This window comes from Brevundimonas sp. (genome assembly GCF_013912005.1).
Lineage (GTDB): Bacteria > Pseudomonadota > Alphaproteobacteria > Caulobacterales > Caulobacteraceae > Brevundimonas.
Window position 1 is genome coordinate 1 of sequence record NZ_JACESB010000013.1, and the last position, 53689, is coordinate 53689.

At 73.1% G+C, this 53689-nt stretch carries 61 protein-coding genes, 1 other RNA gene and 1 pseudogene (1 of these 63 cut by a window edge); 34 read left to right on the forward strand and 29 right to left on the reverse strand.

All coding sequences use genetic code 11. The features are described from left to right. The 5 genes and pseudogenes from H2038_RS09715 to H2038_RS09735 all read right to left on the reverse strand — a co-directional run. Window positions 1-575: pseudogene (locus H2038_RS09715) on the reverse strand (hypothetical protein); the annotation flags it as partial. Window positions 576-647: 72 nt separating this feature from the next. Next, entirely contained in the window at window positions 648-1400 is a 753-nt protein-coding gene (locus tag H2038_RS09720; RefSeq protein WP_292112286.1) for an ABC transporter permease, read from the reverse strand. Further along, window positions 1397-2173: an ATP-binding cassette domain-containing protein gene (locus H2038_RS09725; RefSeq protein ID WP_292112289.1), complete on the reverse strand. Its 777-nt coding sequence runs from the start codon at window positions 2171-2173 to the stop codon at window positions 1397-1399. Before H2038_RS09725 ends, H2038_RS09720 begins: the two co-directional genes overlap by 4 nt. Next, on the reverse strand, window positions 2166-3209 hold the full coding sequence (locus H2038_RS09730) for an ABC transporter substrate-binding protein (protein ID WP_292112291.1): 1044 nt from the start codon (window positions 3207-3209) through the stop codon (window positions 2166-2168). Before H2038_RS09730 ends, H2038_RS09725 begins: the two co-directional genes overlap by 8 nt. A gap of 618 nt (window positions 3210-3827) precedes the next feature. Further along, window positions 3828-5642: an ABC-F family ATP-binding cassette domain-containing protein gene (locus tag H2038_RS09735; protein ID WP_292112294.1), complete on the reverse strand. Its 1815-nt coding sequence runs from the start codon at window positions 5640-5642 to the stop codon at window positions 3828-3830. A gap of 37 nt (window positions 5643-5679) precedes the next feature. Between H2038_RS09735 and H2038_RS09740 the strand changes: the two genes are divergently transcribed. The 12 genes from H2038_RS09740 (at window position 5680) to H2038_RS09795 (ending at window position 11876) form a co-directional block, all read left to right on the forward strand. Continuing rightward, on the forward strand, window positions 5680-6168 hold the full coding sequence (locus H2038_RS09740; protein ID WP_292112508.1) for a YcgN family cysteine cluster protein: 489 nt from the start codon (window positions 5680-5682) through the stop codon (window positions 6166-6168). A gap of 172 nt (window positions 6169-6340) precedes the next feature. Beyond that, a complete protein-coding gene (locus H2038_RS09745) occupies window positions 6341-7498 on the forward strand; it encodes a phage portal protein (protein WP_292112297.1) in 1158 nt (385 codons plus the stop codon). Window position 7499: 1 nt separating this feature from the next. Then, window positions 7500-7724, forward strand: a complete 225-nt coding sequence (locus tag H2038_RS09750; protein ID WP_292112301.1) for a hypothetical protein — start codon at window positions 7500-7502, stop codon at window positions 7722-7724. Next, complete coding sequence (locus tag H2038_RS09755; protein ID WP_292112304.1) at window positions 7721-8203, forward strand: HK97 family phage prohead protease; 483 nt, start codon at window positions 7721-7723, stop codon at window positions 8201-8203. The genes H2038_RS09750 and H2038_RS09755 overlap by 4 nt, the downstream gene beginning before the upstream one ends. Window positions 8204-8217: 14 nt before the next feature. After that, window positions 8218-9438 (forward strand): phage major capsid protein, encoded by a 1221-nt coding sequence (locus H2038_RS09760; protein ID WP_292112307.1) that lies wholly within the window; start codon window positions 8218-8220, stop codon window positions 9436-9438. Between the two features lie 84 nt (window positions 9439-9522). Further along, complete coding sequence (locus H2038_RS09765; protein WP_292112310.1) at window positions 9523-9789, forward strand: head-tail connector protein; 267 nt, start codon at window positions 9523-9525, stop codon at window positions 9787-9789. Continuing rightward, window positions 9786-10079: a phage head-tail adapter protein gene (locus tag H2038_RS09770; RefSeq protein WP_292112313.1), complete on the forward strand. Its 294-nt coding sequence runs from the start codon at window positions 9786-9788 to the stop codon at window positions 10077-10079. Before H2038_RS09765 ends, H2038_RS09770 begins: the two co-directional genes overlap by 4 nt. After that, on the forward strand, window positions 10076-10471 hold the full coding sequence (locus tag H2038_RS09775) for a DUF3168 domain-containing protein (RefSeq protein WP_292112316.1): 396 nt from the start codon (window positions 10076-10078) through the stop codon (window positions 10469-10471). Before H2038_RS09770 ends, H2038_RS09775 begins: the two co-directional genes overlap by 4 nt. An 11-nt stretch (window positions 10472-10482) precedes the next feature. Next, entirely contained in the window at window positions 10483-10896 is a 414-nt protein-coding gene (locus H2038_RS09780; RefSeq protein ID WP_292112319.1) for a phage major tail protein, TP901-1 family, read from the forward strand. Further along, window positions 10893-11183, forward strand: a complete 291-nt coding sequence (locus H2038_RS09785) for a GTA-gp10 family protein (RefSeq protein WP_292112322.1) — start codon at window positions 10893-10895, stop codon at window positions 11181-11183. Before H2038_RS09780 ends, H2038_RS09785 begins: the two co-directional genes overlap by 4 nt. Then, window positions 11180-11356 carry a phage tail assembly chaperone gene (locus H2038_RS09790; protein ID WP_292112325.1) on the forward strand — a complete coding sequence of 59 codons (177 nt, stop codon included), beginning with the start codon at window positions 11180-11182 and terminating at the stop codon, window positions 11354-11356. Before H2038_RS09785 ends, H2038_RS09790 begins: the two co-directional genes overlap by 4 nt. Further along, window positions 11349-11876 (forward strand): phage tail tape measure C-terminal domain-containing protein, encoded by a 528-nt coding sequence (locus H2038_RS09795; protein WP_292112329.1) that lies wholly within the window; start codon window positions 11349-11351, stop codon window positions 11874-11876. Before H2038_RS09790 ends, H2038_RS09795 begins: the two co-directional genes overlap by 8 nt. Window positions 11877-11879: 3 nt before the next feature. Here H2038_RS09795 and H2038_RS09800 read toward each other — a convergent pair whose 3' ends face one another. Further along, window positions 11880-12365 carry a DUF805 domain-containing protein gene (locus H2038_RS09800; RefSeq protein ID WP_292112332.1) on the reverse strand — a complete coding sequence of 162 codons (486 nt, stop codon included), beginning with the start codon at window positions 12363-12365 and terminating at the stop codon, window positions 11880-11882. 91 nt (window positions 12366-12456) lie between these two features. Between H2038_RS09800 and H2038_RS09805 the strand changes: the two genes are divergently transcribed. The 8 genes from H2038_RS09805 (at window position 12457) to H2038_RS09840 (ending at window position 22288) form a co-directional block, all read left to right on the forward strand. Beyond that, a complete protein-coding gene (locus H2038_RS09805) occupies window positions 12457-13077 on the forward strand; it encodes a DUF2460 domain-containing protein (protein WP_292112335.1) in 621 nt (206 codons plus the stop codon). Between the two features lies 1 nt (window position 13078). After that, on the forward strand, window positions 13079-13732 hold the full coding sequence (locus H2038_RS09810) for a DUF2163 domain-containing protein (RefSeq protein WP_292112338.1): 654 nt from the start codon (window positions 13079-13081) through the stop codon (window positions 13730-13732). Beyond that, window positions 13729-14181: an NlpC/P60 family protein gene (locus H2038_RS09815; protein ID WP_292112341.1), complete on the forward strand. Its 453-nt coding sequence runs from the start codon at window positions 13729-13731 to the stop codon at window positions 14179-14181. The genes H2038_RS09810 and H2038_RS09815 overlap by 4 nt, the downstream gene beginning before the upstream one ends. Continuing rightward, window positions 14181-17891: a glycoside hydrolase/phage tail family protein gene (locus H2038_RS09820; RefSeq protein ID WP_292112343.1), complete on the forward strand. Its 3711-nt coding sequence runs from the start codon at window positions 14181-14183 to the stop codon at window positions 17889-17891. Before H2038_RS09815 ends, H2038_RS09820 begins: the two co-directional genes overlap by 1 nt. A gap of 91 nt (window positions 17892-17982) precedes the next feature. Then, on the forward strand, window positions 17983-18879 hold the full coding sequence (locus H2038_RS09825; protein ID WP_292112347.1) for a DnaJ C-terminal domain-containing protein: 897 nt from the start codon (window positions 17983-17985) through the stop codon (window positions 18877-18879). Beyond that, window positions 18876-20030: a phosphoserine transaminase gene (locus H2038_RS09830; protein WP_292112350.1), complete on the forward strand. Its 1155-nt coding sequence runs from the start codon at window positions 18876-18878 to the stop codon at window positions 20028-20030. The genes H2038_RS09825 and H2038_RS09830 overlap by 4 nt, the downstream gene beginning before the upstream one ends. A gap of 84 nt (window positions 20031-20114) precedes the next feature. Next, entirely contained in the window at window positions 20115-21410 is a 1296-nt protein-coding gene (locus H2038_RS09835; protein ID WP_292112353.1) for an adenylosuccinate synthase, read from the forward strand. 71 nt (window positions 21411-21481) lie between these two features. Next, complete coding sequence (locus H2038_RS09840) at window positions 21482-22288, forward strand: response regulator (protein WP_292112355.1); 807 nt, start codon at window positions 21482-21484, stop codon at window positions 22286-22288. 7 nt (window positions 22289-22295) lie between these two features. Here the strand turns inward: H2038_RS09840 and rpoH are convergent, their stop codons facing one another. Further along, window positions 22296-23183: an RNA polymerase sigma factor RpoH gene (gene rpoH / locus H2038_RS09845; RefSeq protein ID WP_292112360.1), complete on the reverse strand. Its 888-nt coding sequence runs from the start codon at window positions 23181-23183 to the stop codon at window positions 22296-22298. Window positions 23184-23405: 222 nt separating this feature from the next. Further along, complete coding sequence (locus H2038_RS09850; RefSeq protein ID WP_292112510.1) at window positions 23406-24392, reverse strand: RluA family pseudouridine synthase; 987 nt, start codon at window positions 24390-24392, stop codon at window positions 23406-23408. A 137-nt stretch (window positions 24393-24529) separates the two neighbouring features. On the opposite strand from H2038_RS09850, the gene H2038_RS09855 reads away from it, so the two are divergent. Beyond that, window positions 24530-25162, forward strand: a complete 633-nt coding sequence (locus H2038_RS09855; protein WP_292112361.1) for a DUF2799 domain-containing protein — start codon at window positions 24530-24532, stop codon at window positions 25160-25162. A gap of 46 nt (window positions 25163-25208) precedes the next feature. On the opposite strand, the gene H2038_RS09860 is transcribed toward H2038_RS09855, so the two are convergent. From H2038_RS09860 to H2038_RS09880, 5 genes are all read right to left on the reverse strand, one after another. After that, entirely contained in the window at window positions 25209-26234 is a 1026-nt protein-coding gene (locus tag H2038_RS09860; protein ID WP_292112363.1) for a class I fructose-bisphosphate aldolase, read from the reverse strand. A gap of 100 nt (window positions 26235-26334) precedes the next feature. Further along, window positions 26335-27531: a phosphoglycerate kinase gene (locus H2038_RS09865; RefSeq protein ID WP_292112366.1), complete on the reverse strand. Its 1197-nt coding sequence runs from the start codon at window positions 27529-27531 to the stop codon at window positions 26335-26337. A gap of 172 nt (window positions 27532-27703) precedes the next feature. Continuing rightward, window positions 27704-28711, reverse strand: coding sequence for a type I glyceraldehyde-3-phosphate dehydrogenase (gap, locus tag H2038_RS09870; RefSeq protein WP_292112368.1), 1008 nt, complete (start codon window positions 28709-28711; stop codon window positions 27704-27706). 119 nt (window positions 28712-28830) lie between these two features. Further along, complete coding sequence (locus H2038_RS09875; RefSeq protein WP_292112370.1) at window positions 28831-30360, reverse strand: ATP-binding protein; 1530 nt, start codon at window positions 30358-30360, stop codon at window positions 28831-28833. Then, complete coding sequence (locus tag H2038_RS09880) at window positions 30357-31073, reverse strand: response regulator (protein ID WP_292112373.1); 717 nt, start codon at window positions 31071-31073, stop codon at window positions 30357-30359. Before H2038_RS09880 ends, H2038_RS09875 begins: the two co-directional genes overlap by 4 nt. 125 nt (window positions 31074-31198) lie before the next feature. On the opposite strand from H2038_RS09880, the gene H2038_RS09885 reads away from it, so the two are divergent. After that, window positions 31199-31771: a hypothetical protein gene (locus H2038_RS09885; protein ID WP_292112376.1), complete on the forward strand. Its 573-nt coding sequence runs from the start codon at window positions 31199-31201 to the stop codon at window positions 31769-31771. Between the two features lie 56 nt (window positions 31772-31827). Next, complete coding sequence (locus H2038_RS09890) at window positions 31828-33093, forward strand: S41 family peptidase (RefSeq protein WP_292112378.1); 1266 nt, start codon at window positions 31828-31830, stop codon at window positions 33091-33093. Here the strand turns inward: H2038_RS09890 and purT are convergent. The 3 genes from purT to tkt are packed head-to-tail and all read right to left on the reverse strand — an operon-like array spanning window position 33090 to window position 37136. Beyond that, window positions 33090-34289 (reverse strand): formate-dependent phosphoribosylglycinamide formyltransferase, encoded by a 1200-nt coding sequence (gene purT / locus H2038_RS09895; RefSeq protein WP_292112381.1) that lies wholly within the window; start codon window positions 34287-34289, stop codon window positions 33090-33092. The genes H2038_RS09890 and purT overlap by 4 nt on opposite strands. 16 nt (window positions 34290-34305) lie before the next feature. Then, window positions 34306-35142 (reverse strand): alpha/beta hydrolase-fold protein, encoded by an 837-nt coding sequence (locus tag H2038_RS09900; protein WP_292112384.1) that lies wholly within the window; start codon window positions 35140-35142, stop codon window positions 34306-34308. Beyond that, window positions 35142-37136: a transketolase gene (tkt, locus tag H2038_RS09905; protein ID WP_292112387.1), complete on the reverse strand. Its 1995-nt coding sequence runs from the start codon at window positions 37134-37136 to the stop codon at window positions 35142-35144. The genes H2038_RS09900 and tkt overlap by 1 nt, the downstream gene beginning before the upstream one ends. A 97-nt stretch (window positions 37137-37233) precedes the next feature. On the opposite strand from tkt, the gene H2038_RS09910 reads away from it, so the two are divergent. From H2038_RS09910 to H2038_RS09930, 5 genes are all read left to right on the forward strand, one after another. After that, window positions 37234-37491: a hypothetical protein gene (locus H2038_RS09910; RefSeq protein ID WP_292112390.1), complete on the forward strand. Its 258-nt coding sequence runs from the start codon at window positions 37234-37236 to the stop codon at window positions 37489-37491. Then, a complete protein-coding gene (locus H2038_RS09915) occupies window positions 37491-37799 on the forward strand; it encodes a cell division protein ZapA (RefSeq protein WP_292112393.1) in 309 nt (102 codons plus the stop codon). The genes H2038_RS09910 and H2038_RS09915 overlap by 1 nt, the downstream gene beginning before the upstream one ends. A gap of 94 nt (window positions 37800-37893) precedes the next feature. Continuing rightward, a non-coding RNA gene (gene ssrS / locus H2038_RS09920) (6S RNA) lies at window positions 37894-38054 on the forward strand. 94 nt (window positions 38055-38148) lie between these two features. Continuing rightward, a complete protein-coding gene (locus H2038_RS09925) occupies window positions 38149-38700 on the forward strand; it encodes a 5-formyltetrahydrofolate cyclo-ligase (RefSeq protein WP_292112395.1) in 552 nt (183 codons plus the stop codon). Window positions 38701-38706: 6 nt separating this feature from the next. Further along, window positions 38707-39528 carry a TIGR00282 family metallophosphoesterase gene (locus H2038_RS09930; RefSeq protein ID WP_292112398.1) on the forward strand — a complete coding sequence of 274 codons (822 nt, stop codon included), beginning with the start codon at window positions 38707-38709 and terminating at the stop codon, window positions 39526-39528. 157 nt (window positions 39529-39685) lie between these two features. Here H2038_RS09930 and H2038_RS09935 read toward each other — a convergent pair whose 3' ends face one another. The 3 genes from H2038_RS09935 to purL are packed head-to-tail and all read right to left on the reverse strand — an operon-like array spanning window position 39686 to window position 43846. Continuing rightward, the gene (locus tag H2038_RS09935) at window positions 39686-41254 is read right to left on the reverse strand and encodes an alkaline phosphatase D family protein (RefSeq protein WP_292112401.1); all 1569 of its coding nucleotides are present in this window, start codon (window positions 41252-41254) and stop codon (window positions 39686-39688) included. Between the two features lie 49 nt (window positions 41255-41303). Beyond that, on the reverse strand, window positions 41304-41630 hold the full coding sequence (locus H2038_RS09940; RefSeq protein ID WP_292112404.1) for a DUF305 domain-containing protein: 327 nt from the start codon (window positions 41628-41630) through the stop codon (window positions 41304-41306). Continuing rightward, window positions 41630-43846 (reverse strand): phosphoribosylformylglycinamidine synthase subunit PurL, encoded by a 2217-nt coding sequence (gene purL, locus H2038_RS09945; RefSeq protein ID WP_292112407.1) that lies wholly within the window; start codon window positions 43844-43846, stop codon window positions 41630-41632. Before purL ends, H2038_RS09940 begins: the two co-directional genes overlap by 1 nt. 97 nt (window positions 43847-43943) lie before the next feature. On the opposite strand from purL, the gene H2038_RS09950 reads away from it, so the two are divergent. After that, window positions 43944-44090 (forward strand): hypothetical protein, encoded by a 147-nt coding sequence (locus H2038_RS09950; RefSeq protein ID WP_292112410.1) that lies wholly within the window; start codon window positions 43944-43946, stop codon window positions 44088-44090. After that, complete coding sequence (locus H2038_RS09955) at window positions 44090-44362, forward strand: Tat pathway signal protein (RefSeq protein WP_292112412.1); 273 nt, start codon at window positions 44090-44092, stop codon at window positions 44360-44362. The genes H2038_RS09950 and H2038_RS09955 overlap by 1 nt, the downstream gene beginning before the upstream one ends. Here H2038_RS09955 and H2038_RS09960 read toward each other — a convergent pair. Beyond that, window positions 44359-45159, reverse strand: coding sequence for a hypothetical protein (locus H2038_RS09960; RefSeq protein WP_292112414.1), 801 nt, complete (start codon window positions 45157-45159; stop codon window positions 44359-44361). The two genes, H2038_RS09955 and H2038_RS09960, sit on opposite strands and share 4 nt — an antisense overlap. A 110-nt stretch (window positions 45160-45269) precedes the next feature. Between H2038_RS09960 and H2038_RS09965 the strand changes: the two genes are divergently transcribed. Further along, on the forward strand, window positions 45270-45527 hold the full coding sequence (locus tag H2038_RS09965) for a hypothetical protein (protein WP_292112417.1): 258 nt from the start codon (window positions 45270-45272) through the stop codon (window positions 45525-45527). 45 nt (window positions 45528-45572) lie between these two features. After that, window positions 45573-46616 (forward strand): aspartyl/asparaginyl beta-hydroxylase domain-containing protein, encoded by a 1044-nt coding sequence (locus H2038_RS09970; RefSeq protein ID WP_292112420.1) that lies wholly within the window; start codon window positions 45573-45575, stop codon window positions 46614-46616. Between the two features lie 16 nt (window positions 46617-46632). On the opposite strand, the gene purQ is transcribed toward H2038_RS09970, so the two are convergent. The 5 genes from purQ to purC all read right to left on the reverse strand — a co-directional run bounded on the left by purQ (window position 46633) and on the right by purC (window position 49047). Beyond that, a complete protein-coding gene (purQ, locus tag H2038_RS09975; protein WP_292112423.1) occupies window positions 46633-47295 on the reverse strand; it encodes a phosphoribosylformylglycinamidine synthase subunit PurQ in 663 nt (220 codons plus the stop codon). A 100-nt stretch (window positions 47296-47395) separates the two neighbouring features. Next, window positions 47396-47860, reverse strand: a complete 465-nt coding sequence (locus tag H2038_RS09980; protein ID WP_292112425.1) for a YbhB/YbcL family Raf kinase inhibitor-like protein — start codon at window positions 47858-47860, stop codon at window positions 47396-47398. A 62-nt stretch (window positions 47861-47922) separates the two neighbouring features. Beyond that, window positions 47923-48054 (reverse strand): hypothetical protein, encoded by a 132-nt coding sequence (locus H2038_RS09985; protein WP_292112427.1) that lies wholly within the window; start codon window positions 48052-48054, stop codon window positions 47923-47925. Between the two features lies 1 nt (window position 48055). Next, window positions 48056-48289 carry a phosphoribosylformylglycinamidine synthase subunit PurS gene (gene purS, locus H2038_RS09990; RefSeq protein WP_292112430.1) on the reverse strand — a complete coding sequence of 78 codons (234 nt, stop codon included), beginning with the start codon at window positions 48287-48289 and terminating at the stop codon, window positions 48056-48058. Beyond that, window positions 48289-49047 carry a phosphoribosylaminoimidazolesuccinocarboxamide synthase gene (purC, locus tag H2038_RS09995; protein WP_292112433.1) on the reverse strand — a complete coding sequence of 253 codons (759 nt, stop codon included), beginning with the start codon at window positions 49045-49047 and terminating at the stop codon, window positions 48289-48291. Before purC ends, purS begins: the two co-directional genes overlap by 1 nt. A gap of 272 nt (window positions 49048-49319) precedes the next feature. On the opposite strand from purC, the gene H2038_RS10000 reads away from it, so the two are divergent. Beyond that, a complete protein-coding gene (locus H2038_RS10000; protein WP_292112436.1) occupies window positions 49320-49643 on the forward strand; it encodes a DUF1476 domain-containing protein in 324 nt (107 codons plus the stop codon). A gap of 75 nt (window positions 49644-49718) precedes the next feature. On the opposite strand, the gene H2038_RS10005 is transcribed toward H2038_RS10000, so the two are convergent. From H2038_RS10005 to purB, 3 genes are all read right to left on the reverse strand, one after another. Further along, on the reverse strand, window positions 49719-50312 hold the full coding sequence (locus tag H2038_RS10005) for a fasciclin domain-containing protein (RefSeq protein ID WP_292112439.1): 594 nt from the start codon (window positions 50310-50312) through the stop codon (window positions 49719-49721). 108 nt (window positions 50313-50420) lie between these two features. Continuing rightward, complete coding sequence (locus tag H2038_RS10010) at window positions 50421-50912, reverse strand: DNA-deoxyinosine glycosylase (protein WP_292112440.1); 492 nt, start codon at window positions 50910-50912, stop codon at window positions 50421-50423. Continuing rightward, window positions 50913-52211: an adenylosuccinate lyase gene (gene purB / locus H2038_RS10015; protein WP_292112443.1), complete on the reverse strand. Its 1299-nt coding sequence runs from the start codon at window positions 52209-52211 to the stop codon at window positions 50913-50915. A 129-nt stretch (window positions 52212-52340) separates the two neighbouring features. On the opposite strand from purB, the gene H2038_RS10020 reads away from it, so the two are divergent. After that, entirely contained in the window at window positions 52341-52985 is a 645-nt protein-coding gene (locus tag H2038_RS10020) for a glutathione S-transferase (RefSeq protein ID WP_292112444.1), read from the forward strand. A 185-nt stretch (window positions 52986-53170) separates the two neighbouring features. On the opposite strand, the gene H2038_RS10025 is transcribed toward H2038_RS10020, so the two are convergent. After that, window positions 53171-53689, reverse strand: partial view of a lytic transglycosylase domain-containing protein gene (locus tag H2038_RS10025; protein WP_292112446.1) — the end only. The gene runs 1161 nt beyond the window's last position; 519 of the gene's 1680 nt are visible here — the last part of the coding sequence; the start codon falls outside the window, past its right edge — the gene reads right to left on this strand; it ends in the stop codon at window positions 53171-53173.

The window sequence follows — 53689 nt, forward strand, 5'->3', positions numbered from 1 at the left end:
GCGTGGGCCGGGGCGGGCGCGTCGGCCGCCGGAGCGGCGGCGGCGGCGGGCCGGAGGCGGAAGATCGGGGCGTCGCGGCGCGGGGCCATCGGATCGTTCCCGGGAGCCGGCGCGGGCGCGGGCGGCGCAACGACGGCCGCCGGGGCCGGCTGGCCGCCGCGATCGGCGATGTAGGCCGGGGCGGGAGCCGGAGCCGGAGCGGGAGCCGGTTGGGCGGGCGCCGCCGGAGCGGGCGGCGTCGGCTGCACGGCGGGGGCCGGCTGCGGATGAAGCCAGGCGGAGGCGGGCGTCAGGGTCCGCCGCGCGGCTCCCGGCGCGGGCGTGAGCCCCGGCCGGGCGGCGCCGCCATGCGGAATGACCCGGTTGGGCCGGCGGAGATCGCGGCGGGCCGGCTCGGCGGCCGCCGTCGGCGGCTCCTGCGTCGGGGTCGCCGTCCGGCCGGGCCAGGACAGGTAGCGGAGCCCTGCGTCGGCGCCGGACGCCTGCTGCGCGGACGCCGCGCCGCACAGGGCGAGTCCGCCGGCGAGGGCGGCGGCGGCGGCGATACCGCGGGTCAGACGAGGACGGCGGCGCACGGGCGGCTCCGGCTGGGGATGCTGGACAGCGAAGCCTAGGCGGCCTGAGCTTAACCCGCAGCTAACGGCGGCTCAGGCGAGCCGCGCCCGCACCCGTCTTTCCACAAGCGCGACCAGGCCGTTCAGCGCGAGGCCCATGGCCATCAGGCAGGCGAGGGCGGCGAGCATGTCGGCGGTGCGGAGGCGGTTGCCCGCCTCGAGCAGGCGCCAGGCCAGACCCTGGGTGGCGCCGGAGCCGGAGACGAACTCGGCCACGACGGCGCCGATCACCGCCAGACCGGCGGCGACGCGGACGCCTTCGAGGATGAAGGGAAGCGCCGAGGGAAGCCGCAGGCGCCACAGCCGCTGGTGCGGCGGCGCGCCGTAGAGGTCGAACAGCCGCTCGAGGTCCGGGTCGGCGGACCTGAGGCCGGTGAGGACGCCGGAGAAGATCGGAAAGAAGGCCACGGCCGCCGCCAGGCCGACGACGGCGCGGTCGGGGTGGTCGAGTCCGGCCCAGATCAGCGCCAGCGGCGCGATCGCCACGACAGGGGTGACCTGGACGGCCACCGCGAGCGGGCGGACGGCGCTCTCCGCGAGCCGGTTCATCGATATGGCGAACGCCAGACCGCCGCCGACGAGGGCGGCGACGGCGAGCGCCTGGAGCGCCATCCAGAAAGTCTGCAGCGCCGAGCCCGCGAGGACGGGGGCGCGCTGTAGCAGGGCGAGGGCGACGGCGCTGGGCGGCGGGAGCAGGTAGACGGGAACCTGCAGCGCGCGGCAGGCGGCTTCCCAGCCGGCGAGAAGCAGGACGGCCAGCAGCAGGGGCGGCAGGAGGCGGCTCACGCGGCCTCCGGTCGGGCGGGCATGGCGGCGGCGAGCGCGGCGGTCAGATCCTCGACGGCGCTCCGGAAGCCCGGGTCAGCCCGCCAGCCCTCCGGCCGGGGCAGGACGCCGGGGTGGAGCCGGGCCGCGGCCACGCGACCGGTCGCGGCGTCCAGCACCACGGAGCGACCGGCGAAGTAGGCCGCTTCCTCGACGTCGTGGGTCACGAAGACGATGGACGGGCGGGGCTCGCGCGCCGCCCACAGCCGGTGGAGGTCCTCGATGAGGCGTCGCCGGGTGACGCTGTCGAGCGCCGCGAAGGGCTCGTCGAGGAGCAGGAGGTCGGGCTGGATGACCAGCGCGCGCGCGAGGGACACCCGCATGGCCATGCCGCCGGAGAGCTGACGCGGCCGCGCCGCCAGACGGTCGCCGAGGCCCACCGCGGCGAGGGCCGCCGCGGCGCGGGCGCGGGCCTCGGCGCGGGGCAGGCCCTGCAGCTCCAGCGGAAGGGCGACGTTGGCGCAGGCGCCGGCCCAGGGCATCAGGGTGGGCGCCTGGAAGACGAAGGCGGCGCGCCCCGCGGGCGGCGTGCGGACCTCGCCCTCGGCGGCCGCCTCGAGGCCGGCCAGCAGCCGGAGGGTGGTCGACTTTCCGGCCCCGGAGGCGCCGACGATGGCCAGGATTTCGCCCGGGGCCACGGTCAGGTCGATCGGGCCGATGGAGCCCCCGCCGCCCGGATAGCGAACCACGGCGCCGCGCAGCGCCGCCGTCGCCGCCGCGCCCTGGTCAGCCACGGCCGCGGCCGGGCAGGTACTGGGTGGTGAAGGCCTGCCGCCAGTCGAGGTTCGGCGGATAGACGCCGGCCTCAGAGGTGACCTCGAAGAAGGCCCGCCAGCGCTCCTCGGTCATGGTCCCCAGGCCGTAGAGGGCGGCGTCGCCGCCGTCGACGATGCCGTTCGCCTTGAGCTTCTCGCGGGCCTGGTCGAGCACGTCCTGGGTCATCTCGGGATTGGCCTGGCGGATCAGGGCGTCGGCGGCCTTGCCGTCGCCCTGGATGTAGTCGCGCCACCCTTCGGCGGAGGCGGCGATGAAGCTGCGCAGGGCCCCGGCGTTGTCGCGGGCGAAGGCGTTCGGGGCCAGCACCATGGTGGCGTAGGAAGGGTAGCCCTCGTCCGCCAGCAGGAAGACCTTCGGCTCGAAGCCCGCCACCTTGCGGATCGTATAGGGTTCGGAGGTCAGGTAGCCCTGCTGCACCGCGCGGGGGTCCGCGAGGAAGGGCGCGACGTTGAAGGTGTACTTGCGCACCTGGTCGTCGGTGAAGCCGTAGCGCGCCTTCAGCCAGACCCAGAAGGCGTCGATCGAGGCGTCGGCGAGCAGGATCGGCCGGCCCGCGAGGTCGGCGATGGACTCCAGCGACGGGTCCGGATGGGCGATGAGGACCTGGGGATCCTTCTGGAAGAAGGCCGCGACGGCCTTCACCGGCGCGCCCTCGGCGACCAGGTTCATGGTGATGAAGCTGTTGGAGCCCATGCCGAGCTCGACCGCATTGGACGCGAGCAGCTGGGGCACGTTCACCCCGGGCCCGCCCTGGATGATCTCGACATTCAGGCCACGGCGCTCGTAGGCGCCGGAGGCGAGGGCCTGGTAGAAGCCGCCGTGTTCGGCCTGGGCCCGCCAGTCGGTGGCGAACCGCAGGCGGATGCGGCCGTCGGCGTCCGGCTCGACGGCGGAATCGGCGCAGCCGGCGAGGGCAGCGGCGGTCGCGGCCCCGGCTCCGGCGAGGACGGCGCGGCGATCCAGCGTAAAGGGGCGATTCCCGCGTCGGTCCATGGCCATGGTTTAGGGCGAGGGTCCGGGGAAGGGAAGGGCGCGGGGCGGGTCGCCGTGCGCCGGAATTGAGCGAGGGGACGAAGAGCCCCGGCGAACCGGTTTTCTCCGTCCCCTCGCCAAGTCCGGGTTGGACTTGGCCATTGAGGTTCGGACCCTGGCCTCGGCGTCAGCAGGGCGAACCCCGGTGACGGTCGGCTGTATCCTGTCGCGCTCCTGGTCTCCGGCGTTCCGCAAGGTCGAAGCCCTGCGCCGTCCTTCGATCCCGATCCGGTTCCCTCGAGGCGTTCTCCGGCCGAAGCCTTCGAAAGCCCGTCGGGCCTTGATCCTGCCCCCCGCACGTTAAGGTCGTAGACCCCCCGTAGCATCGGGTCAGAGAGCCGGGCCGGTTCGCCTTGAGCCCCGGGTCTCCCCGGTTTTCCGCGCCGCCGTGTCCCTCGGCCCGTTGACGTTCCGACGAAAGCCGCTATGAGGCAAGCGCCCCGGAATGGCCGGCTGTGAGGAATCGCCGCCGCTCCGGTGGATAATCCTGTGCATTTCTGTGGGCGATCGCTGTTCCGTGTTCCGGATCAGCGGCTTGAGTTTTCCACAGAAACAGCCCCGGCGCGCCGGCCGAGGCTGTCAGCCGGCAAGGGCCGCCTTCTTTTCCTCGAGTTCGAGCCATTCCAGCTCCGCCGCCTCCAGCGCCGCGCGGGCCTCGGCGGCGCCGCTCATGGCGCGCTGGAAGGCGGCGGGATCGCGCGCGTAGAGGTCGGGATCGGCCAGGGCGGCGTCGAAGGCTTCGATCCGGCCGGGCAGGGTCTCCATCAGCCCCTCCAGCTCCTCAAGACGCCGGGCGTCCTTGTAGGACAGCTTGGCGGCCGCCTTGCGCGGCGCGGGCGTCGCGGGCGCGTCGGGGGAGGGTCCGGACTTCGGGGAGTCCGCGCCGCCGGTCGGCGGGGGCGAGAGGAAGCCGGGGTTCTGGCGGATGAAGTCGGTCCAGCCTCCGGGCGTCTCAACGATGTCGCCCTGTCCGTTGAGGGCGATGGTGGAGGTGGCGAGCCGGTCGACGAAGTCGCGGTCGTGGCTGACCAGGATCAGGGTGCCGTCGTAGCTTTCGAGCAGCTCCTCGAGCTTGTCGAGGGTGTCCATGTCGAGGTCGTTGGTGGGCTCGTCGAGCACCAGCAGGTTGGCCGGCCTGGCGAGGGCCCGGGCCAGCAGCAGACGGTTGCGCTCGCCGCCCGAAAGGGTGGAGATCGGCTGCTTCAGCTGGCTTTCCTGGAACAGGAAGTCCTTCGCATAGGCGGCGACGTGCATGGAGCGGCCGCGCACGAGGATGGAGTCGCCGCCGCCGGGCGTCAGCGCGTCCCACAGGCTCATGTCGGACCTCAGCCCCTCGCGGGACTGGTCGAGGTAGACGGGCTCCAGGTTGGCGCCGAGGCGAACGGAGCCGGCGTCGGGCTCGAGCTCGCCGAGCAGGATCTTCACCAGGGTGGTCTTGCCGGCCCCGTTGGGGCCGACGATGGCGAGGCGGTCGCCGCGGATCACCCGGGTGGTGAAGGGCTTGATGACCGTGCGCTCGCCGAACGCCTTCGACACGCCCTTCACGTCGGCGACCAGCTTGCCGGAGGCGGCGCCGGAGTCGACGCCGAGGTTCAGCTCGCGCGGCAGGTCGCGCACCCGCTCGGCCCGCTCGGCGCGCAGGGCCTGGAGGGCGCGGGCGCGGCCCTCGTTGCGGGTTCGCTGGGCGGTGATGGAGCGGTAGAAGGTGTAGGTCTCGGCCTCGATCTTCTTCGTCAGACGCCGGAGGGACTCGGCCTCCTCCTCCATGACCTTGGCCGACCATTCGTCGAAGGCCGCGAAGCTCTTGTCGAGGGTGCGGACGCGCCGGCCCTCGAGCCAGTGGACGACCTGGGTGACGCGGTTGAGGAAGGCGCGGTCGTGGCTGACCAGCAGGACGGCGAAGCGGGCGGACAGCAGCTCCGCCTCCAGCTTCTCGATCGCGAGAATGTCGAGGTGGTTGGTGGGCTCGTCCAGCAGCAGGAGATCCGGCTCCTCCGCGAACGCCCTGGCGAGGGCGGCGCGGCGGATCTCGCCGCCGGAGAGGTTCACGGCCGGCTTGGCGGGGTCGAGCCCGAAGGTGGTCAGCCAGGCTTCGGCGGTCCAGCGCTCGGCGTCGCCGGAGGCGGCGTAGTCGAGCAGGGTCTCGCCGGTGATCACCGGCTCCTGGGGCACATAGGCGAAGCGGGTCCCCGCCTGGACCGAACGGTCGCCCGCGTCGGCGTCGATCAGACCCATGACCAGCTTCATCAGGGTCGACTTGCCGGCGCCGTTGCGGCCGACCAGGGCGGCGCGGCTGCGCGGCTCGATGGCCATGTCGACGCCCTCGAAGAGGGGCCGGGGGCCGTCCTGCAGGCGGATGTCCTTGAGGGCGACGAGGGGCGGGCGCGCAGCCATGGGTGCTTTCGGCCGGGAGGAAGGGTATGGGGAGGGCGTGGATGTAGAGCGTAGAGACCCCGGGTCCAAGCCCTTCTGGGAAACCCGCAGGCTGGACCAGATGACCCGCGAGCAGTGGGAGAGCCTGTGCGACGGGTGCGGCCTGTGCTGTCTGGTCCGGTTCGAGGACGAGGACAGCGGCGAGGTCATCCCCACGCGGGTGCACTGCAAGCTGTTCGATCCGGTGCGCTGCACCTGTTCGGACTACGCCAACCGGCGCGAGCACGTGCCCGACTGCATCAAGCTGACGCCGTGGAACATCGAGGCGCTGGAGTGGATGCCGAAGTCGTGCGCCTACCGCCGCATCCACGAGGGACGGCCGCTGGCCAGCTGGCATCCGCTGGTGTCGGGGAGCCGCGAGACGGTGCACGCCGCCGGCGTGTCGGTGCGCGGCCAGACCGTATCGGAAACGGCGCTGCGGGAGCCGGAGGACGCGCTGGACTTCGAGGCGCCCGAATGGAAGGCGGAGCGTGGCCGCGAAGATTAACTTCCGGCCGTGCTCCCGGGAGCAAGCCGCCGGAATACAGGCGCTTGTGAAAAACGATCCGCAGACGTCCACGCTCTGACGCTGGCGCCGCATAGTTGCGCCATGGCCCCGGAAAGGGGTCGGGCGCCGCGGGTGACGGGCCGGGCGCCGGGGACTCTTCCCGGAGGCGAGCATGTGGGACTGGCGACGGCCGTTCGGCCGGCGGCGCATCGCTGCGCCCGAAAGCAAGGACAGCCGGACCGGCCCGCTGGTGGCCTTCACGAGCGCCGGGCGGCCGCGGTGGACGCCCCGCGACTATACGACCCTCGCCACCGAGGGGTTCGGGCGCAATGCGGTCGCCTATCGCTGCATCCGCATGATCGCCGAGGCGGCCGCGGCGACGCCGCTGGCGGTGTTCGTCGACGGCGCCCGCACCGATGACCATCCGCTGGCGCGTCTGCTGACGCGGCCGAACCCGGAGCAGGGCGGGGTGGAGTTCCTCGAGGCGGTCTATGGCGCGCTGCAGACCGCGGGCAACGCCTATGTGGAGGCGGCCGGAGAGGCCGAGCCGGACGAGCTGTGGGCGCTGCGGCCCGACCGGATGCAGGTGGTCCCCGGACGCAGCGGCTGGCCGGAGGCCTATGTCTATTCCGTGGACGGGCGCTCGGTGCGGATCGGCCGCGCCGCCGACGGCTGGCTGCCGCTGCTGCACCTGAAGCTGTTTCACCCGACGGACGACCACTACGGCTTCTCGCCGCTGGAGGCGGCGGCCTTCGCCATCGACGTGCACAACGCCTCCGGAGCCTGGAACAAGGCGCTGCTGGACAACGCCGCCCGCCCCAGCGGGGCGCTGGTGTACGCCACGCGCGACGGCGAGGGGCTGACCGCGGAGCAGTTCGAGGCGCTGAGGACGCAGGTCGACGCCGTCCACGCCGGCGCGGCCAATGCGGGGCGGCCGATGATCCTCGACGGCGGGCTGGACTGGAAGCCGATGAGCTGGACGCCGGCGGACATGGATTTCATCGCCGGCAAGCACGCCGCGGCCCGGGAGATCGCCCTGGCCTTCGGCGTTCCGCCGCAGCTGCTGGGCATCCCCGGCGACGCCACCTACGCCAACTATCGCGAGGCGAACGTCGCCTTCTGGCGCGGGACGGTGGTGCCGCTGGCGCGCAAGACCGCGGCCGCCCTGACCGGGTGGCTGGGCGGCCGGTTCGAGGGCGTCCGCATCGAGGCCGATCTGGAGGCCCTGCCGGCGCTGCAGCCGGAGCGGGAGGCGCTGTGGGCGCGGCTGAACGCCGCCAGCTTCCTGTCCGAGGACGAGCGGCGCCGGCTGGCCGGGGTGGAGGGCTGAGATGGAGCGGCCGATGATTCCGGCGGCGCTGGCCGCCGTGCTGGCGGCGCAGACGCTGACGGGCCTGGTGTGGGCCGGCGGCGCCGCAGCGCGGATCGCGGCGCTGGAGGAGCGGATCGGCGAGCAGCGGCTGGTGGCCGAACGGCTCGCCCGGCTCGAGGCGCAGGGCGAGGCCGCCCGAGCGGCGATGGCGCGGATCGAACGGCGACTGGAGGAGGGGCGGTGAGCGGCGGCGGCGAGCTGCCGATCGTCGGCTACGCCTCGCTGTGGGGCGTGGCCGACCTGAACCGCGACGTGGCCGCGCGGGGCGCCTTCGCGGCGGCCCTGCAGCGGACCGGCGCCGGCGGGGTGCGGATGCTGCACCAGCACGACAGCGGCGCGGTAGTGGGGGTCTGGGACGAGATCCGGGAGGACGGCCGGGGCCTGCGCGTGCGGGGGCGCATCGCGGACTGGTCGGCCGGGGCGCGGTTCGCCGGAGCGCTGGCGCGCGCGGGCGCGCTGGACGGGCTGTCGATCGGCTTCCGGACCGTGCGGGCGCGGCGCGCCGGGCCCCTGCGGGTGCTGGTCGAGGTCGACCTGTGGGAGGTGTCGCTGGTGACCTTCCCGATGCTGCCGGGCGCGCGGTTCACCGTCGACGCGCCTGACGAGGAGACGCCGGGGCGCGCGGGTCTGCCCCGGAGCCTGACCGCCGCCGGCGGTTCCTGACAAGCGGAGACACCATGAAAGAGACCAAACAGGCCCCGGCCACGCCGGAGGCGCGCGCCGCGCTGCACGAGATGATGGCCGCCTTCGAGGCCTTCAAGGGCGCCAATGACGCGCGGCTGGAGGAGATCGAGCGCAAGGCGTCGGCGGATGCGCTGCTGGAGGAGAAGGTGGCGCGCATCGACAGGGCGGTGGCGGCCGCCCAGGCGCGGCTGGACCGGGTGGCCAGCGAGGCGCGGCGGCCCGGGCTCGGCGCCGCCGACGCGGCCTCGGCGGCGCCGGACGAGACGAAGGCGGCCTTCGACAGCTACCTGCGCACCGGCGTCGGGCTGGAGCTGAAGGCGGGGCTGTCGACCGCGCCCAATTCGGGCGGTTACGTCACGCCCGAGCAGACCGAGCGGGCCATCGAGCGCCGGCTGATGGCGGGGTCGCCGATGCGGGAGATCTCGACGGTGCGCACGATCGCCGCCGGGGTGTTCCGCAAGCCGGTGTCGATCGCCGGCGTGGGCTCGGGCTGGGTGGCGGAGACCGCCGCCCGTCCGGAGACCGACCCCGCCACCCTGGCGCTGCTGGAGTTCCCCTCGGCGGATCTCTACGCCTGCCCGGCGGCGACCCAGACCCTGCTCGACGACGCCCTCGTCGACCTCGACGAGTGGCTGGCGGCCGAGGTGGAGGACGCCTTCGCCGCCCAGGAGACGGAGGCCTTCGTCAACGGCGACGGCGCGCACAAGCCGCGCGGCTTCCTCGACTACGACCTGGTGGAGGACGGCGGCCAGACGTGGGGCGAGATCGGCTACGTCGCCTCCGGCGCGCCGGGGGCCTTCCCCGGCGAGGCGCCGACCGACCGGCTGATCGACCTGGTCTATGCGCCGAAGGCGCGCTACCGGCCCAACGCCCGCTTCGTGATGAACCGGCGCACGGTTTCCGCCGTGCGCAAGTTCAAGGACGCGGACGGCAACTACATCTGGCAGCCGGCCCAGCGCGCCGGGGACACCGCGAGCCTGCTGGGCTATCCGGTCACCGAGATCGAGACCATGCCCGACATCGCCGCGGACACGCCGGCGATCGCCTTCGGCGACTTCCGCCGCGGCTATCTGATCGTGGACCGCGCCGGCGTGCGGGTGCTGCGCGACCCCTACTCCGCCAAGCCCTATGTGCTGTTCTACACGACCCGTCGCGTCGGCGGCGGGGTGCAGGACTTCGATGCGCTGAAGGTGATGAAGTTCGCGGCCAGCTGAGGCCGCGGCCGGCGGCAGGCGACGCGGCGGAAGGATGCCCCGCCGTCCCGCGCCTTCCGCCCCCTCACATGCGAGGTGGTTCCGATGACCGCACCGGTGACGCTCGCCGAGGCGAGACTGTTCCTGCGCGTCGAGCACGACGCGGAGGACGCGCTGATCCAGACGCTGATCGATGCGGCCAAGGCGCGGATCGAGGGGGAGGTCGGGGCGACGCTGGACGGCGCCTCGCCGGCGCCCCTGCGGCTGGCGGTGCTGATGCTGGTGCTGCGGGCCTATGAGCGCGAGGAGCGCGAGATGCCGATCCGGCCGGTCGAGGCCTGGATCGCGCCCTACCGGCCGGTGCGGCTGTGAGGACGCTGGCCGAGCTGCTGGAGCCGCTCGAGGCGGAGACGCCCTGGGGCGGGCGCAGCGTCTCCTACGAGCCGCTGGGCTGGGCCTGGCTCAGGCTGGGGCCGCGGCGGCGGCGCGAGCGGATCGAGGGCGGCGCGCAGGAGACCATCGAGGCGGTGACCGCGGAGACCCGCGCCGACGTCCGGCTGGAGGACGGGCGGGTGCTGCGCTTCGGCGGGGCGGACTGGCGCATCCGCGCGACCGAGACCGTCGGCGGCCGGGCGATCCTGGGCCTGGAGCGGGCGCGATGAGCCACGAACTGGCGCTGCAGAAGGCGTTGATCGCGCGGTTGCGCGCGGACCCCGGGGTCTCGGCCCTGCTGGGCGACCGCGTCTGGGATGCGGCGCCCGGCAGCCCCGGGCATCCGCATCTGGTGATCGCCCGCAGCGAATGCCGGCCGGCTCCGGACGGCGGCGGTTTCGAACACGTCCTCACCCTGAGGGCGGTGTCGCGGTTCCAGGGGACCGAGGAGGCCAAGGCGGTGGTCGCGGCGGTGCGGGCCTGTCTGTCCGGAGCGGTCCTGACGGCGGACGGGGTGCGCACGGTCGACGTGGGTGTGCGGTTCGCCGATGTCTGGCCCTCCCCGTCCGGGCGCCGCGTCCATGCGGTGATGCGGGTGCGCGCCGCGACCGAGAGCATCTGACGGAGGCGAGCATGGCGGCGCAGCGGGGCAGGGACATCCTGCTGAAGATCGAGGACACGCCGGGGACCTATGTGACCGTGGCGGGGCTGCGGGCGCGGACGATCGCGCTGAACGCGCGGACGGTCGACGCCACGGACGGCGACAGCGCCGGGCGATGGCGCGAGCTTCTGGCGGGGGCCGGGGTGAAGTCGGCGGCGGTGAGCGGGCAGGGGGTGTTCCGCGACGCGGCGTCGGACGCGCTGATCCGCGAGGCGTTCTTCGACCAGGCGGCGCGGCGCTGGCGGCTGATCCTGCCGGACTTCGGGCAGCTGGAGGGGCCGTTCCTGGTCGCGGCGCTGGAATACGCCGGCGAGCATGAGGGCGAGGCGAGCTTCGCCATCAGCCTGGCGAGCGCGGGCGAGGTGTCCTTCGAGGCGCTCGCGTGAACGGGGTCCGCGGGGAGGTGGAGGTCGAGCTGGCCGGGGCGAGGCGACGGCTTTGCGTGACGCTGGGGGCCCTGGCCGAGATCGAGACGGCGCTGGGGCTGGAGGGCGTGGGCGACCTCGCCGACCGGCTGCGCCAGCCCTCGGCGCGGGATCTGGCGGTCGTTCTGGCCGCCCTGCTGCGGGGCGGCGGCGAGGCCGGTCTGGCGGAGGGCGTGGAGGGGGCGGCGATCGATCCGCGCGCGGCCGCGGAGGCGATCGCCACGGCCTTCGCGGCGGCGGGGGGATGAGGACGCCCTGGGCCGGGATGCTGCGCGCGGCGGCTCTCCGCGGGCTGCCGCCCGAGGCGTTCTGGCGGCTCTCCCTGAAGGAGTGGCGCATGCTCTCGGCGCCGCCGGGAGCGGCGGCCCCGATGGCGCGGACCGAGTTCGAACGACTGGCGGAGGCGTGGCCGGATGGATGAGGGGGAGCCGGGCGAGGCGCTGCGGGCGCTGCCGACGCAGGCGGCGGAGGCGGCGGCGGCGCTGGAGGGGCTGAGGGAGCCGGCGGAGCGCGCGGCCGAGGCGATCGAGAGCGCCTTCGGGCGGGCGGGCGAGAGCCTGGCGCGATCGCTGGCGCGCGCGGCGTCGGACGGGGAGCTGTCGCTGGCCGATCTGGCGCGGGCGGTGCTGGCCGCCATGAACGCCGGCGCGGGGGCCAAGGGCGGGCTGTCGGCGGCCATCGCCGGGGCGGTGGGCGGACTGTTCGCCGGCAGCCGCGCCGACGGCGGCGGGGTGGCCGGCGGCGGCAGCTATCTGGTCGGCGAGCGCGGCCCGGAAGTGTTCCGGCCGCTGGCCCCCGGCTCGGTCGAGCCGGTGACGCCCGGCGGGGCGGTGACGGTGAATGTCTCCGTCGACGGCGGCGTCCCGGCTCTGCTGCGGTCCGAGGCCCAGATCGCCCAGATGCTGGCGCGCGCCGTCAGACTGGGCGCGCGCCGGCTGTAGCGGTCAGAAGCCCTTGGGGTTCGGGCCGAAGCGGTTGTCGCCCCGCTGGCTGTCGGTGAGGCCGATCCAGAGCAGGAAGCCGAGGCCGACGAGGGCCATGAGCGCGAACAGGCCGAACGCCGGGCCGATCAGCGCGAGGATGGCGGCGGGGTCCTCGTTCTCGAGGGCCGAGGCGTTCATGATGGCGCTGAAGCCCATCATGCTGAAGGCGACGATCGTCCCCACGATCCCCACCGCCCACGGGATCGCGGCCAGCCAGCCGGTGTGACCCATGTCGTGAAGCCGCTTCACGGTGATCGCCAGGTTCGGCCAGATCAGGGCGATCGAAATGACCGCGCCGATGAACGGGAGCCAGCCCGCCACCACGCCGGCGCCGAGGCAGACGAGCCACCCAATCCAGAAGTGGGACCGGCGGATGCGGCCCTCGAACGAGAAGAACAGGTGCTTCCAGTCGAACGCCTGGATCTGAGTCGACGGTTCCGTGGTCATGCGGCCCTCCCTGACGCGCGCGAAGCAGGGAGGATGGACGAACGACGGTCAATGGACAAGCGACGAGCAGCCAGGTCGGAGGAGACAGCGCATGGGCTTCCATGAGGTCAGGCTGCCGGCGCGGCTGGCGTTCGGCTCCACGGGCGGGGTGGAACGGCGGACGGAGATCGTCACCCTCGCCTCCGGCCATGAGCGGCGGTCCACCCCGTGGTCGGCGGGACGGCGGCGCTACCTGATCGGGGCGAGCCTGCGCTCCCTCGACGACATGGCGGCGCTGACCGCCTTCTTCGAGGCGCGTCGCGGCCGCCTCTACGGCTTCCGCTTCCGGGACTTCGCCGACTTCCGGTCGTGTGCGCCGGGGGCGACGCCCCGGCCGACCGACCAGCCGCTGGGCGAGGGGGACGGCGCGCGCACCCTCTTCCAGCTCGTGAAGCGCTACGGCGAGGCGGACGGCTTCGAGCGACGCATCGACAAGCCGGTGTCGGGGACGGTGCGGGTCGCGGTCGGCGGGGTGGAGACCGCGGCGTTCGACCTCGATCCGGTCGCCGGGCAGGTGACGCTGGAGGAGCCGCCTCCGGCGGGGGCGGTGGTGACGGCGGGCTTCGAGTTCGACGTCCCGGTGCGGTTCGACTCCGACCGCATCGAGGTGACGCTGGAGAGTTTCGGGGCGGGGCGGATGGCGGCCGTGCCGCTGATCGAGGTCCGGGTGTGAGATGCGCGAGATTCCGGGAGAGCTGGCCGCCCGCCTCGAGAGCGGCGCGGCGATGCTGTGCCACGCCTGGATCCTGACGCGTCGGGATGGCGTCGTGCTGGGGTTCACCGACCACGACCGCGACCTGCCGGTGGGCGACGTGGTCTGTCGCGCCGCGAGCGGCTGGACTGCCGGCGCGCTGGAGGGCGAGGCCGGCGGGCCGTGCGGGTCCCTGACCGTCGCCGGCGGCCTCGACGACGAGGCGATCCGCGAGACGGACGTCGAAGCCGGGCTGTACGACGATGCGGTCGTCGAGCTGTGGCGGGTGGACTGGGCGCGGCCCGATCTGCGGGTGCGCCTGCAGAGGGCGAGGCTGAGCCGCATCCGGCGGCAGGACGGCGGCTTCGTCGCGGAGCTCGAGGGGCCGCTGGCGGCGCTGGAACGGGTGGTCGGCCGCACCTGCGGACGCGGCTGCGACGCCGTGCTGGGCGACGCCCGCTGCCGGGTGGACACGGCGGCCTTCCCCGGCCTCGCCTGCGACGGTCGATGGGAGACCTGCACCGCCGTCTTCGCCAACGGCGTCAACTTCCAGGGCTTTCCGGACGCGCCGGGCGACGACTTCCTGACGGCGACGCCGGCGCCGGGCGGGCGGCACGACGGCGGGAGCCGGCGATGAGGACGCGGGCGCTGAGCGCCGCGCGCGGCTGGATCGGCACCCCCTACCGGCATCAGGCGAGCGTGAAGGGGGAGGGGGCGGACTGCCTCGGCCTGGTCCGCGGCGTCTGGCGCGAGGTGATCGGGCCGGAGCCCGAGGCGCCGCCGCCCTACACCCCCGACTGGGCGGAGACCGGCGGGGCCGAGACCCTGTGGGCGGCGGCGCGACGGTGGCTGACCGAGATCCCGGTCGCCCGCGCGGAGGTCGGCGACGTGCTGCTGTTTCGCATGGCGCCGGGCTGTCCGGCGAAGCACTGCGCCATCCTCAGCGCGAAGGGCAGCGAGGGGGCGAGCCGGATGATCCACGCCTACTGGGCGCGGTCCGTGGTCGAGAGCTGGATGGGCGACTGGTGGCGGCGTCGTCTCGTCGCGGCCTTCTCCTGGCCTGCGCCGCCGACGGGAGAGATCTGATGGCGCAGATGATCCTGGGCGCGGCGGGCGGCGCCCTCGGCGGGCCGGTCGGGGCGACCTTCGGCAGCCTTGCGGGCCGCCTGCTGGACGGCGCCGCCATCGCCCGGCTGGAGCCGCCGCGGCAGCGTGGGCCGCGCCTGCAGGGGCTGCAGGTGCAGGGGGCCGCGGAGGGCGCGCCGCTGCCGTGCGTGTTCGGCCGGGCGCGGGTGACGGGGCAGGTGATCTGGGCCGCCCGCTTCCTCGAAAGCCGGCGCACCTCGTCCGGCGGCAAGGGCGGCCCGCGCACGGTCGAGTACGGCTACACGCTCAGCTTCGCCGTGGCCCTGTGCGAGGGCGAGATCGACGGCGTGGGCCGGGTCTGGGCCGACGGACAGCCGATGGACCTGAGCGGGGTGACGATGCGGGTGCACCGCGGCGGACCCGAGCAGGCGCCGGATCCGCTGATCGAGGCGGTCGAGGGCCAGGCTCCGGCCTATCGCGGCGTCGCCTATGCGGTGTTCGAGGACCTGCCGATCGGAACCTACGGCAACCGGGCGCCGCAGCTGGCTTTCGAAGTGTTCCGGCGGCCGCGGGGAAGCACGCCGCGCCTGGAGGACCGGCTGGAGGGGGTGTGCCTGATCCCCGGCGCGGGCGAGTTCGTGCTGGCCACGACGCCCGTCCTGCGGCGGGAGGGGCTGACCCGGACCGCGGCCGAGAACCTGCACAGCGGCGAGGGGCGGACCGATCTCGCCGCCTCGCTCGACCAGCTGCAGGCGCAGTGCCCGAACCTCCGGCGGGTGAGCCTCGTGGTCGGCTGGTTCGGGACGGATCTCCGCGCCGGCCATCTCGTCGTCCGGCCGGGGGTGGAGCGGCGCGACAAGCCGACGGAGCCGCTGGCCTGGTCGGTGGCGGGGCTCAACCGGCAGACGGCGCACCTGATCTCCAGCAGCGGCGGCGGTCCGGCCTACGGGGGGACCCCGTCGGACGACACCGTCCGGCAGGCGGTGGCGGAGCTGAAGTCGCGGGGTCTGGAGGTCACCCTCTACCCCTTCATCTTCATGGACATCCCGCCGGGCAACGGCCTGCCGGATCCCCGGGGCGACGCGGAGCAGGCGCCCTATCCCTGGCGGGGCCGGATCACCGGGCGGCCGGGGGAGTTCGCCGCCGGAGACGTGGCGGCGGCGTTCGGAGGCGCGGACGGCTGGGGGCTGCGGCGCATGGCGCTGCACCATGCGCGCCTCGCCGCCGAGACCGGCGCCGACGGCCTGCTGATCGGCTCCGAGATGCGCGGCCTGACCCTGACCCGCGACGCCGCCGGCGGCTTCCCGGCGGTCGAGGCCTATCGCGCCCTGGCGGCGGAGTGCCGGTCCGTGGCCGGTCCGGGCGTGCGCCTGTCGTACGCCGCCGACTGGTCGGAATACGCCGGCGACCGCAGCGGCGGCGAGGTGCTGTTTCACCTGGATCCGCTGTGGGCCGATCCGGCGATCGATTACGTGGGCGTCGACTGGTATCCGCCGCTGGGCGACTGGCGAGGCGGCGACGGCGGCCTCGACGCCGCGGCCTTCTCCGGCCCGGACGACCCCGCCTACCTCGCCGCCCAGGTCGCCGGCGGCGAGGGCTTCGACTGGTGGTACGCCTCGGACGCCGATCGGGCCGCCCAGACCCGGACGCCGATCGTGGACGCCGCGCACGGCGAGGACTGGATCTACCGCGTCAAGGACCTCGAGGGATGGTGGAGCCACGCCCACCACGACCGGCCGGGCGGACTGCGCCGGGCGCAGCCGACGGCCTGGCAGCCCGGGATGAAGCCGATCCGGCTGACGGAGTTCGGCTGCGCCGCCGTCGACCGCGGCGCCAATGCGCCCAACCTGTTCCAGGATCCGAAGAGCGCCGAAAGCGCCCTGCCGCCGCACTCCGGCGGCGCCCGCGACGACCGCCTGCAGCGGCGCGCGCTGGAGGCGGTGCTGGCGCACTTCGCCGGGGCCAATCCGGTCTCCCCCGTCTACGGCGGGCCCATGCTGGAGGGGCTCGACGCATGGTGCTGGGACGCGCGGCCGTGGCCCGCCTTTCCGGGGCGCGCCGACGTCTGGGCCGACGCGGCGGCGTGGCGGACCGGGCACTGGCTGAACGGGCGGCTGTCGGGGGAGACGAGCGACCTCGTCGCCGCCCTGCTCCGCCGGGGCGGGCTGCCCGAGGACGGCTTCGAGGTGGAGGCCGCGCCGGAGGGCGTGGCGGGCTATGTCCTCGACCGGCCCATGACGACCCGGGACGCCCTCGGCCCGCTGGCGGCGGCCCTGGGTCTGACCGTCTGCGAACGCGGGGGGCGGGTGTCGGTGCGCGGTCCCGGCCCCGCGGAGGCGACCCTGCAGCCGGCGAGGCTGGCGATCGAAGACGAGGGCTCGGGGGTCGCGGCCGAGCGCGCGCTGGAGCCGCCGCCGCACGCGGTGCGGGTGCGCTTCATCGACGGCGCGGCGGACTACCGCACCGGCGCCGTGACGGCGCGGCGCGAGGGCGGCGGGGGCGGGGTCGATCTCGATCTGCCGGCGGTGTGCGGGGAGGGGCTGGCCCGGACCGCCGCCGAGCGCGCCCTGTACGACGGCGGCCCCGAGCGGCTCATCATCCGGCCGGGACCGGTCGAGGCGCTCCGGCTGGAGCCCGGCGACGTGGTGGCGGTCGAAGGACGCAGCGGCGCCTGGCGGGTGGCGCGCCTCGACGCCGCCGGGTCGGTCACGGCGACGCTCGAGCCGGCCGCGCCCGTGCGTCCCCCGGCGGAAGAGCCCGCGCCGGCGCCGCCCGAGCCGGTGATCGTCGTCGGCCCGCCGTTCTTTCGGCTGATCGACGCGCCGCCGCTGCCGGGCGCGGAGACCGACGACCGCCCGCTGGCGGTGGTCGCCGCCGAGCCGTGGCGGCCGATGCGGATCCTGGCCGGCCCGGGCCCCGACTCCCTGTCGCCGCGCGGGGAAGTGGCGACGCCGGCGGCGGTCGGCGTTCTGACCGCCCCCCTTGCGGCCGGGCCGAGGCATCGGTGGGACGAGGTCGCCGTGCTGGAGGTCCGGGTCGAGGGGCCGGCGCCGCAGAGCCGGTCCGCGGCCGGAGTGTTCGCCGGCGGGAACGCCGTGCTCGTGGAGTCGGCCGAGGACGAGTGGGAGCTGCTGCAGTTCCGGCAGGCCACGCTCGTGGGCGGCGAGACCTGGCGGCTGACGGGGCTGCTGCGCGGCCAGCAGGGCGGCGCCGCCGCGGCCGCCCCGGCCGGGGCGACCTGCGTGTTTCTCGACGCCGCGCCGCCGCGCGCCGACCTCGGCCCGGCCGAGCGGGGCCTGCCGCTGATCTGGCGCGCCGGGCCGGCGGGCGCCGTCGCCGGCGGGCCCGGGCCGGCCGAGCGGCGCTGGACCGCCCGCGGCCTGGCGGCGCGCCCCTGGAGCCCGGCGCATGTGCGGGCGGTTCTCCAGCCGGACGGGGGCTACGCCGTGGGCTGGATCCCGCGGTCGCCGGTCGACGGGGATCGCTGGGACGGCGCGACCGGGGCGGACGCCCCCGGCCGCTTCCGCGTGCGGGTGCTGGACGGATCGACCGAGGTGCGGACGCTGGAGGTCAACCAGGCCGCGGCCGTCTACCCCGCCGCCAACCTCATCGCCGACTTTCCCGCCGGCGTCCCGGAGCTCCGCTTCGCCGTCAGCGCATGGGGCGACGCGTGGGGCTGGGGGGCGGAAACCGTCGCCCGTCCCGGGTGAGCCGCCCCGGCGCCTTTGCGGAACGGCGCCGATGCCCTAACTGGAGGCTCTGTGAGTGGACGGGCCGAGGCCCGAACGGAGCGGCATTCGAGTGGCGGGCGATCCGTACAAGGAACTGGGCGTGGCCCGGGGGGCGAGCCAGGACGAGATCAAGAAGGCGTTCCGCAAGCTCGCCAAGGATCTGCACCCGGACAAGAACCCCGGCGACAAGGCGGCGGAGGAACGCTTCAAGCGCATCACCGCGGCCTTCGACCTGCTGGGCGACCCCGAAAAGCGCGCGAAATTCGACCGCGGCGAGATCGACGCGGACGGGCGCGAGCAGTTCCGCGGCTTCTCCGGCGGCGGGGGCGGGCAGGGCCCGTTCGGCGCCGGCGGCGCGCGGGGCGGTTTCGAGAACATCGACCTGGATGAGATTCTCGGCGGCATGTTCGGCGGGGGCGCCCGGCCGGGCCGCGGCGGCTTCACGGCGCGCGGCCCCGACGTGCGGGCGACGCTGGAGATCAGCCTCGAGGACTCGATCAGCGGCGCGACCCGGCGGATCCAGTTCTCCGACGGGCGGATGCTCGATGTCGCCATCCCCAAGGGCGCCTCCGACGGCCAGGTCATCCGTCTCAAGGGCCAGGGGGCGGCCGGCCGCGGGGGTGAGAACGGCGACGCCCTGATCGAACTGCGGATCGCGCCCCACCCGGTGTTCACCCGGGACGGCGCCGACCTGACCATGGATCTGCCGGTCCAGCTGGCCGACGCGGTGCTGGGCGGCAAGACGCCGGTGCGGACGCCCGAGGGCACGGTCAGCGTGACCATCCCCAAGGGCTCCAGCTCGGGCAGGCAGCTCCGCCTGAAGGGGCGCGGCGCCTACGCCGCCGGCAAGCGGGGCGACCTGCTGGCCCGGCTGATGATCGTGCTCCCGGAGGGCGAGGATCCTCTCCTGACGAAGTGGGCCCAGCAGGTCCGCGACCAGGGGCCGATCCGGCCGTTCCGCGATTGACCCCCGTGCGCCCCAACATCCGGCCCGCGCGCCCCTGGTTCTCCTCGGGCCCGACCGCCAAGCGGCCGGGCTGGTCGAGCCAGACGCTGCCGCACGCCCTGCTCGGCCGCGGCATCCGCGCGCCGGAGGTGGTGGCGCGGTTCGCCGAGGGCCTGACGCTCACCCGCGAACTCCTGCAGGTTCCGGATGACTGGCGGCTGGTCTATGTGCCCGGCTCGGACACCGGGGCGGTGGAAGCCGCCCTGTGGTCGCTGCTCGGCCCGCGGCCCGTGCAGGTGCTGGCGTTCGAGAATTTCGGCCAGGTCTGGGCCGCCGACATCCGCGACCACCTGAAGCTGGATCCCGAGGTGCTGACCGCGCCCTACGGGGCGTTTCCCGACGTCAGCCGCGTCGACCCGGCCTGCGATGTCGTGTTCCCGTGGAACGGCACGACCTCGGGCGTCCGCGCCCCCGGCGGAGACTGGCTTGCGAAGGATCGCCAGGGGCTGGTGATCTGCGACGCCACCTCCGCCGCCTTCGCCATGCCGCTGCCATGGGACCGGCTGGACGTGGCGACCTTCAGCTTCCAGAAGGCGCTCGGGGGCGAGGCGGGGCTGGGCGTCGCCGCCCTCTCGCCCCGGGCGGTCGAGCGGCTCGACCGCCATGCGCCGCCGCGTTCCGTGCCCAAGGTCCTGCGCCTGCGGAACGCCGAAGGCTTCGATCGGGCCCTGGCCTCCGGCTCCATGATCAACACCTTCTCGATCTGGACGATCGAGGACTGGATCGACGCGGTGCAGTGGGGACTCGGCGCCGGGGGGCTGCCGGCGCTGATCGCGCGGACCGGGGCCAATGCGGCGGCGCTGGACGCCTGGGTGCGGCGCACGGCCTGGATCGACTATCTGGCGGAGGACCCCGCCACACGGTCCACCACCTCGGTCTGCCTGAAGTTCGTCGATCCGCGAGTCACCGCGATGGACGAGAGCGGCCGGCAGGCGCTGGTCCGGCGCATCAAGGGGCTGCTGGAGGACGAGGGCGCAGCCTTCGACGTCGAGGGCCACCGCAACGCGCCCGCCGGGCTGCGCATCTGGTGCGGGTGCACCGTCGACACGGCGGACATCGAGGCGCTGACCCCCTGGCTGGACTGGGCCTGGCAGACCGCGCTGGACGAATAATCGGCCGCCCGCCGCGACACCCGCTGATTCCGCCGCTATAGGCTGCGCCCGCATTCCGGGGAAACGGATCGGCGGAGAGACGTCTTGACGAACGTGGCGGTGGTCGGCGCCCAGTGGGGCGACGAGGGCAAGGGCAAGATCGTCGACTGGCTGTCGAACCGGGCCGACCTCGTCGTCCGCTTCCAGGGCGGCCACAACGCCGGCCACACCCTCGTCGTCGACGGCAAGGTCTACAAGCTGGCCCTGCTCCCCTCGGGCGTCGTCCAGGGCAAGCCGTCGATCATCGGCAACGGCGTGGTGGTCGATCCCTGGCACCTGGTCGGGGAGATCGAGAAGATCGAGGCGCAGGGGGTGCGCATCACCCCCGAGCTTCTGACCGTCGCCGACAATGCCTGCCTGATCCTGCCCATCCACCCCGCCCTCGACGTCGCCCGCGAGGCGGCCGCCAGCGCCCCGGGCGCCCGCATCGGCACCACCGGCCGCGGCATCGGACCGGCTTATGAGGACAAGGTCGGACGGCGGGCCATCCGCGTCTGCGACCTGGCCGACGCGGACGACCTGCGGGTCAAGATCGACCGGCTGCGGCTGCACCACGATCCCCTGCGGGCGGGCCTCGGGCTGGAGCCGATCGACCCGGATGCGCTGCTGGCCCAGCTGCTCGAGATCGCGCCGAAGATCCTGCCGTACGTGAAGCCGGCGTGGAAGGTGCTGGACGAGGCGCAGCGGGCCGGGCGGCGGGTGCTGTTCGAGGGCGCCCAGGGCGCCTTCCTCGACGTCGACCACGGCACCTATCCCTATGTGACCAGCTCCAACACCGTGGCCGGGCAGGCGGCGGCGGGCGCGGGCGTCGGCCCGAAATCCGTCGGCTATGTGCTGGGCATCGTGAAGGCCTATACGACCCGGGTGGGCGAGGGGCCGTTCGCCTGCGAGCTGAACGACGCCGTCGGCCAGCACCTGGCCACCGTCGGCCGGGAAGTCGGCGTCAACACCGGCCGCGCCCGCCGCTGCGGCTGGTTCGACGCGGTGCTGGTGCGGCAGTCGGTGGCGATCAACGGCATCGACGGCATCGCCCTCACCAAGCTGGACGTGCTCGACGGCCTGGAGACGCTGAAGATCTGCGTCGGCTACCGCCTCGGCGACCGGGTGCTGGACCATCTCCCGTCCAGCCTGAAGGCGCAGGCGGCGGCGGAGCCGGTGTTCGAGGAGCTGGAGGGCTGGAGCGAGAGCACCGCCTCGGCGCGCAGCTTCCGCGACCTGAACGCCAATGCGATCAAGTACGTGCGCCGCATCGAGGAGCTGATCGGGGCGCCGGTGGCGCTGCTGTCGACCAGCCCAGAGCGGGACGACACCATCCTGATGCGCGATCCGTTCCAGGGCTGAGACGCGGCGTAACCGCGTTCAAGCGGCCTTAACCCTGTTCCGCCAGACTGGGAGGAGCTGGAGGCCCCGCATTGTTTGCAGTTGATCGTCGCATCCTCGCCCGGCTTGAGCCGGTCACCAGGCGTGTCCTGATCCTGGACCACAATCCGCACGCCGCGCGTCTGCTGACCGACCTGATGAAGGCGCTCGGCGCCCGCGAGGTCGTGGTCGAGACCACCGACGGCCGCGCCATGAAGGCCGCGGCGGCGCTGGAGCCCGGGATCGTCTTCACCGAGCGGGGCGGCCCCGGCATCGACGGGGAGTCCTTCGCCCGCCGTCTGCGGCGGTCGGACCTGCCGTGCCGCCGCGCCCCGATCATCATGGTCACCGCTGACGCCACCGCCTCCACCATCCTCGGGGCGCGGGACGCAGGGGTCCACGAATTCCTGAGAAAGCCCTACACCAGCGCCGACCTGCAACGCCGGGTCGAGAACGTGGCCCTGAAGCCGCGCGACTGGATCGAGGCGGTCGAGTACGTCGGCCCCGACCGGCGCCGCTTCAACTCCGGCGAATTCTCCGGCCCCGGCAAGCGCCGCAGCGACCGCGCGGCGAGCGCCGCCGAGGCGGTCGTGGCGGCGAAGGACCAGGCCATGCGCATCCTCGCCTCGGCGCTGGATCAGTTCGATCGCGACCCGCTGCAGGCGGCGCGTTCGATCCGCGAGCAGGCGGGCGCCCTCAAGGCGATCGCCATGAAGACGTCCGATTCCCGGCTGGCGGTGGCCGTCGGCGCGCTGGAAGTCAGCCTCGCGTCAGGCCCGCCGACCAAGGCGATCCTCTCGGCCCCGATCGGCGGTCTGCTGGCGATGCACCAGGCCGAGCCGCTGCGGAAGGCGGGCTGAGCCGCCGTCAGGCGTCGACCAGGTTCCGCTCCTCGGCGGCGGCCCGCATCGCCTTCTGCAGCTTCTCGAAGGCGCGGACCTCGATCTGCCGCACGCGTTCGCGCGACACGCCGTACTGGCCGGCCAGCTCCTCCAGCGTCACCGGGTCGTCCTTCAGGCGGCGCTCGGTCAGGATGTGCTTCTCGCGGTCGGTCAGCTCTTCCATGGCCTCCTGCAGCAGGCCCATGCGGATCGACTTCTCCTCGTCCTCGGCGAGGCGGGTCTCCTGGGAGACCGCGGTGTCGTCGGCCAGCCAGTCCTGCCACTCGCTCTCGCCGTCGGCGCGCAGCGGCGCGTTCAGCGAGGCGTCCCCGCCGAGCCGGCGGTTCATGTCGATCACGTCCTGCTGGGTCACGCCCAGCTTGGTGGCGATCGACTCGACGTGCTCGGGGCGCAGGTCGCCTTCCTCGAAGGCCGAGATCTGGCTCTTGGCCTTGCGGAGGTTGAAGAACAGCTTCTTCTGCGCCGCGGTGGTGCCCATCTTCACGAGCGACCAGCTGCGCAGGATGTATTCCTGGATCGAGGCGCGGATCCACCACATGGCGTAGGTCGCCAGGCGGAAGCCCTTGTCCGGGTCGAACTTCTTGACGGCCTGCATCAGGCCGACGTTGCCCTCGGAGATCACCTCGCCGATCGGCAGGCCGTAGCCGCGGTAGCCCATGGCGATCTTGGCCACGAGGCGCAGGTGCGAGGTGACGAGGCGGTGCGCCGCCTCCGGGTCCTGGTGTTCGGACCACCGCTTGGCGAGCATGAACTCCTCGTCCTTGCTCAGCATCGGAAACTTGCGGATTTCCGTCAGGTAGCGCGACAGTCCCTGTTCAGGCGACATAATCGCGAGCGATCTGGTTGCAGCCATGTGGTCCCTCCGACCGTAAGAAACGAGCGGGCCCTGCGTCGCCGGCCACGGATGTGCGCCGGCGTCTCGCCCCTCAACCGGTGAAATAGGATCGGGTTTCCGTCTTTGTCAGAGGCGGATCGTCACAGCGAAGCGTGACCGTTGCCCCGGCGCCACTGCACCGAATGAACCGTCTTGTACCCCATAGTCCGTCCTTAATCAAGACGGACTTCGCGGCGGCGGTCAGAGAGCGGCGAGTCGCGCCTCGAGGGCGCGCATGTCGGCGGGCGGGGCGGTCTCGAACCGCAGCGACGCGCCCGTCACCGGGTGGACGAAGCCCAGCACCGCCGCATGCAGCGCCTGCCGCGTCAGGCCGGCCGCGGCGATCGCCTCCCGCACCGGCGCCGCCGGACTGCCGGAGCCGTAGACGGGATCGCCCAGGATCGGCGCGCCCTTCGAGGCGAGGTGCACCCGGATCTGATGGGTGCGGCCGGTGTGCAGGGTGCAGGCGACGCGCGCCGCCATGGGCGCGCCCCCCGGCTTCGCCGGCGCGCCGTAGACCGCCTCCACCACATAGTCGGTGATCGCATTGCGTCCGCCGGCGCGCAGCACCGCCATCTTCTTGCGGTCCGAGGACGAGCGCCCGATCAGGGTCTCGATGCGCCCGCGCGCCGGCGACGGCGCGCCCCGGGTCAGCGCGATGTAGGTGCGCTCGATGTCGTGGGCGGCGAACAGGGCCGAGAGGCCGGCGTGGGCCCGGTCTGACTTGGCCGCGACCATCACCCCCGAGGTGTCCTTGTCCAGCCGGTGGACGATCCCGGGCCGCGCCACGCCCCCGATGCCGGACAGGCTGTCGCCGCAGTGGTGCAGCAGGGCGTTGACCAGGGTGCCGGTCTCGCTGCCGGGGCCCGGATGGGCGGCCATGCCCGCGGGCTTGTCGATGACGATCAGGTCGGCGTCCTCGAACAGCACGGTCAGCGGGATCGCCTCGGGCTGCGGGTCCGCCGGCGCGACCGGCGGCAGGGTCACCGTATAGAGGCCGGGGGCGGCCTTCGCCGAACCGCCCGCGACCGGCTGCCCGTCCCGGCGCACGGCGCCGTCCGCCAGCAGGGCCTGCAGCCGCGCCCGCGACAGCGACGGAAAGGCGTCCGCCAGCGCCTTGTCGAGCCGCCCGCCGCCGGCCTCGATCCGGGCTTCCAGCACCGTCGGGTCGTCGTCTTCGCTGATCAGGGGCTCTTCGGACACGGCGGGCTCCGCCGCTCGGGCGGCGCCCCGTCTTGCATGAGGCGCCCCGCGCCGGTCAACGCGGGGCTTCCCCCACAGCCACGCTTGAGGCAAAGGTTAACGGTCTTTCGGGGGAGGGGCCCATGCGCACCGTCTTGTCCGCGTTTCTGCTCGCCGGGGCCGCCGTCTGGCTCGGCAGCTGCGCCACCATGAGCGAGGAGCAGTGCCTGGCCGGCGACTGGACGGGTCAGGGCTTCAACGACGGCGCCGCCGGCTTCGCCATGAGCCGGCTGGGCGAGCACGCCCAGGCCTGCGCGAAGCACGGAGTGGTTCCGGACGACGCGGCCTATCGCGCCGGCTGGAGCGAGGGCGTGCTGCGCTACTGCACCGTCGCCAACGGCTTCCGGGTCGGCGCCGAGGGCGGCGCCTACGCCGGGGTGTGCCCGTCGGGCGTCGAGCGCGACTTCCTGATCGCCTACGAGGACGGTCGGGCCATCCATCTGGCCGAGCAGGCTGTCGACGAGGCCCGCAGCCGGATCGACAGCAACGCCGCGCGGCTGGAGGAGCTGGACGACAAGCTCGACGCCAAGCAGCGCGAGCTGCGCGCCGAGGGGCTGACCGAGGAGGAGCGGGAAACCATCCGCAACCGCATTCGCGAGATCCGCCGCGAGCGCGAGGACACCGAGCGCGAATGGCGGCGGGCCCAGCGCGAGCTCGACGACGCCGAGGACCGGGCCCGGGACGTGCGCTGGCGGATGGAGTCGCGCTACCGCTGACGGCGGACGGTCGGGGCGGCCGGACGACCGCCCCGGGGTCGGCGGATCAGGCCGCCTTCTTCTCCAGCCCCTGCTCCCACTGGCCCAGCGAGGCGAGGCCGTTCATGCGGGCGCGGTGGTGGAAGGCCTCCTGGCAGGCCACGGCGTTCTCCGCCTTGCCCGACCAGGCCCGCTGCGGCGCGGCCTGCAGGGCGCGGCCGTAGGAGAAGGTCATCTTCCACGGGAAGCCGCCGATGCGGTTCATGGCGTCGAGGTGGGCGGTGGCCTGCTCGTCGGTCTGGCCGCCCGACAGATAGGCGATGCCCGGCACCGCCGACGGCACGGTCGCCTTCAGCGCCGCGATGGTCCGCTCGGCCACTTCCTGCACCGAGGCCTGGCGCCGGGCGCCCTTGCCCGAGATCACCATGTTGGGCTTGAGCACGATGCCTTCCAGCGCCACGCGCTGCTCGTAGAGCTCCTGGAACACCGTCTGCAGGGTCCAGCGGGTGACCTCGTCGCAGCGGTCGATGTCGTGGGCGCCGTCCATCAGCACCTCCGGCTCGACGATCGGCACCACCTGCTCCTGCTGGCAGATGCGGGCGTAGCGGGCGAGGGCGTGGGCGTTGGCCTTGACGCAGCCCCAGGTGGGGATGCCGTCGGCGATGTCGATCACCGCCCGCCACTTGGCGAAGCGGGCGCCGCGCTCGTAGTGGGCGCGGACGCGCTTGGACAGGCCGTCGAGGCCCTTGGTCACGGTCTCGCCCGGGAAGCCGGCCATCTTGGTCGCGCCCTTGTCGACCTTGATGCCCGGGATCGAGCCGGCGGCGGTGATCAGGTCGACCAGCGGCGTGCCGTCCTTCGCATCCTGGTACAGGGTCTCCTCGAACAGGATCACGCCCGAGATGTGCTCGCGCATGGTCTGCTCGGCCCGGAACAGGCACTCGCGGTAGTCGCGACGGTTCTCCTCGGTGTTCTCGACCCCGATCGCGTCGAAGCGCTTCTTGATCGTGCCGGTGGATTCGTCGGCCGCCAGAATGCCCTTGCCGGGCGTGACCATCGCCTCGGCCACCGCGTTGAGCGCCGCCAGATCCATGAGTGCCTCCTGAGCCCTTGTTGTTTGGGGGTCATCTAGCCCCCTCAACGCCCAAAGTCACGCATTGTTACAGCGGCTTCGCCGCCGCCCGGCGCAAGCCTCAGGCGCGCAGCGCCTCGACGCCCGGCAGGGGCTTGCCCTCCATCCATTCCAGGAAGGCGCCGCCGGCGGTGGAGACGAAGGTCATGTCCTCGGCCACCCCGGCGTGGTGCAGGGCCGCCACCGTGTCGCCGCCGCCGGCCACGGCGGTGATCGCCCCGGTCTTGGCCAGCTGGGCCGCCGCCTGCGCCGCCTTGACGGTGGCCGCGTCGAACGGCGGGACCTCGAACACGCCCAGCGGCCCGTTCCAGATCAGCGTCCGCGACAGGGCCATGGCCTTGACCAGCGCCTCGACCGTCAGCGGACCGGCGTCGAGGATCTTCTCGTCCTCGGCGATCGCCTCGCGGGCCAGGACGGTGCGGGTCTCGACGCCGGGCTTGAGGTCGGTCGCCACCACCACGTCGCGCGGCAGCAGGATCTCGCAACCCTTCGCTTCGGCCTCGGCGAGGATCTCGCGCGCCGTGTCGGCCATGTCGCGCTCGGCCAGCGAGCCGCCGATGTCGATCCCTTGGGCGAACAGGAAGGTGTTGGCCATGCCGCCGCCGATGGCCAGCCGGTCCAGCTTGCCGACGAGGTTCTTCAGCAGGTCCAGCTTGGTCGAGACCTTGGCCCCGCCGACGATGCCCAGCACCGGCTTGACCGGCGTCCCCAGCGCCTTGTCCAGCGCCTCCAGCTCGCGCCGCATCGACTCCCCGGCGTAGGCCGGCAGCAGGCGGGCCAGCCCCTCGGTCGAGGCGTGGGCGCGGTGCGCCGCCGAGAAGGCGTCGTTGACGTAGACGTCGCCCAGCTCCGCCAGCTGCGCCGCGAAGGCCGGATCGTTCTTCTCCTCGCCGGCGTGGAAGCGGACGTTCTCCAGCAGGATCACCCCGCCGACGTCGAGATCCGCCAGCGCCGCCTTCGCCTCGGGCCCCACGCAGTCGGGGGCGAAGCGCACCGGCGCGCCCAGCAGGTTCTCCAGCTCGTCGACCACCGGCTCCAGGCTCATCGACGGCGCCCGCTGGCCCTTGGGCCGGTCGAAGTGGGCCAGCAGGGCGACCTTCGCCCCCGCGTCGCGCAGCCGCTGGATGGTGGGGACCGCCGCCCGCAGCCGGGTGTCGTCGGTCACCCGCCCGTCCTCCATCGGCACGTTGAAGTCCACGCGCACCAGGGCGGTCTTGCCGCCGAGGTCACGGGCGTCGTCGAGGGTGCGGAAGGTCATGAGCGTCTCCTGTCTCCTCCCCGTCCGCGCAGCGGATGGGGAGCTGGCGCGACGCGCCTGCGCGTCGTTCCGGAGGGGCGGTCGGCCCCGGGTTCGGTGCGGCGGCGGGAGCCCCTCCACCGCTGCGCGGCCTCCCTCCCCATCGCCGCGCGAAGGGGAGGTGGGCGCCCCATCAGAGGAATTTCGCCATCACCAGCGCGGTGTCGCTCATCCGCGTCGCGAAGCCCCACTCGTTGTCGTACCAGCTCAGCACCCGGGCCAGCTTGCCGTCGACCACCTGGGTCTGGGGCAGGGCGGCGGTGGACGAGGCCGAGACGTGGTTCATGTCCATCGACACGACCGGGTCCATCGTGGTCATCAGCACGCCCTTCATCGGGCCGTCGGCGGCCGCCTGCAGCGCGTTGTTGATCTCCTCGACCGACACCTCGCGGCCGGCCACGACCTTCAGGTCGACGACCGAGACGTTCGGGGTCGGCACCCGGATCGAGGAGCCGTCCAGCTTGCCCTTCAGCTCCGGCAGCACCAGGCCCAGCGCCTTGGCGGCGCCGGTCGAGGTCGGGATCATCGACAGGGCCGCCGCGCGGGCGCGGTACAGGTCCTTGTGCATCGTATCCAGCGTGGGCTGGTCGCCGGTGTAGGCGTGGATGGTGGTCATGTAGCCGCGCTCGATGCCGAACAGGTCGTTCAGCACCTTGGCCACCGGCGCGAGGGCGTTGGTGGTGCAGCTGCCGTTCGAGACGACGATGTCGTCGGCGGTCAGGCTGTCGTGGTTGACCTTGAAGACGATGGTCTTGTCCGCGCCGTCGGCCGGGGCCGAGACCAGCACCCGCTTGGCGCCGGCCTTCAGGTGCGCCGAGGCCTTGTCCTTCGAGGTGAACAGGCCGGTGCACTCCATGGCGATGTCGACGCCGAGGTCCTTGTGCGGCAGCTCCTCGGGGTTGCGGATGGCCGTGACCCGGATCTTGCCGGTTCCGACGTCGATCCAGTCCTCGCCGCTCTCGACCGTGCCGGGGAAGCGGCCGTGCACCGAGTCGTAGCGCAGCAGGTGGGCGTTGGTGGCCACCGGCCCCAGGTCGTTGATCGCCACCACCTCGATATCCGTGCGGCCGTGCTCGACGATCGAGCGCAGGACGAGACGGCCGATGCGGCCGAAACCGTTGATGGCGACGCGGACGGTCATGGGGCGGGCTCCTGGAAGCGGGGGTTCTGGTTGGCGCTTCAATGGAACCGGCGGCGCAGGGTTTCAACCCCGCACCTGTAACAAGCCGTGATTGACTGTAACGCTTCGGCTTCGACCGTTCAGGGCGCCAGCGGCAGGACCAGGCGCGCTCGCAACCCTCCCTCCGTCCGGTTCTGCAGCGTGACGTCGCCGCCCGCGGCGCGCGCCGCCTGCCGCGCGATGGTCAGGCCGAGGCCGGCGCCGCCGGTCTCGCGGCTGCGCGAGCGCTCGGCGCGGTGGAAGGGCTCGAACACCGCCTCCAGCTCCGCCTCCGGCAGACCCGGGCCGTCGTCCTCGACCTCCACCACCGCGCCGTCGTCGGCGGCGAAGGCGCGCACCCGGGCGCCCCCGCCGTACTTCAGCGCATTGTCGATCAGATTGGCCAGCGCGCGCCTGAGCGCCGCCGGATCGCCGGCTGTCGGCAGGGCGTCGGCCCCATCGAAAGCGACCGTGGCGCCGGTCTCCGCAAAGCCGGCGGCGCAGTCGGCCGCCAGCGCGGCGAGGTCCAGCGGCTCCAGCCTTTCGGGCGTGGTCTCGCCGCGCACGAAGGCCATGGCCTGGCCGATCAGGGCGTCCATCTCCTCGATGTCGGCGGCCATGCGTTCGCGCACCTCCGGCGGCGCCTGCTCGGCGCGGAAGCGCAGCCGCGTCAGCGGCGTGCGCAGGTCGTGGGCGATCGCCGCCACCGTCTGGGTCCGCTGCCGGATGTGGTCGCGCAGCGAGGCCTGCATGTCGTTGAAGGCGTCGATGGCGGTGCGCACCTCGCTGGGCCCGGACGGGCGAAGCGGCGGCGCCTCCGGGTCGGCCCCCAGCCGTTCGGCCGCCTCGGCGAAGGCGCGGATCGGGCGGGTCAGCCGCCGCGCCATCCACCACACCAGCGGCGCCAGCAGCAGCATCGAGATGGCCAGCGCCAGCAGCACCCGCGCCTGCCAGGGCGACAGCAGCCCGCGCGGCGGCTCGACCGTCGCCCAGCGGCCGTCGTCCAGCTTCAGCGAGGCCGAGAAGGGGGCGAAGGTCAGCCGGTCGGCCACCAGGGTGAAATGCCGCGTCGTCTCGTTGATCACGATCGGCGACGGTCCGGCCAGATGCCCGTGGGACGGCAGCGGCAACCGGATCTCCTCCGAGACGCGGCCTCCCGGCGTCGGCGGCGCCGGCGGCTTGGGCGGCCGCGGAACGACGGGGTTCTCGCTCCGGCTGACGAAGATGAAGTCGCGGGCCGCGACGTCCCCGGCGTCGCGTCGCCGCGGGAGGCCGGGCGGCGCCAGGCGCACTCCCGCGGGCGCCTTGATCGTCACCGCGACGCGATCGGGGGACACGTCGAGGCTGTTGGCGAGGCCGGCGCGGATCGCCAGGGCCAGCGGGTCGCGCGCGTCGGCGGCGCTGCGCTCGACCGGGCGATCGGTGAGCCGCCGCCGCAGGGCGCGGCCGTCCGCCGTCTCGGCCGGTTCGCCGCGCAGGGCCCGCGCCGCCGTCGAGATGCTGAAGCCCGACGGCCGCGGCTCCGGGGCCAGCACCACCACCGCAAAGGCGATGGCCTGCGACATGATCACGGCGAGGGCGGCCAGCGCCCCCACCTGCACCACGACCGGCAGCGAGGAGGCGCGTCTCATGCGGCGCCCCGGCGGCGCTCGACCTTGACGTCGAACATATAGCCCTCGCCGCGCAGGGTCTGGATCATCTCCAGTCCCGAGCCGTCGTCCAGCTTCTTGCGCAGCCGGCTGATCTGCACGTCCATCGCCCGGTCGAACACGTCAGCGTCGGCGCCGCGCGCCCGCTCCAGCAGCTGCTCCCGCGTCAGCACCCGGCCGGGCCGCTCCGCGAAGGCGCGCAACAGGGCGAACTCCCCGGCGGAGAGCGGGACCAGCCGCCCGTCCGGGCGGGTCAGCTCCCGCCGCAGCAGGTCGAGGCGCCAACCGGCGAAGGCCAGCGCCGGACCTTCCTCCGCCGCCGCGTCGCGCGGCCGCCGCAGCACGGCCCGCACCCGGGCGAGCAACTCGCGGGGATTGCAGGGCTTGGCCAGATAGTCGTCGGCGCCGAGCTCCAGGCCGATGATGCGGTCGGTGTCCTCGCCCATGGCGCTGAGCATGACCAGCGGCGGCCCCTTGCCGGCCAGCCTCCGGCAGACCGACAGGCCGTCCTCCCCGGGCATCATCAGGTCCAGCACGATCAGGTCGGCGGCGCGCGCCGCCAGGGCGCGGTCCATCTCCGCCGCCGAGCCGGCCCCCTCCGCCTCGTAGCCATGCTGGGACAGGTATTCGCACAGCACCTCGCGGATGCCGGGATCGTCGTCGACGACGAGAATGCGCTGCGTCTCGTTCTGCATTCCGCCATTCTGACCGAGGCGCCGCTCCGCGTCATTTCAGCTCTGAAACATTGGCCGGCGGCCCTGAAACATGGGCGCAAGCCGGGCGTGCTGATCTTCCGGCCTCCGCAACGGAACGGATCGCCATGCTGACCCTGATCGCCCTCTCCGCCGCCCTGCTGCAGAATCCCCCCGCCCCGCCGCCGCCGCCCGCGCCGCCGGAGCCGCTCGTCCGCTTCATGCTGACGGGACCCGGCCACGGCGCCATCGACCGCGACCGCGACGGCGAGATCACCCGCGAGGAATTCACCGCGCCCATGGCCGACGCCTTCGACCGCATGGACGCCGACGGCGACGGCCGCCTCTCCTCGCAGGAGATGGCCGAAGGCCACGGCGCCGCCGGCGATGTCATGATGCTGCGGGTCGGGGAGCCGGGCATGCGCCATTTCGAGATGCGCCTGCCGGGGCCGGGCGACCACCACGAGATCTTCATCCGCGGCCCGGGCGGGGAGGGCGGCCCCCACGTCTCCCACTTCGACGCCCCGCTCGACGCCGACGGCGACGGCAAGGTCAGCGAGGCGGAGTTCACCGCCCGCCCGCGCGAGGTCTTCGCCCGGCTGGACGCCGACCGCTCGGGCTACCTTGAGGAGGGCGAGCACCACGGCGACGGCGAGGTCCGCGTCTTCACCCGCCGGATCGAACGACGCGACGATGACTGATCGTCCGGCGACTTCGTGATTTGGCGACCCGGGGATCGGCGTCCTAACGTCGATCCATGAGCCTCCGCCGCCGTCTCGACCGTCTCGCCGTCGCCGTCGCCGCCGGGCTCGTGCTGCTCGCGCCGCCGGCGCAGGCGCGCGGCCCGGAGGGGACGGAGGCCGCCGCGTCCGCCCCGGCCGGCCCCGACCGCGCCCGCGAGCGGATCAACCGGCAGGTCTTCGACCGGGTCTGGAGCGAGGTGCGCAGCCAGTACTACGACCCGGACCTGCACGGGGTCGACTGGAACGCCGCGCGGCGCACCTTCCGCCCCCGCGCCGTGGCGGCCGCGGACGACCGGGCCCTCTACGCGGCGCTCAACGAGATGCTCGACCTGCTCGACGACGCCCACGCCGGGGCCGCGCCCCCGGCCGTCGCCCGGCGCCAGGACAGCCGCCGGGACCGGCGTCCGGCCATCGGCATCACCCTGCGGGCGGAAGACCCCGCCTCGGGCCGCTACCGCATCGAGCGGGTCCGTCCCGACTCCCCCGCCGCCCGCGCGGGAGTCGAAACCGGCTGGCGGCTCGACACCGACGTCCCCGGCGTCTGGAGCCCCGAACAGGACGTCGCCGCCGGCGAGGTCGTGCGCCTCGCCCTCGTCGACGCCGACGGCCGGCCTCGGCCGCTGGAGGTGGCGCCGGAGTATCTCGAGCCCGAGCCCGCCTTCGTCGCCGATCGCTCCCGTCCGGGGGTCGTCGTGCTGCGGGTCGAGGGCTTCGAGGCCGGCCTCGGCCGCTGGATGGGCGAGCAGCTGGCCCACACCCCGCCCGAGGCCGACGTGGTCCTCGATCTGCGCGGCAACCCCGGCGGCCGGCTGATGGAGGCGGACGCGGTGCTCAGCTGCTTCCTGCCGCGCGACCAGCCGTGGGCGACGCGCACGGGCCGTTCCGGCCGGCGCGTCGAGATGCGCACCGGCGGCGGCTGCGGCCCCCTCACCGAACCGGCCCCGCACGAGGTCGCCGTGCTGGTCGACGGCGACAGCCGCAGCGCGGCCGAGCTGACCCCGGCGGCCCTGCAGGAGGCCGGCCGGGCGGTGGTGATCGGCGAGCCCACCGCCGGCGCGGTGCTGATCTCCCAGGAGACGCGCCTGCCCGACGGCGGCCGCCTGACCCTCAGCCGGGCGGACTTCGTCACCGCCGGCGGGGTGCGGCTGGAGAAGCGCGGGGTGATCCCCGACGTGCGCACGCCGGCGCCGGCCCGCCCGGATGCGGCCCTGCTCGCCGCCATCGAGGCGCTGTCGCAGCCGGCCTTCGCCGCCGCGTCGCCGACCGCGCCGGCTTCCTAGACCCCGTCCGCGACCGGCCGGATCCGCCCCGCCGCCTCGCGCGCCCGCGCCCGCGCCTCGTCCGCATCCGCCCCGCGCGCCAGCGCCACGCCCATGCGCCGCCGCGCAAAGCTCTCCGGCTTGCCGAACAGCCGCAGGTCGGCGGTCGGGACCGACAGGGCCGCGGCCACGCCCTCGAAGGCGATCCCCGCCGCCTCGACGCCGCCGTAGATCACCGCGCTGGCCGCCACATCGCGCCGGCTCACGTCCACCGGCAGGCCGAGGATGGCGCGGGCGTGCAGGGCGAACTCGCTCATCGTCTGGCTGGCCAGGGTCACCAGTCCGGTGTCGTGCGGCCGCGGCGACACCTCGGAGAACCACACCTCGTCGCCGCGGACGAACAGCTCGACGCCGAACACGCCCAGCCCGCCCAGGGCCCCCGTCACCTTGGCCGCGATCTCCTGCGCCCCGGCCAGCGCCGCCGGGCTCATCGCCTGCGGCTGCCAGCTCTCCACATAGTCGCCCTTCTCCTGGCGGTGCCCGACCGGGTCGCAGAAGTCGGTGACCACCTCGCCGTCGCGCAGCGAGCGCACGGTCAGCAGGGTGATCTCATAGTCGAACTCGATCCGCCCCTCGACGATCACCCGCGCCGTCTCCACCCGGCCGCCGGACTGGGCATAGGCCCAGGCGTTGGCCGCGTCCTCCAGCGCCTCGACCATCGACTGGCCCTTGCCCGAGGACGACATCACCGGCTTGACGAAGACGGGCAGGCCGATGCGCTGCGCCGCCTCCGCCAGCTCCGCCGCCGAGCCCGCGAAGGCGTAGGGGCTGGTCGGCAGCCCCAGCTCCTCGGCGGCCAGGCGGCGGATGCCCTCGCGGTTCATGGTCAGCTGCGTCGCCCGCGCCGTGGGGATCACCGTCGCCAGCCCGGCCGCCTCGATATGGGCCAGCACCTCGGTGGCGATGGCCTCGATCTCCGGCACGATGATGTGCGGCGCCTCGGCGAGGATGACGCCGTTCAGCACCTGGGGATCGGTCATCGGGATGACGTGGCTGCGGTGCGCCACCTGCATGGCCGGGGCGTTCGGATAGCGGTCGACGGCGATCACCTCGACCCCCAGCCGCTGCAGCTCGATGGCCACCTCCTTGCCCAGCTCCCCGGCCCCGAGGAGCATGACGCGGACGGCGGAGGGGGACAGCGGAGTGCCGAGCTTCATCGGGGCGTCCTCGGGATCAGGGCGTGGGAACGGGGAACAGCCGCCGGAAGGCGTCCAGCGCGGCCCCGTGGTAGATGGTGGCGTGGCTCTCGCCCGGCCGGGGCGTGAAGGACCAGTCCAGCGCCGGCAGGGCGTGGTCGCGCAGGTTCGCGACCAGCCGGTCCATCGGCGCCTGCATCTCCGGCCCCTCGTCGCCGAGGGTGAGGATCAGCGTCCGCGGCGCATTGGAATGGTCGCGCAGATGCGCCCCCGCCTGCTCGGCCAGCCGTCCGCCGTCCCACCACAGGCTCGGGCTGACCGCGACGTAGGCGTCGAACATCTCCGGCGCCTTGAGAAAGGTCTCCACCACGAACAGCCCGGCCAGCGACTCGCCCATCAGCGCCGTCTCGCCGTTGCCGCGGAAGCGGCCCTCGACGAAGGGCTGCACCTCCTCCGCCAGGAAGCGCCGGAAGCGCTCCGACTCGCCCTGGGTCGGGTAGCGGGCGATCAGCTCCGGGTTCTCCGTCGGCAGGGCCAGCTCGTTCCGCCGGTCGACCGAGGCCACCCCGACCAGGATCACGTCCCGCGTCGTGCCGTTCACCGTGCCCAGCTGGGCCAGGCCGGAGATGTGGTGGAAGTCCTGCCAGGTGGTCCCGCCGTCCAGCAGGTAGAGGACGGGATAGGTCGCCGCGCTCTCCGCGTAGCCGGGCGGCAGCCAGACGTTGATCTCGCGCGTCCCGCCATAGGCGGCCGAGGGCAGGGCGTAGGACGTCCCGATGACGATCGGCGTCTCCGCCGGCGCGGTCTGGGCGAGCGCGCCGGGCGCGAGGCCGATCCCCGCCGCGGCCGTGATGGCGGCGAGGGCCCGGCGCATCAGAGCCGCGCCTTGACCTGCTCGACCACCGCGTCGGCGGTGATCCCGAACTTTTCGTACAGCACCTCGGCGGGCGCGCTGGCGCCGAAGCCGGTCATGCCGACGAAGCCGCCGTCCTCGCCGATGAACCGCTCCCAGCCCTGCTTGACCGCGGCCTCGACCGCGACCCGCGCCGTGCCGCGGCCGATCACCGAGGCCTGGTAGCCGGCGTCCTGCTGCTCGAACAGCTCGAAGCAGGGGACCGAGACGACGCGCGTCGGCGTGCCTTCGGCCTCCAGCCGTTCGGCGGCCGCCAGCGCCACCGCCACCTCGGTGCCGGTGGCGAACAGGGTCGCCTTCGCCTCGCCGTTCGCCGCCTTCAGCTCATAGGCGCCCCGGGCCGACAGGTTCTCCGTCGCCGCGACAGTGCGCACGGCCGGCGTCTTCTGCCGCGACAGGGCCAGGGCCGAGGGCGAGGTGCGGTGCTCCAGCGCCAGGCGCCAGCACTCCATCGCCTCGACCGTGTCGGCCGGGCGGAACACCAGCAGGTTCGGGATCGCCCGCAGCGACGCCAGGTGCTCGACCGGCTGGTGGGTCGGCCCGTCCTCGCCCAGCCCGATCGAGTCGTGGGTCAGGACGTGGATCGCCCGCACGCCCATCAGCGCGGCCAGCCGGATCGACGGCCGGCTGTAGTCCGAGAACACCATGAAGGTGCCGCCGTACGGAATCACCCCGCCGTGCAGGGCCATGCCATTCATGGCCGCGGCCATGCCGTGCTCGCGGATGCCCCAGTTGACGTAGCGGCCCTCGTAGGTCGGCGCGTCGAAAATCGGCGTGCCCTTGACGAAGGTGTTGTTCGAGCCGGTCAGGTCGGCGGAGCCGCCGATCAGTTCGGGAACGGCGGCGAACAGCTCGTCCAGCGCCGCGCCCGAGGCCTGGCGGGTGGCCTGCGCCGGCTTCGTCTCGACCAGTTCGGCGATCTTCGCGTCCAGCCGGTCGAAGGCCCCCGCCGGCAGCTCGCCGCTCATGGCGCGGGTGAACTCCGCGGCCTGCGGAGAGGCGGCCAGCCGCGCTTCCCACGCCTTGCGCGCCTTGGCGCCGCGACGACCGACCTTGCGCCAGGCCTTCTCGATGTTCTCCGGCAGCTCGAACGGGTCGTGGGTCCACGACAGCCCGAGCCGGGTCGCCGCCACCTCGGCCGCGCCCAGGGCGGCGCCGTGCGTCTTGTGGCTGCCCTCCATGGTCGCCGCGCCGCGGCCGATCTTCGTCCGGCAGGCGATCAGCGTCGGCTTGTCCTGCTTCGTCGCCCACTTGAGGGCGGCGCGGATCTGGTGCTCGTCGTGGCCGTCGATCGCCTTCACGGCCCAGCCGGCGGCCTTGAAGCGGCCCTTCTGGTCGGTGGCGTCGGACAGGGACACCTTGCCGTCGATGGTGATCTCGTTGTCGTCCCACAGCACCGTCAGCCGGTTCAGCCGGTAGCGGCCGGCGAGGGTGATGGCCTCCTGGGACACGCCTTCCATCAGGCAGCCGTCGCCCGCGATCACCCAGGTGCGGTGGTCCACCAGGTCCTCGCCGAAGCGGGCGGCCAGATGGCGCTCGGCCATGGCGAAGCCGACCGCGTTGGCCAGGCCCTGGCCCAGCGGTCCGGTGGTCGTCTCGACGCCCGGCATGTGGCCGTACTCGGGGTGGCCCGCCGTCCGCGCGCCCCACTGGCGGAAGTTGGACAGCTCCGCCTTCGTCGCCGCCTTGTAGCCGGTCAGGTGCAGCAGGGCGTAGATCAGCATCGAGCCGTGGCCGGCCGACAGGATGAAGCGGTCGCGGTCGGCCCAGTCGGGGCGGCTGGCGTCGAACTTCAGGAACCGGCTGAACAGCACCGTCGCCACATCCGCCATGCCCATCGGCATGCCGGGGTGGCCGCTCTTCGCCTGCTCCACGCCATCCATCGCCAGCACGCGGATGGCGTCGGCCATCTGCTTCGTCGAGGGCTTTGCGGATACGGCTTTGGCGTCGGTCACGGCGGGGACCTTTCGTCGGGAGGCGGAAAAAGGGAGGCGCGCCGCTTTACCCCGGCGCGCCCGCGGGTTCTATACGCTTTCGAGGAGAATGTGACCGATGGATGCTGCCTCGGCCGCCAGGGACCGGGTCGATCGCGCTCTCGCGCTGCTGGAGCGTCGCCTGCTGGAGTTGAAGAGCCGGGCCGCGGGGGCGAGCCGCGTGCCCGACGACGACCTGTTCGCGCCCCAGCCGTCCAGCGAGACGGACCGCGCCCGCATTCACGAGCTTGAGGCGGCCGGACAGGACGCCGCCCGGGCCCTCGCCCGCGCCGCCGACGCCATCCGCGAAACCCTCGCCGACCAGGAGGCCCGCTGATGGCCACCGTGACGGTCGAGATCAACGGCCGGCCGTATGCGGTCGGCTGCGCCGACGGGCAGGAGGAGCGCGTGCGCATCCTCGCCAAACAGTTCGACGGCCACGTCCGTCAGGTCGCCGGCGAGGTGGGCCACGTCGGCGACATCCGCCTGTTCCTGATGGCCGGCCTGCTGCTCGCCGACGAACTGCACGAGGTGCGCCTGAACGGCGGCGCCGCCCCCGCTCCCGCGGCGGCCTCGCAGGACGGCGTGGCCGAAGCCCTCAACGCCGTCGCCGCCCGCCTCGAGAAGATCGTCCAGGGCCTGTAACGGAAAGCGTCGTCCCCGCAGGAATTGTCATCGCCGCGGAAGCGGGGACGCCATTGTTCCGCCCCGGGAGACCGACTATCTTCGTTCCCGGCGGGTCCTGCTGCGGCTCACGTCGAAGGCGACTTATCCTCGCGACCTTAATTCACTCGAAGGGATCTGTCCCTGTGCGGGCTCGAGGGCCCGGGCACACGGAGCCCACCTGGCTACCCAGGTCGAGAGGATTGAACAGTCCTTCACGGTTCACGCGGCGCCGCCACCTTCTTCCTCCCCCGCAGGGGGAGGGGGACCGCCGGCGAGGCCGGTGGCGGAGGGGGCGACGACGCCCCTCCATATGCGCTACCTCCCTCCCATGACCGACAAGCGCGCCCTTCGCGCCGCCATGCGCGCCCGCCGCAAGGGGCTGGCCGGACAGTCGCCGGAGGCCGCCGCCCGCGCCGCCGCCCACATCGGCGATCTGCCGGCGGGCCGGATCGTCGCCGTCTATCGCGCCATCGGCTCTGAACTGGACGCGGACGCCGTCTCCCTCGCGCTGGAGCGCGAGGGACGGGAGCTCTGCCTGCCGGTGGTGGTCGAACCGGACGCGCCCATGCTGTTCCGCCGCTGGCGCTTCGGCGACCCTCTGGAGCTCGACGCCGCCGGCGTGCCGGCCCCGCTGCCGCTGGCGGAGGCGGTGACGCCTGACCTGGTCCTGACGCCGCTGCTGGCCTTCGACGCCGCGGGCGGCCGGCTGGGGCAGGGCGGCGGCTACTACGACCGCACCTTCGCCGCCCTCCCGGACGCCCTGCGCATCGGCCTCGCCTATGCGGGCCAGCAGGTCGACCGCCTGCCGCTGGAAGGGCACGACATCCGCCTGCATGGCGTTCTGACCGAGACCGGCTATACCGCCGCCCGAAAGGTCTGATCTCCCATGCGTCTCGCGTTCTTCGGCGATGTGGTCGGCAAGTCCGGCCGCGACGGCCTCTCGGACCACCTGCCCGCCCTCAAGCGGGACCTGAAGCTCGACTTCGTGGTGATCAACGCCGAGAACGCCGCCGGCGGCTTCGGCATCACCGAGAACACCGCCAACGAGCTGTTCATGGCCGGGGCCGACTGCCTGACCCTGGGCAACCACAGCTGGGACCAGCGCGAGGCCCTGACCTACATCGTGCGCGAGCCGCGCCTGATCCGGCCGCTCAACTACCCGCGCCTGATGGACGCCCCCGGGGCCGGCGCGAACCTGTTCGAAACCCACTCGGGCAAGCAGGTGCTGGTCATGAACGTGCTCGGCCGCGTTCACATGGACCCGATGGACGACCCCTTCAGCGCGGTCGAGAAGGAGCTCGCCGCCTGCCCGCTGGGCACGGCCGCCGACGCCATCATCGTGGACATCCATTGCGAGGCGACCAGCGAGAAGATGGCCATGGGCCACTTCTGCGACGGCCGCGCCTCCCTCGTCGTCGGCACCCACACCCACGTGCCGACCGCCGACTGCCAGATCCTGCCCGGCGGCACCGCCTACCAGACCGACGCCGGCGGCTGCTGCGACTACGACTCTGTGATCGGCAACGAGAAGGAGGAGCCGCTGCGGCGCTTCACCACCCGCCTCTCCGGCGGCCGCTACACCCCCGCCCATGGCCCGGCCACCATCTGCGGCGTGTACGTCGAGACCGACGACCGCACCGGCCTCGCCACCCGCGTCGAGCCGATCCGCGTCGGCGGGCGGCTGAGTCAGAGCATCCCGGCGGTCTGAACCGGCGCCGCCGTCCGGCCCTCGCGGCCGCGGCCGCAGGGCCGAGCGTTCCGGTGCGGATGCCCACCAGGATTGTCCCAGGAGTCGCAGGAGATGTGCGGGTTCTGGCGCCCCGGAGTTGTCGTGCTTGTACGAGGTCGCGACGCCCCCTTTCGGGTCAGGCCGGGACCACCCGTCCGTCGCCGGCCTCGACCGCGTACACCGCCCGCGTCGTCAGCGTCCCGTTCCGCTCCGACACCTTGTCCAGCACCTTGAACTCGGTGCGCCAGGCCTCCGGCGTGACGTCGCAGACGACGTAGCCGCGCTGGGCGTTGTTGAACTTCAGGAACGGGTTGTCGGCCAGGTAGCGGCGGCCGTCCGGTCGCTGGTCGACCCCGTCGCCGGAGGAGCTGATCGAGGTGGTGACGAACTCCGCCGCCACCGGCGCGCCCTCCGGGTTGCGGCTGTCGACGTAGAGCTCGCCCGCGTAATTCTGGTGTTCGTCGCCGGTCAGGACGATCGTATTGGCGATGCGCCGGTCGCGCAGCCGGTCCAGCAGGCGCTGCCGCGGAATCCGGTATCCCGCCCAGGAATCAAGGTTGTAGCCCGGCTCCGGGCCCTCGCGGCGATCGAGATCCATGACCATCACCTGCTGGGCCAGCACCTTCCAGCGGGCGCGGCTGCGTTCGAGGTTGCGGTACAGCCACTGCTCCTGCGCCTCGCCCAGCACCTGGGCGGCCGGATCGGTCACGCCCGCGCAGGTCGTCGCCCAGCGGTCGTCGCACGGCTGGTCGGAGCGGTGCGAGCGGGTGTCGAGGAGGTTGAGGTCCAGCAGGTCGCCCCAGGCGGCGTGGCGGTACAGCTGCATCTCCGCCCCGCGCGGGAAGGCCGAGCGGCGCAGCGGCATGTGCTCGTAGAAGGCCTGGGCCGCGGCCTGCCGGCGCAGCAGGAAGACCTCCGGCGGCACGCCGTCGTCGAAGCTGGACACCCAGTTGTTGGCCACCTCGTGGTCATCCCAGGTCACGAACCACGCCGCCGCCGCATGGCTGGCCTGCAGGTCCGCATCCATCTTGTACTGCGCGTACCGCCGCCGGTAGTCGTCCAGGCTGTAGGTTTCGCCCCCGACGTGCTGGCGCGGGTTCTCCACCGTGCCCCCCGACCCGGTGTAGGTCCGGCTGCTCCGCCCCTCGTAGATGTAGTCCCCGTAGCAGTAGACGAAATCGAGGTCCTCGCCCGCGATCCGCCGGTGCGCGGTGTAGAAGCCCTGCTCGTACGCCTGGCAGCCGACCACGCCGAAGCGCGAGCGGGCCACGGCCGCGCCGGCCGCCGGCGCGGTCTTCGCCCGTCCCGTCGCGGCGCGCTCCGCGCCTGCGGTGAAGCGGTAGAAATACTCCCGGCCCGGCTCGAGCCCCTCGACCTCCACATGCACGGCATGGCCGAGCTCGGGCCGGGCGACGGCCTCGCCGCGCCGGACGACGTTCGAGAGGCCGCGGTCCGTTCCGACCTCCCACTTCACCGGCACGGGGGCCGAGGGCATGCCGTAGCCCGGCTCCAGCGGGCGCGGGGCCAGACGGGTCCAGATCACGAAGCCGTCGGGGGTCGGGTCGCCGGCGGCGACGCCCAGCTGGAACGGGTATTCCGCGAACACGGGATCGGCCAGCGCGCCGCGGCCCGAGCCCAGCACGACGCCGCCGGCGCCGAGCGCCAGCATCAGACCGCGACGGGAAACGGAATCGGGCAGGCGCATCGGAGTCTCCTTGGGTCCGCCCGGACCTAGCCCGGAAATGTGACGGTCGTCACGCCGGCCGGCGCCACGCCCGCAGTTCCGCGATCCGGAGGCGATGGGCGTCGCGCGAGGCCTCGGCCAGCCGTCGGACCTGCGGATCGTTCGCCCGGGCCAGCGCCGCCTCGGCGGCGGCGAGCGCCTGGCTCTCGGCGGCCAGCAGCCGCGCCACCACGGCGGCGTCGGGATCGGCGGCCGGAGCCGCGTCGAGCGGCGTCTCCCGGGTCGCCGCGGCGTGGTTGGCGGCCGCGGTCTCGCGGAGGGCGCTCTCGACCGGATCTCCGCCCTCGCAGCCGGCCAGCGGCAGCGTCAGCGCCGCCAGGACCGCCAGCCGCCGCATCAGGCGCGGCCCTCGATCCAGTTCGGCATCCAGCCTTCGTGCATCTCGCGCAGGTGGTCGAGCGGCAGGCGGAACAGGTCGCCGTCGGGGCCGGAGGAGGCGAAATCGCGCCCCTTCGCGCGCCCGACCACCGAGGCGTGCAGCCCCGCCGCCTGCGCCCTGGCGATCAGGTCCGTTGCGTCGGTGACGGCGGCCAGGTAGCGCGCCTGGTCCTCGCCGAACAGCAGGATGTGCGCGTGGGTCGGGCTGCTGGCGTCCAGCTCCACGCCGCAGTCGGAGGCCAGGGCCATGTCCGCCGCCGCGCCGATCAGGCCGCCGTCGGACAGGTCGTGGACGCAGGTCAGGTCGCCGGCCTCGATCAGGCCGCGCACGAAGTCGCCGGTCTTCTTCTCCAGAGCCAGGTCCACCGGCGGCGGCGCCCCGTCCTCGCGGCCCAGCACCTCGCGCAGGTAGATGGAGGCGCCCAGCTCCCCGACGGTGTCGCCGATCAGCACCAGCACGTCGCCCTCGGCCATGCCGCCGAAGCCGGCGACCACGTCGTAGTTGGGCAGCAGGCCCACCGCCCCGACGGTCGGGGTCGGCGGAATGGCGACGCCGTTGGTCTCGTTGTAGAGGCTGACGTTGCCGCTCACGACCGGGAACTCCAGCACCCGGCAGGCCTCGGCCATGCCGTCGATGGCGCGCACGATCTGGCCCATGATCTCGGGCCGCTGCGGATTGCCGAAGTTCAGGTTGTCGGTGATGGCGATCGGCCGGGCGCCCACAGCGGTCAGGTTGCGCCACGCCTCGGCGACCGCCTGCTTGCCGCCCTCGTAGGGATCCGCCTGGACATAACGCGGCGTGACGTCCGAGGTGACCGCGAGGCCCTTGTCGGTGCCGTGCACCCGCACCACCCCGGCGTCCGCGCCGGTGGCCGAGTCGTGCAGGGTGTCGGCCATGACGTGCCGGTCGTACTGCTCCCAGATCCAGCGCTTGGACGCCATGTCCGGGCAGCACACGACCTTGATCACCGCGTCGACCCAGCTGTCCGGGGCCGGGATGGTCTTGGCGTCCAGCCGGGGTTGCAGCTCCGGCTGCACCCAGGGGCGGTCGTACATCGGCGCATCGTCGAACAGCGGGGCCAGCGGCACGTCGCAGACCGTCTCGCCGTGATGCTTCAGCACCAGCCGGCCGGTGTCGGTGGTCCGGCCGATCACCGCGGCGTCCAGGCCCCACTTCCTGAAGATGCGGTGGCCGTCTTCCTCGCGGCCCGGCTTCAGCACCGCCAGCATCCGCTCCTGGCTCTCCGAGAGCATCATCTCATAGGCGGTCATGCCCTCTTCGCGCTGGGGCACGGCGTCCATGTTCAGCTCGATGCCGACGCCGCCCTTGCCCGCCATCTCGACCGAGGACGAGGTCAGGCCCGCCGCGCCCATGTCCTGGATGGCGGCGACCGCGCCCGAGGCCATCAGCTCCAGCGTCGCCTCGATCAGCAGCTTCTCCGCGAACGGATCGCCGACCTGCACGGTGGGGCGCTTCTCCTCCGAATCCTCGTCGAACTCGGCCGAGGCCATGGTCGCCCCGTGGATGCCGTCGCGTCCGGTCTTCGACCCGAAATAGACCACCGACAGCCCCGGCGACGGGGCGGCCGAGTAGAAGATCGAATCCGCCTTCGCCAGGCCGACGCACATGGCGTTGACCAGGATGTTGCCGTTGTAGCCGCGGTGGAAGTTGGTCTCGCCGCCCACCGTGGGCACGCCCACGCAGTTGCCGTAGCCGCCGATGCCGGACACCACGCCCGAGACCAGCCGCTTCGTCTTCTCGTGCGACGGATCGCCGAAGCGCAGGGCGTTCAGCAGGGCCACCGGCCGCGCGCCCATGGTGAAGACGTCGCGCATGATGCCGCCCACGCCCGTGGCCGCGCCTTGGTAGGGCTCGATGTAGGACGGGTGGTTGTGGCTCTCCATCTTGAAGATGCAGGCGTCGCCGTCGTCGATGTCGATGACGCCCGCGTTCTCGCCCGGTCCGCAGATCACCCGCGGCCCCTTGGTCGGGAATTTGCCCAGATGGATCCTCGACGACTTGTAGGAGCAGTGCTCCGACCACATCACCGAAAAGACCCCCAGTTCGACCTGGTTCGGCTCGCGGCCGAGCCGGTCGAGGATCACCTGGTACTCGTTGGGGGCGAGGCCGTACTCGGCGGCCAGTTCGGCCATGGACTTCTGGGGAGCGCTCATGGCCGCGCCTCATAGCGGCAGAACGGAGACGTGTCAGCCGCAAGCGGAACATCGGCCGCGGCGCGTCATTGTTCCGGCGAAGCCAAGGGAGAGCCCGATGACCGACCAGCCGATCGACCCTGCCGCCACCCCCGAGGATCCGGACGCGCCCGAAATCGCCGCCGACGACGTCGGGGCCAGCGCCGCCGCCGAGCGCGCGGCCAATCAGGCCCGGGAGCCGGACGACGCCGGGGAGGACGCCTGATGGCCCGTGGTCCGTCGACGCCCGATCCCACCCCCGCCGAAACCTCGCCCACTCCGGCCGACCACCAGCAGATGGATCGCTCCAATGATCCGGCGGTGACGAAGGCCATGGACGAGGCCGCGCCCGAGGTGGCGATGCACAGCCGGCGCCAGCGCCTGACCGGCTCCGCCACCGGGGTCGGCAGCGTCGGCTACGACGAGGCGGGGGCGTTCGACGTCGGCGCCGGCGAGGAGCCGGGCGGCGCCGAGCCCGGGTCGCGGGGCGGCGGCTAGGTCGCCCGTTCGACGCCCCGGCGCAGGCGGAAGCTGAGGATCACCGCCCCGACCACGACCGCCACGCTGGCGGCGAGGGCGCCGTAGGCCACGGCCTCGCGGCCGCGCTCCAGTTCGGCCACGAACACGCCCAGCAGTCCCCAGGCGACGGGGAGGGGATAGGCCAGGGTGCGCAGCCGCGCCGTGACGCCGAGGCCCACGGCGGCGACGACCGCCACCGCCAGCAGCGCCCAGACCTCGGGCGAGGGGCTGGAGGGCAGGTCCCCGTTGCCGGTCAGCACGGTCAGAAGATTCACCGGCGACGCCACGGTCAGCCAGCCCGCCAGCGCCGCCAGCGGCCACGCCACCGTCCAGCGGTCCCGGTCGGCCCGGTCGAGACTGCGGATCGTCGACGCCTCCATCAGCAGGGGGACCAGCAGCGCCAGCAGCGAGCCGAAGATCAGCACGATCGTGGCCCACTCCCAGTCGAAGGCGGAGGCCACGATCCACCAGCCGATGCCCAGCAGGGCCGCCAGCGACGGCCAGCCGAGGCGATGGATCAGCCGGCTCTCCCCCGTCTGCGGCAGCGCCTGCCGCACGGCGTAGACCAGAAGACCGAGATAGATCAGCCCCCAGATCGAGAAGGCGTAGCCGGCCACGCGCAGCGTCGCATCGCTGTCGGCGGCGAACTCCGCCGGCGTCTGGCCCCACTCCATGGCCATCTGGGCGTAGGCGATGACGACGGCGAACACCGCGGCCGCCAGCACGAGCAGGCGGCGGGTCATCTGGGGCGGGGTCGGACGGACTATCGAGGACATGGAGAGCTCCGGCGCAGGTCGTCTGCTCTACGTCCGGCGGACCGGTTCGGTTCACCCCGGAACCGCCGGGCCGCCGACCGGTTCATCCGGTTCACGCAAGGGAGACCGGCATGGCCGACAATGAAAACACCGCGGCGGACGAAGGCCGCACCTTCGAAACCAGGACCGTCCGCGCCGATCGCGCCCGCGAGCAGGGCCTCGGCTTCGGGGCGCGCGAACTGCAGGCCCAGCGGGATCCGGGCGGCGTGCGGACCCCCGACGTGGAGCCCGGCGCGGAGGAAGAAGGCGCTGACGTCCTCGACGAGTCGCTGGGCGTGCAGGGGGCCCGGGAAGACACGCAGGTCACCCCGCCCCGCCAGGCCGGCTGATCGAAAGCTCTTGACGGACGGCGCTCGGCGACCTCCGATCTCCGGATGGAGGCGATCGGAAGTCAGGACGAGCCGGCCCACCGTCGGCGGCTCGCCGAGGCGGATCGACGGCTGGCGGTCGATCCCCGGGACATCGGCGCCCTGATCGTCAAGGGCGACGCCCTGACCGCCCTGGGGGACCCCCGCGCCGGCGCGCGCTTCTACAGCGTCGCCCTGAGGGCCGCCGGCGACGGCCGCGCCCTGAGCCCGGCCCTGGCGGCGGAACTGCGCCGGGCGCAGGCGGCCGCGGGCGAGCAGGCGCGGCGCTTCGAGGCTCATCTCGAGACCAGCCTCGGGGCGGCGGGATTCGACCCCGCGCGCTCCAGCGAGCGTTTCGCCCAGTCGCTGGATCTGCTGACCGGGCGGAAGCGCCTCTACCTGTCGCAGCCGTTGTTCTACCTGTTCCCGGGTCTGCCGCAGATCCAGTTCCAGCCGCGCGAGACCCTGCCGTGGCTGGAGACGGTGGAGGCGGCCGCCGACGACATCCGGGCCGAGCTGGAGGCCCTTCTCGCGGAGCCGGAGCTGTTCCGCCCCTACGTCGAGCGCCGCGCCGACCGGCCGAACACCGACACGGCGGGCATGGTCGAGAATCCGGACTGGAGCGCCCTCTATCTGTGGAAGGACGGGGTCGAACAGGCCGGGGTCGCCCGCCGCTGTCCGCGCACGCTCGCGGCCCTCGCCGACGCGCCGCTGTGCCGGGTGCCCGGCCGCACGCCCTCGATCCTCTTCTCCCGGCTGAAGCCGGGCGCGCGCATCCCGCCGCACCACGGGCTGATCAACACCCGCCTGATCTGCCACCTGCCGCTGATCGTGCCGCCGGGAAACCGCTTCCGCGTCGGCAACGAGGTCCGCGAGTGGAAGGAAGGGGTCGCCTGGGCCTTCGACGACACGGTGGAGCACGAGGCGCGTAACGACGGGGCGGCGGACCGCACCATCCTCATTTTCGACGTGTGGAAGCCGGAGATGACCGGCGAGGAGCGCGAGCTGGTCTCGTCGATGTTCCAGGCCATCGACAGCTACGGCGGCGGCCCGGCGAGCTGGGGCGTCTGACGGGGCCGTCGTTCGCCTAGGCCGCCGCGAACACGCTCCGGAACAGGGTCGCGCCGTCGGCCGAGCCCAGTTCGGCTTCGAACGCCCGGTCCGGGTGGGGCATCATGCCCAGCACATTGCCGCGGGCGTTCTGCAGGCCGGCGATGTCGGCCACCGAACCGTTCGGATTGTCGACGTAGCGGAACACCACCTGGCCCTCGCCCTCGATCCGGGCGAGGGTCTCGGCGTCGCAGAAGTAGTTCCCGTCGCCGTTGCCCTGGGTCATGACGACCTCGCGCTGGCCCTGGTAGCCGGAGGTGAAGCGGGTCTGGCCGTTGGCCACCTCGAGGGTGATCGGCTTGCACACGTACTTCAGCCCCGCGTTGCGCAGCAGGGCGCCCGGCAGCATCCCGGCCTCGCACAGGATCTGGAAGCCGTTGCAGATGCCGACCACGGCCACCCCGTCGTCGGCCGCCTTCTTCACCGCCTGCATCACCGGCGACAGCGCCGCCATGGCCCCGCAGCGCAGGTAGTCGCCGTACGAGAAGCCGCCCGGCAGGACGATCAGGTCCAGCCCCTTCGGCAGTTCGGTCTCCTGGTGCCAGACCATCTGGACCGCTTCGCCGGTCGAACGCTCCACCGCGACCTTGCAGTCGCGATCGCAGTTGGACCCGGGGAAGACGATGACGGCGGCGCTCATGGCGCGGGCGTTTAGCAGGCTTCGCCCGCGATGTCAGTGGGCCGGTTCGACCGGGTTCAGACGCCCGTGATGCGATCCGGCTGTTCGCCGCGCCGGGGACTCATCCCCTGTTCTCGTAGGTCGCGGTGATCGACGCCTTCGCCAGGGTGTGGAAGTGCAGGTTGAACCCGAACACCGCGCCCGAATCGCCTGGCGTCACATCCAGCTTCGGCACGTCCACGGCGAAGACGGTGAAGACGTAGCGGTGCGGCCCGTGGCCCGCCGGCGGGGCGGCCCCGCCGAAGCCCGGCTCCCCGTAGTCGGTGCGGCCCTCGACCGCCCCCGCGGGAACCGGCCCGCCCGTGGGCAGCTCGGTCACCCCGGCCGGAATGTTGGCCACGGTCCAGTGCCAGAAGCCGGAACCCGTCGGCGCGTCCGGATCATAGCAGGTGACGGCGAAGCTCCTCGTCCCCTCCGGCGCGCCCGACCACATCAGGTGCGGCGAGGTATTGCCCTTCGCCTTGACCTGCGCGTCCGGCAGCACGCCGCCGTCGACGATGTCGTTGGAGCTGAGGGTGAAGGTCATGGCGCGTCCTCCGCTGTTTTCGGCGCAGCAACCCTAACGCAACAGCGGTCCGGAAGTCCCGCTCAGTGCGCCGCGCCCACGGCTTCCGGGGTGAACGCCCGGTCGTCCATCAGCCCGCCGGCCAGGGCGGCGGCGAACACCACGCAGGCGGCGGCGATGAACAGGGCGACGGTCAGCTTGACCAGCCGCCGCACCTCACGCCGCCTCGATCCGGTAGGACTCGATCACCGTGTTGGCGAGCAGGGTCTCGCACATCTTCTTCGCCTCGCCGGCCGGGTCCTCGCCGTCGAAGTCGAACTCGATCAGCTTGCCGACGCGGACGTCCTTCACGCCCGCCCAGCCGAGGCCGTTCAGCGCGCCCTCGACGGCCTTGCCCTGCACGTCGAGCACGCCGGGCTTCAGGAACACGTGCACCTTCACCTTGGCCATCAGTGCAGTCCTCCCTGGATCACGGTCGGCATCCCCTTCATGATTCCGAGGCGGCGGGCCACCTCGGTGTAGCTCTCGATGACATTGCCGAGGTCGCGACGGAAGCGGTCCTTGTCCAGCTTCTCGCCGGTCGCCGTGTCCCAGAGGCGGCAGCTGTCGGGGCTGATCTCGTCGGCCAGGATCACCCGGCTGAAGTCGTTCTCCCAGATGCGGCCGAACTCGATCTTGAAGTCGACCAGGGTGATGCCGACGCCGGCGAAAAGGCCGGACAGGTAGTCGTTCACCCGCACCGTCATGGCCAGGATGTCGTCCAGCTCCTGGGTGCTCGCCCAGTTGAAGGCCGTGATGTGCTCCTCGGTGACCATCGGGTCGTTGAGCTCGTCCTTCTTGTAGTAGAATTCGATGATCGAGCGGGGCAGGGGCGTGCCCTCTTCGATGCCCAGCCGCTGGCTCATCGAGCCGGCCACGATGTTGCGGCACACCACCTCCAGCGGGATGATCTCGCATTCGCGGATCAGCTGCTCGCGCAGGCTCAGGCGCTTGATGAAGTGGTTGGTCACGCCGATGCCGTTCAGGCGCGACATGATGAATTCGCTGATCTGGTTGTTGATCACGCCCTTGCCCTCGAGGGTCGCCTTCTTCTGGGCGTTGAAGGCGGTGGCGTCGTCCTTGAAGTACTGGATGAGGGTGCCCGGCTCGGGGCCCTCGTACAGGATCTTGGCCTTGCCCTCGTAGAGCTTCTTGCGCTTGACGTTCATGCGTTCCGGTCCGGCGGGGCCGCGCCGGAAACGAAAATCGCGCGGCCGGCGCGGGGTCCGGGCGGCGCGATCCTGAATCGGCGGGCGGGAGAAATGGTCGCGCCATCCCTTAGCGGAACCGGGTTCCGGACACAAACCGGGGCGCCGCCGACCCGCCGCCGGGGACATGCCGCCGCAACCCCGCCGGTTCCGATTGCGTTCGGCTCCGGGGGGGCTATAGAGCACCCCGATGCGGCCACGATTCCGGCCGCCTATCGGAGCCTGCGCACCCCATGACCACCTTCGACGATCGGGAAAAGGGCTTCGAGTCCAAGTACGCCCTCGATCAGGAACAGGAATTCAAGGCGGTCGCCCGGCGCAACAAGCTGCTGGGCCTCTGGGCCGCCCAGAAGATGGGTCTCTCGGCCGAAAGCGCCGACCAGTACGCCTCGGCCGTGGTCCGCGCCGATTTCGAACAGCCGGGCGAGGAAGACGTCTACCGCAAGATCGCCCAGGATCTGGAGGGCGCCGGCCTGACCGTCTCGGAAGGCGAGATCCGCCGCAAGATGGACGAGCTGTCCTCCGTCGCCCGCGAGCAGATCCGCTCCGGCGAATAGCCCCCGGCGGCTTCGTTCCGACAGCAGAAAGGCCGCCCTTCCGGGCGGCCTTTCGCATTTCGGGGAGCGGGGCGATCAGTTCGGCATCACCACCGTGTCGATGGCGTGGATCACGCCGTTCGAGGCGGCGACGTCGGCCTGCACCACGCGGGCCATGCCGCCGGTCTCGTCGGTCAGGGTGACCGAACCGTCGGCGCCGGCGCGGGCGGTCAGCGTCCCGCCTTCCACCGTGGTCAGGGTCGCGCTGCCGCCGCCGTCGCGGATCTGCTGCGTCAGCGTCGCCGCGTCCACCCGGCCGGGGACCACGTGATAGGTCAGGATCTTCGTCAGGTCCGCCTTGCCGGCCGGCGCCATCAGGGCTTCCCGGGTGGCCGCCGGCACCTTGCCGAAGGCGGCGTCGGTCGGGGCGAAGACGGTGAAGGGGCCGGCGCCGTTCAGGGTTTCGACCAGTCCGGCCGCCTGCACGGCCGCGACCAGGGTCGAGAAGTCGCCGGCGCCCTGGGCCACGGCGACGATCGTGCCCTGGGCCTGGGCCGGCGCCGGCGCGGCGGCCTCGGTCGGCACGGCGTCGGCCGGCGCGGCGGTTTCCTCGGCGTTGCTGCAGGCGGCGGTGAGAACGACCGAGGCGAGGGCGCCGGCGGCGATCACGAGCGAATTGCGGGTCTTCATGGGGGGATTCCTTCCTGGCGACGCCTTGCGTCGGCGTCCTGAAGCGTACGGACCCTGGGTCGGACCGGATCGCCCCCTGCGGCGTCTCGCCGCGAAAGCGTCGCCGTATCAGCCGAGGAACGGCCGCAGCGCGCTCCACGCCCGGGCCTTGGCCTCGAAGCTCCGCGCGGCGTGGGCCGGGCTCGACGACGGCAGGTCGATCAGCGCCAGACCCTCGAGTCCCGCCAGCGAGCGCCGCCCGATGCGCGCCGCCGTCGCGCCGTTGAAGGCGACGGCCTTCAGTCGGGGCAGGCCGCCGGCCAGGGCGGGCAGGTCCGCCGCCTCCGCTTCGCGGATCGCCTGGTCGAGGCTCCCCGGCCGCCGGGCGCGGACGATCACGTCCCAGAGGCCGATCCCCGCCGTCTGCAGCGCCGCCAGTCGTTCCGGATAGGGCAGGGCGGCCAGATCGCGCCCGATCACCGCCCCGGCCAGGCGCCAGAAGGCGTTGCGGGGGTGGCCGTAGTACTGGCCCGCCGCCAGCGAGGCGTCGCCCGGCAGGCTGCCGAGGATCAGCAGCCGCGTGTCGGCGTCCACGACCGGCGGGAAACCGGTCTTCAGCATTCAGTCGCCGAACACGCGCGCGAACACCGTGTCCACGTGCTTGGTGTGGTAGCCGAGGTCGAACAGGGCCTCCAGCTCGTCGTCCGGCAGGATCACCCGCGCGTCGGCCTTGAGGAAGTCGAGGAACCGGCCCTCGCCGCGCCACACCTTCATCGCGTTCTCCTGCACGGCCGCATAGGCGTCCTCGCGCGACATCCCGGCCTGGGTCAGGGCCAGCATGACCCGCTGCGAGAACACCAGACCGCCGAGCCGGTCGAGGTTCTTCCGCATGTTCTCCGGATAGACGTTCAGCCGCTCGATCACCCCCGCCAGCCGGTGCAGGGCGAAGTCGAGGTGGATCGAGGCGTCGGGGCCGATGCCGCGCTCCACCGAGGAGTGGCTGATGTCCCGCTCGTGCCAGAGGGCGACGTTCTCCATCGCCGGGACCACCGCCGACCGCACCAGCCGGGCCAGGCCGGTCAGGTTCTCGGTCAGAATCGGGTTGCGCTTGTGCGGCATGGCCGACGAGCCCTTCTGGCCCTTGTCGAAGAATTCCTCGGCCTCCAGCACCTCGGTGCGCTGCAGGTGACGGATCTCCACCGCCAGCCGCTCCACCGACGAGGCCACCACGCCCAGCGCCGCGAACCAGGCCGCGTGGCGGTCGCGCGGGATCACTTGGGTCGAGACCGGCTCGACCTGCAGGCCCATCTTCTCCGCCACATAGGCCTCCACCGCCGGATCGACGTTGGCGAAGGTGCCGACGGCGCCCGAGATGGCGCAGGTGGCGATTTCCTCCCGGGCGGCCAGCAGGCGCCGGCGGGCGCGCTGGAATTCGGCGTGGTAGCCCGCCAGCTTGAGGCCGAAGGTGACCGGCTCCGCATGGATGCCGTGGCTGCGCCCGACGCACGGGGTGAGCCGATGCTCCTTCGCCCGCGTCTCCAGCGCCGCCAGCACACGCTCCACCCCCGCCAGCAGCAGGTCGGTGGAGCGCGCCAGCTGCACCGCGAAACAGGTGTCCAGCACGTCGGACGAGGTCATGCCCTGGTGCAGGAAGCGCGCCTCGTCGCCGACGATCTCGGCCACATGGGTCAGGAAGGCGATGACGTCGTGCTTGGTCGTCCGCTCGATCTCGTCGATCCGGTCGGCGTCGAACACCGCGCCTTCGCCCTTGGCCCAGATCGCTTCGGCCGCCGCCTTCGGGATCACGCCCAGCTCGGCCATCTTCGTGGCGGCGTGGGCCTCGATCTCGAACCAGATCCGGTACTTGGTCTCCTGGGACCAGATGGCGACGGCTTCGGGACGGGAATAGCGCGTGATCATGGGCGCGGGGTGTCGGTCCCGAGCCCCGACGAGTCAAGCGCCGCTTGTGACGGCGGCGACGGAACTCGGGCTCGGCCGGATGGCGGCGCGCCCGGCGTGGGCGTATGCCTCGCCGCAACGGAGGGACTCATGGAACTGATCATCGGACCGCGGCTGTACTCCACCTGGTCGCTGCGGCCGTGGCTCGTCCTCAGGCGCTGCGGGGCCGACTTCAGCGTGCGCGAGATGGACATCTACTCGACTGAAGGGCAGGCGGAGCTGGCGCGCGTCTCGCCGTCCCGCCTCGTGCCGCTGCTGAAGGTCGACGGCGAACTCATCTGGGATTCGCTGGCGATCTCCGTCTGGTGCGCCGAGCGTTTCCCCGAGGCCCCCCTGTGGCCGACGGACGATCGGGCGCGCTGGCTGGCCCGGTCCGCGGTCTGTGAGATGCACGGCGGCTTCACGGCCCTGCGGACCCTGTGCGGCATGGGCCCCGACCATACGATGGTCGGCCCGGACCGTTCGTCCGTTCCGGACGACCCCGGCGTCGAGCGCGACATCCGGCGCATCGTCGCGTTGTGGACGGAGATGCGCCGGCGGTTCGGCGCGGACGGTCCCTGGCTGTTCGGGGAGTGGTCGATCGCCGACGCCTTCTTCACCCCGGTGGCGACGCGCTTCCGGCATTACCAGGTCGAGCTGGACCGCTTCGGCGACGACGGCGCGGCCGCCGCCTATCGCGACGCCCTGCTGGCCCAGCCCGACTTCCTCGAGTGGAGCGCGGAAGCCTTGCGTTAACCGCACGACCGAACCGCCCCTTAAGACAACATCGCTATCCGGGGAGCATCGCCCCTTCCGGAGCGTTCAGGGTCCATCATGTCGACGCCCGCAGAGCAACCGCAGAACCGCCGTCCCGGCCTGATGATCTACGGCCTGATGATCATGGTCGCCTGCTGCCTGCCGGCGCTGCTGCTGGCGGGCCTCTAGCCCCCGGTCGGCGGGATCGCCGCCACTTCCAGCGGGGCCGCGGCGGGGATGGCCGGCGGAACGTGGTCAAGGCTCAGCGGCGCCCGGGTCGCGCCCGAGGCGATGGCCTGCAGGGTGTTGAGCGGCCGGCCGTTCATGCGCTGGTAGATCCAGTAGGCCGCCACCACCTTCTCGACGTAGTCCCGCGCCTGCGGCACGTCGATGGTCTCGATCAGCAGCAGCGGGTCGGCGTCGGGCCCCAGCTTGCGAACCGCCGCCACCATCGGTCCCGGCCCCGCATTGTAGGACGCGGCCGCGCGCAGCAGGTCGCCGTCGATCGCCGGCATCGCCAGCACCCGCTGGATGTAGGCCTGGCCCAAGCGGGCGTTGACGTTCGGATCGAACAGCCGCTCCGGCTCCGCCACGAAGCCGGCGTCGCCGGTCAGCTCCGCCGCCGTGGTCGGCATGACCTGCATCAGGCCGTAGGCGCCGGCCCCCGAGCGCGCCCGGGCGTTGAAGCCCGTCTCCTTGCGGGC

Coding starts and splice junctions, on each gene's coding strand:
- H2038_RS09860 (WP_292112363.1), bottom strand. CDS start 26,234: ATGGATCTGGCGGCGCTCAACGCGGTGGCCGAGGCGATGGTCACGCCC.
- purB (WP_292112443.1), bottom strand. CDS start 52,211: ATGATCACGCGCTATTCCCGTCCCGAAGCCGTCGCCATCTGGTCCCAG.
- H2038_RS09885 (WP_292112376.1), top strand. CDS start 31,199: ATGCTGACCCTGATCGCCCTCTCCGCCGCCCTGCTGCAGAATCCCCCC.
- H2038_RS09880 (WP_292112373.1), bottom strand. CDS start 31,073: ATGCAGAACGAGACGCAGCGCATTCTCGTCGTCGACGACGATCCCGGC.
- H2038_RS09780 (WP_292112319.1), top strand. CDS start 10,483: ATGGCGGCGCAGCGGGGCAGGGACATCCTGCTGAAGATCGAGGACACG.
- H2038_RS09900 (WP_292112384.1), bottom strand. CDS start 35,142: ATGCGCCGGGCCCTCGCCGCCATCACGGCCGCGGCGGGGATCGGCCTC.
- H2038_RS09735 (WP_292112294.1), bottom strand. CDS start 5,642: ATGGCTGCGCGCCCGCCCCTCGTCGCCCTCAAGGACATCCGCCTGCAG.
- H2038_RS09805 (WP_292112335.1), top strand. CDS start 12,457: ATGGGCTTCCATGAGGTCAGGCTGCCGGCGCGGCTGGCGTTCGGCTCC.
- H2038_RS09910 (WP_292112390.1), top strand. CDS start 37,234: ATGGATGCTGCCTCGGCCGCCAGGGACCGGGTCGATCGCGCTCTCGCG.
- H2038_RS09730 (WP_292112291.1), bottom strand. CDS start 3,209: ATGGACCGACGCGGGAATCGCCCCTTTACGCTGGATCGCCGCGCCGTC.
- H2038_RS09820 (WP_292112343.1), top strand. CDS start 14,181: ATGGCGCAGATGATCCTGGGCGCGGCGGGCGGCGCCCTCGGCGGGCCG.
- H2038_RS09865 (WP_292112366.1), bottom strand. CDS start 27,531: ATGACCTTCCGCACCCTCGACGACGCCCGTGACCTCGGCGGCAAGACC.
- H2038_RS09955 (WP_292112412.1), top strand. CDS start 44,090: ATGGCCCGTGGTCCGTCGACGCCCGATCCCACCCCCGCCGAAACCTCG.
- H2038_RS09970 (WP_292112420.1), top strand. CDS start 45,573: ATGGAGGCGATCGGAAGTCAGGACGAGCCGGCCCACCGTCGGCGGCTC.
- H2038_RS09810 (WP_292112338.1), top strand. CDS start 13,079: ATGCGCGAGATTCCGGGAGAGCTGGCCGCCCGCCTCGAGAGCGGCGCG.
- H2038_RS09790 (WP_292112325.1), top strand. CDS start 11,180: ATGAGGACGCCCTGGGCCGGGATGCTGCGCGCGGCGGCTCTCCGCGGG.
- purC (WP_292112433.1), bottom strand. CDS start 49,047: ATGAACGTCAAGCGCAAGAAGCTCTACGAGGGCAAGGCCAAGATCCTG.
- purT (WP_292112381.1), bottom strand. CDS start 34,289: ATGAAGCTCGGCACTCCGCTGTCCCCCTCCGCCGTCCGCGTCATGCTC.
- H2038_RS10020 (WP_292112444.1), top strand. CDS start 52,341: ATGGAACTGATCATCGGACCGCGGCTGTACTCCACCTGGTCGCTGCGG.
- H2038_RS09960 (WP_292112414.1), bottom strand. CDS start 45,159: ATGTCCTCGATAGTCCGTCCGACCCCGCCCCAGATGACCCGCCGCCTG.
- H2038_RS09875 (WP_292112370.1), bottom strand. CDS start 30,360: ATGAGACGCGCCTCCTCGCTGCCGGTCGTGGTGCAGGTGGGGGCGCTG.
- H2038_RS09930 (WP_292112398.1), top strand. CDS start 38,707: ATGCGTCTCGCGTTCTTCGGCGATGTGGTCGGCAAGTCCGGCCGCGAC.
- H2038_RS09745 (WP_292112297.1), top strand. CDS start 6,341: ATGTGGGACTGGCGACGGCCGTTCGGCCGGCGGCGCATCGCTGCGCCC.
- gap (WP_292112368.1), bottom strand. CDS start 28,711: ATGACCGTCCGCGTCGCCATCAACGGTTTCGGCCGCATCGGCCGTCTC.
- H2038_RS09765 (WP_292112310.1), top strand. CDS start 9,523: ATGACCGCACCGGTGACGCTCGCCGAGGCGAGACTGTTCCTGCGCGTC.
- H2038_RS09925 (WP_292112395.1), top strand. CDS start 38,149: ATGACCGACAAGCGCGCCCTTCGCGCCGCCATGCGCGCCCGCCGCAAG.
- H2038_RS09800 (WP_292112332.1), bottom strand. CDS start 12,365: ATGACCACGGAACCGTCGACTCAGATCCAGGCGTTCGACTGGAAGCAC.
- H2038_RS09940 (WP_292112404.1), bottom strand. CDS start 41,630: ATGCGGCGGCTGGCGGTCCTGGCGGCGCTGACGCTGCCGCTGGCCGGC.
- H2038_RS10005 (WP_292112439.1), bottom strand. CDS start 50,312: ATGAAGACCCGCAATTCGCTCGTGATCGCCGCCGGCGCCCTCGCCTCG.
- H2038_RS09890 (WP_292112378.1), top strand. CDS start 31,828: ATGAGCCTCCGCCGCCGTCTCGACCGTCTCGCCGTCGCCGTCGCCGCC.
- H2038_RS09795 (WP_292112329.1), top strand. CDS start 11,349: ATGGATGAGGGGGAGCCGGGCGAGGCGCTGCGGGCGCTGCCGACGCAG.
- H2038_RS09855 (WP_292112361.1), top strand. CDS start 24,530: ATGCGCACCGTCTTGTCCGCGTTTCTGCTCGCCGGGGCCGCCGTCTGG.
- purQ (WP_292112423.1), bottom strand. CDS start 47,295: ATGAGCGCCGCCGTCATCGTCTTCCCCGGGTCCAACTGCGATCGCGAC.
- rpoH (WP_292112360.1), bottom strand. CDS start 23,183: ATGGCTGCAACCAGATCGCTCGCGATTATGTCGCCTGAACAGGGACTG.
- H2038_RS09750 (WP_292112301.1), top strand. CDS start 7,500: ATGGAGCGGCCGATGATTCCGGCGGCGCTGGCCGCCGTGCTGGCGGCG.
- H2038_RS10000 (WP_292112436.1), top strand. CDS start 49,320: ATGACCACCTTCGACGATCGGGAAAAGGGCTTCGAGTCCAAGTACGCC.
- H2038_RS09815 (WP_292112341.1), top strand. CDS start 13,729: ATGAGGACGCGGGCGCTGAGCGCCGCGCGCGGCTGGATCGGCACCCCC.
- H2038_RS09915 (WP_292112393.1), top strand. CDS start 37,491: ATGGCCACCGTGACGGTCGAGATCAACGGCCGGCCGTATGCGGTCGGC.
- H2038_RS09760 (WP_292112307.1), top strand. CDS start 8,218: ATGAAAGAGACCAAACAGGCCCCGGCCACGCCGGAGGCGCGCGCCGCG.
- H2038_RS09950 (WP_292112410.1), top strand. CDS start 43,944: ATGACCGACCAGCCGATCGACCCTGCCGCCACCCCCGAGGATCCGGAC.
- H2038_RS09935 (WP_292112401.1), bottom strand. CDS start 41,254: ATGCGCCTGCCCGATTCCGTTTCCCGTCGCGGTCTGATGCTGGCGCTC.
- purS (WP_292112430.1), bottom strand. CDS start 48,289: ATGGCCAAGGTGAAGGTGCACGTGTTCCTGAAGCCCGGCGTGCTCGAC.
- H2038_RS10010 (WP_292112440.1), bottom strand. CDS start 50,912: ATGCTGAAGACCGGTTTCCCGCCGGTCGTGGACGCCGACACGCGGCTG.
- H2038_RS09965 (WP_292112417.1), top strand. CDS start 45,270: ATGGCCGACAATGAAAACACCGCGGCGGACGAAGGCCGCACCTTCGAA.
- H2038_RS09775 (WP_292112316.1), top strand. CDS start 10,076: ATGAGCCACGAACTGGCGCTGCAGAAGGCGTTGATCGCGCGGTTGCGC.
- H2038_RS09980 (WP_292112425.1), bottom strand. CDS start 47,860: ATGACCTTCACCCTCAGCTCCAACGACATCGTCGACGGCGGCGTGCTG.
- purL (WP_292112407.1), bottom strand. CDS start 43,846: ATGAGCGCTCCCCAGAAGTCCATGGCCGAACTGGCCGCCGAGTACGGC.